This window comes from Anabaena catenula FACHB-362, assembly GCF_014698735.1.
Lineage (GTDB): Bacteria > Cyanobacteriota > Cyanobacteriia > Cyanobacteriales > Nostocaceae > Anabaena > Anabaena variabilis_A.
The window spans coordinates 173,015-230,685 of the sequence record NZ_JACJTQ010000003.1 but is presented as its reverse complement, the minus strand read 5'-3'; the positions used below and the strand labels follow the sequence as shown (position 1 = coordinate 230,685).

The 57,671-nt window shown below is 39.8% G+C and carries 52 protein-coding genes (2 of these 52 running past the window's edge); 33 read left to right on the top strand and 19 right to left on the bottom strand.

Features of this window, described 5'->3' with window-relative positions; genetic code table 11:
* Together ruvC and H6G68_RS04230 are read left to right on the top strand one after the other, a co-directional pair.
* A protein-coding gene (ruvC, locus tag H6G68_RS04235) for a crossover junction endodeoxyribonuclease RuvC (protein WP_190905503.1) crosses the window boundary here: on the top strand, positions 1-150 show its end. 342 nt of this gene lie to the left of the window's left edge; the window shows 150 of its 492 coding nt (coding positions 343-492); the start codon falls outside the window, past its left edge; it ends in the stop codon at positions 148-150.
* Between the two features lie 314 nt (positions 151-464).
* Entirely contained in the window at positions 465-791 is a 327-nt protein-coding gene (locus H6G68_RS04230) for a DUF433 domain-containing protein (protein ID WP_190905502.1), read from the top strand.
* Between the two features lie 33 nt (positions 792-824).
* Here H6G68_RS04230 and H6G68_RS04225 read toward each other — a convergent pair whose 3' ends face one another.
* On the bottom strand, positions 825-1,364 hold the full coding sequence (locus H6G68_RS04225) for a hypothetical protein (protein WP_190905501.1): 540 nt from the start codon (positions 1,362-1,364) through the stop codon (positions 825-827).
* A 269-nt stretch (positions 1,365-1,633) separates the two neighbouring features.
* On the opposite strand from H6G68_RS04225, the gene H6G68_RS04220 reads away from it, so the two are divergent.
* The 3 genes from H6G68_RS04220 to H6G68_RS04210 all read left to right on the top strand — a co-directional run bounded on the left by H6G68_RS04220 (position 1,634) and on the right by H6G68_RS04210 (position 4,917).
* Positions 1,634-2,227: a cytochrome b/b6 domain-containing protein gene (locus H6G68_RS04220; protein WP_190905500.1), complete on the top strand. Its 594-nt coding sequence runs from the start codon at positions 1,634-1,636 to the stop codon at positions 2,225-2,227.
* Positions 2,228-2,394: 167 nt separating this feature from the next.
* Positions 2,395-3,135 carry a molybdopterin-dependent oxidoreductase gene (locus H6G68_RS04215; RefSeq protein WP_190905499.1) on the top strand — a complete coding sequence of 247 codons (741 nt, stop codon included), beginning with the start codon at positions 2,395-2,397 and terminating at the stop codon, positions 3,133-3,135.
* 342 nt (positions 3,136-3,477) lie between these two features.
* Positions 3,478-4,917 carry a bifunctional orotidine-5'-phosphate decarboxylase/orotate phosphoribosyltransferase gene (locus H6G68_RS04210; RefSeq protein WP_190905498.1) on the top strand — a complete coding sequence of 480 codons (1,440 nt, stop codon included), beginning with the start codon at positions 3,478-3,480 and terminating at the stop codon, positions 4,915-4,917.
* A 269-nt stretch (positions 4,918-5,186) separates the two neighbouring features.
* On the opposite strand, the gene H6G68_RS04205 is transcribed toward H6G68_RS04210, so the two are convergent.
* Positions 5,187-7,166, bottom strand: a complete 1,980-nt coding sequence (locus H6G68_RS04205) for a transglycosylase domain-containing protein (protein WP_190905497.1) — start codon at positions 7,164-7,166, stop codon at positions 5,187-5,189.
* Positions 7,167-7,758: 592 nt separating this feature from the next.
* Here H6G68_RS04205 and H6G68_RS04200 point away from each other — a divergent pair.
* Both H6G68_RS04200 and H6G68_RS04195 read left to right on the top strand, forming a co-directional pair.
* The gene (locus H6G68_RS04200) at positions 7,759-7,881 is read left to right on the top strand and encodes a hypothetical protein (RefSeq protein ID WP_339327835.1); all 123 of its coding nucleotides are present in this window, start codon (positions 7,759-7,761) and stop codon (positions 7,879-7,881) included.
* A gap of 356 nt (positions 7,882-8,237) precedes the next feature.
* Positions 8,238-8,495: a hypothetical protein gene (locus tag H6G68_RS04195; RefSeq protein ID WP_190905496.1), complete on the top strand. Its 258-nt coding sequence runs from the start codon at positions 8,238-8,240 to the stop codon at positions 8,493-8,495.
* A 390-nt stretch (positions 8,496-8,885) separates the two neighbouring features.
* On the opposite strand, the gene H6G68_RS04190 is transcribed toward H6G68_RS04195, so the two are convergent.
* Positions 8,886-9,965, bottom strand: a complete 1,080-nt coding sequence (locus tag H6G68_RS04190; protein ID WP_190905512.1) for an ATP-dependent 6-phosphofructokinase — start codon at positions 9,963-9,965, stop codon at positions 8,886-8,888.
* Positions 9,966-10,324: 359 nt separating this feature from the next.
* Here H6G68_RS04190 and hoxE point away from each other — a divergent pair, with 359 nt between their 5' ends.
* The 8 genes from hoxE (at position 10,325) to H6G68_RS04150 (ending at position 17,702) form a co-directional block, all read left to right on the top strand.
* Complete coding sequence (hoxE, locus tag H6G68_RS04185; RefSeq protein WP_190905495.1) at positions 10,325-10,843, top strand: bidirectional hydrogenase complex protein HoxE; 519 nt, start codon at positions 10,325-10,327, stop codon at positions 10,841-10,843.
* Entirely contained in the window at positions 10,830-12,437 is a 1,608-nt protein-coding gene (locus tag H6G68_RS04180) for a NuoF family protein (RefSeq protein ID WP_190905494.1), read from the top strand. Before hoxE ends, H6G68_RS04180 begins: the two co-directional genes overlap by 14 nt.
* Before the next feature lie 131 nt (positions 12,438-12,568).
* Positions 12,569-13,285 (top strand): bidirectional hydrogenase complex protein HoxU, encoded by a 717-nt coding sequence (gene hoxU, locus H6G68_RS04175; RefSeq protein ID WP_190905493.1) that lies wholly within the window; start codon positions 12,569-12,571, stop codon positions 13,283-13,285.
* A 53-nt stretch (positions 13,286-13,338) separates the two neighbouring features.
* Positions 13,339-13,869 (top strand): DUF3122 domain-containing protein, encoded by a 531-nt coding sequence (locus tag H6G68_RS04170; protein ID WP_190905492.1) that lies wholly within the window; start codon positions 13,339-13,341, stop codon positions 13,867-13,869.
* Entirely contained in the window at positions 13,866-14,411 is a 546-nt protein-coding gene (locus H6G68_RS04165) for an NADH-quinone oxidoreductase subunit B family protein (protein ID WP_190905491.1), read from the top strand. Before H6G68_RS04170 ends, H6G68_RS04165 begins: the two co-directional genes overlap by 4 nt.
* 58 nt (positions 14,412-14,469) lie before the next feature.
* The gene (locus H6G68_RS04160) at positions 14,470-15,084 is read left to right on the top strand and encodes a CP12 domain-containing protein (protein WP_190905490.1); all 615 of its coding nucleotides are present in this window, start codon (positions 14,470-14,472) and stop codon (positions 15,082-15,084) included.
* Between the two features lie 107 nt (positions 15,085-15,191).
* Positions 15,192-16,664 carry a Ni/Fe hydrogenase subunit alpha gene (locus H6G68_RS04155; protein ID WP_190905489.1) on the top strand — a complete coding sequence of 491 codons (1,473 nt, stop codon included), beginning with the start codon at positions 15,192-15,194 and terminating at the stop codon, positions 16,662-16,664.
* Between the two features lie 147 nt (positions 16,665-16,811).
* Positions 16,812-17,702, top strand: coding sequence for a rhodanese-like domain-containing protein (locus H6G68_RS04150; RefSeq protein ID WP_190905511.1), 891 nt, complete (start codon positions 16,812-16,814; stop codon positions 17,700-17,702).
* On the opposite strand, the gene H6G68_RS27855 is transcribed toward H6G68_RS04150, so the two are convergent.
* Together H6G68_RS27855 and H6G68_RS04140 are read right to left on the bottom strand one after the other, a co-directional pair.
* Positions 17,675-17,968 (bottom strand): chitin binding peritrophin-A domain-containing protein, encoded by a 294-nt coding sequence (locus tag H6G68_RS27855; protein ID WP_422595448.1) that lies wholly within the window; start codon positions 17,966-17,968, stop codon positions 17,675-17,677. The two genes, H6G68_RS04150 and H6G68_RS27855, sit on opposite strands and share 28 nt — an antisense overlap.
* Positions 17,969-18,090: 122 nt before the next feature.
* Positions 18,091-18,480 carry an Alr5209 family pentapeptide repeat protein gene (locus H6G68_RS04140; RefSeq protein WP_190905487.1) on the bottom strand — a complete coding sequence of 130 codons (390 nt, stop codon included), beginning with the start codon at positions 18,478-18,480 and terminating at the stop codon, positions 18,091-18,093.
* 561 nt (positions 18,481-19,041) lie between these two features.
* Here H6G68_RS04140 and H6G68_RS04135 point away from each other — a divergent pair.
* Positions 19,042-19,704, top strand: coding sequence for a tetratricopeptide repeat protein (locus H6G68_RS04135; protein ID WP_190905486.1), 663 nt, complete (start codon positions 19,042-19,044; stop codon positions 19,702-19,704).
* A 123-nt stretch (positions 19,705-19,827) separates the two neighbouring features.
* Positions 19,828-20,277, top strand: a complete 450-nt coding sequence (locus tag H6G68_RS04130) for a hydrogenase maturation protease (protein WP_190905485.1) — start codon at positions 19,828-19,830, stop codon at positions 20,275-20,277.
* A gap of 43 nt (positions 20,278-20,320) precedes the next feature.
* Here H6G68_RS04130 and H6G68_RS04125 read toward each other — a convergent pair whose 3' ends face one another.
* The gene (locus tag H6G68_RS04125) at positions 20,321-20,572 is read right to left on the bottom strand and encodes a hypothetical protein (RefSeq protein ID WP_190905484.1); all 252 of its coding nucleotides are present in this window, start codon (positions 20,570-20,572) and stop codon (positions 20,321-20,323) included.
* A gap of 161 nt (positions 20,573-20,733) precedes the next feature.
* On the opposite strand from H6G68_RS04125, the gene H6G68_RS04120 reads away from it, so the two are divergent.
* From H6G68_RS04120 to H6G68_RS04110, 3 genes are all read left to right on the top strand, one after another.
* Positions 20,734-24,903 (top strand): HEAT repeat domain-containing protein, encoded by a 4,170-nt coding sequence (locus H6G68_RS04120; protein WP_190905483.1) that lies wholly within the window; start codon positions 20,734-20,736, stop codon positions 24,901-24,903.
* A 222-nt stretch (positions 24,904-25,125) separates the two neighbouring features.
* Positions 25,126-28,695: a pyruvate:ferredoxin (flavodoxin) oxidoreductase gene (nifJ, locus tag H6G68_RS04115; protein WP_190905482.1), complete on the top strand. Its 3,570-nt coding sequence runs from the start codon at positions 25,126-25,128 to the stop codon at positions 28,693-28,695.
* A gap of 24 nt (positions 28,696-28,719) precedes the next feature.
* Complete coding sequence (locus tag H6G68_RS04110; protein ID WP_190905481.1) at positions 28,720-29,724, top strand: dihydroorotate dehydrogenase-like protein; 1,005 nt, start codon at positions 28,720-28,722, stop codon at positions 29,722-29,724.
* Positions 29,725-29,810: 86 nt separating this feature from the next.
* Here the strand turns inward: H6G68_RS04110 and H6G68_RS04105 are convergent, their stop codons facing one another.
* The gene (locus H6G68_RS04105; RefSeq protein WP_190905480.1) at positions 29,811-30,545 is read right to left on the bottom strand and encodes a phytochelatin synthase family protein; all 735 of its coding nucleotides are present in this window, start codon (positions 30,543-30,545) and stop codon (positions 29,811-29,813) included.
* 247 nt (positions 30,546-30,792) lie between these two features.
* On the opposite strand from H6G68_RS04105, the gene H6G68_RS04100 reads away from it, so the two are divergent.
* Both H6G68_RS04100 and modB read left to right on the top strand, forming a co-directional pair.
* Positions 30,793-31,470 (top strand): glutathione S-transferase family protein, encoded by a 678-nt coding sequence (locus H6G68_RS04100; RefSeq protein WP_242045129.1) that lies wholly within the window; start codon positions 30,793-30,795, stop codon positions 31,468-31,470.
* Between the two features lie 158 nt (positions 31,471-31,628).
* Positions 31,629-33,431, top strand: a complete 1,803-nt coding sequence (gene modB, locus H6G68_RS04095) for a molybdate ABC transporter permease subunit (protein ID WP_190905478.1) — start codon at positions 31,629-31,631, stop codon at positions 33,429-33,431.
* Between the two features lie 221 nt (positions 33,432-33,652).
* Here modB and H6G68_RS04090 read toward each other — a convergent pair whose 3' ends face one another.
* The 3 genes from H6G68_RS04090 to H6G68_RS04080 all read right to left on the bottom strand — a co-directional run bounded on the left by H6G68_RS04090 (position 33,653) and on the right by H6G68_RS04080 (position 35,579).
* Positions 33,653-34,438, bottom strand: a complete 786-nt coding sequence (locus H6G68_RS04090) for a DUF362 domain-containing protein (protein ID WP_190905477.1) — start codon at positions 34,436-34,438, stop codon at positions 33,653-33,655.
* 30 nt (positions 34,439-34,468) lie between these two features.
* Positions 34,469-34,723, bottom strand: a complete 255-nt coding sequence (locus H6G68_RS04085) for a TIGR03643 family protein (protein ID WP_127052875.1) — start codon at positions 34,721-34,723, stop codon at positions 34,469-34,471.
* Positions 34,724-34,799: 76 nt separating this feature from the next.
* Positions 34,800-35,579 carry an ABC transporter ATP-binding protein gene (locus tag H6G68_RS04080; protein WP_190905476.1) on the bottom strand — a complete coding sequence of 260 codons (780 nt, stop codon included), beginning with the start codon at positions 35,577-35,579 and terminating at the stop codon, positions 34,800-34,802.
* Positions 35,580-35,804: 225 nt separating this feature from the next.
* Here H6G68_RS04080 and H6G68_RS04075 point away from each other — a divergent pair, with 225 nt between their 5' ends.
* The gene (locus H6G68_RS04075) at positions 35,805-36,128 is read left to right on the top strand and encodes a hypothetical protein (protein ID WP_190905475.1); all 324 of its coding nucleotides are present in this window, start codon (positions 35,805-35,807) and stop codon (positions 36,126-36,128) included.
* Positions 36,129-36,323: 195 nt separating this feature from the next.
* Complete coding sequence (locus H6G68_RS04070) at positions 36,324-36,917, top strand: Spy/CpxP family protein refolding chaperone (RefSeq protein WP_190905474.1); 594 nt, start codon at positions 36,324-36,326, stop codon at positions 36,915-36,917.
* Between the two features lie 344 nt (positions 36,918-37,261).
* Here the strand turns inward: H6G68_RS04070 and H6G68_RS04065 are convergent, their stop codons facing one another.
* From H6G68_RS04065 to H6G68_RS04055, 3 genes are all read right to left on the bottom strand, one after another.
* A complete protein-coding gene (locus tag H6G68_RS04065; protein ID WP_190905473.1) occupies positions 37,262-38,266 on the bottom strand; it encodes a FecCD family ABC transporter permease in 1,005 nt (334 codons plus the stop codon).
* Positions 38,267-38,574: 308 nt separating this feature from the next.
* Entirely contained in the window at positions 38,575-38,931 is a 357-nt protein-coding gene (locus H6G68_RS04060; RefSeq protein WP_190905472.1) for a helix-turn-helix domain-containing protein, read from the bottom strand.
* 48 nt (positions 38,932-38,979) lie between these two features.
* Positions 38,980-40,500 (bottom strand): phytoene desaturase family protein, encoded by a 1,521-nt coding sequence (locus H6G68_RS04055; RefSeq protein ID WP_190905471.1) that lies wholly within the window; start codon positions 40,498-40,500, stop codon positions 38,980-38,982.
* Positions 40,501-40,591: 91 nt separating this feature from the next.
* Between H6G68_RS04055 and H6G68_RS04050 the strand changes: the two genes are divergently transcribed.
* The 3 genes from H6G68_RS04050 to H6G68_RS04040 all read left to right on the top strand — a co-directional run bounded on the left by H6G68_RS04050 (position 40,592) and on the right by H6G68_RS04040 (position 43,307).
* A complete protein-coding gene (locus tag H6G68_RS04050; RefSeq protein ID WP_190905510.1) occupies positions 40,592-41,374 on the top strand; it encodes an ATP-binding cassette domain-containing protein in 783 nt (260 codons plus the stop codon).
* Between the two features lie 108 nt (positions 41,375-41,482).
* A complete protein-coding gene (locus H6G68_RS04045) occupies positions 41,483-43,051 on the top strand; it encodes an MlaD family protein (protein WP_242045128.1) in 1,569 nt (522 codons plus the stop codon).
* A gap of 91 nt (positions 43,052-43,142) precedes the next feature.
* Complete coding sequence (locus H6G68_RS04040) at positions 43,143-43,307, top strand: hypothetical protein (RefSeq protein WP_190905470.1); 165 nt, start codon at positions 43,143-43,145, stop codon at positions 43,305-43,307.
* On the opposite strand, the gene H6G68_RS04035 is transcribed toward H6G68_RS04040, so the two are convergent.
* Positions 43,304-43,600 carry a DUF3288 family protein gene (locus H6G68_RS04035; protein WP_127052857.1) on the bottom strand — a complete coding sequence of 99 codons (297 nt, stop codon included), beginning with the start codon at positions 43,598-43,600 and terminating at the stop codon, positions 43,304-43,306. The two genes, H6G68_RS04040 and H6G68_RS04035, sit on opposite strands and share 4 nt — an antisense overlap.
* A 231-nt stretch (positions 43,601-43,831) precedes the next feature.
* Here H6G68_RS04035 and H6G68_RS04030 point away from each other — a divergent pair, with 231 nt between their 5' ends.
* Positions 43,832-46,276 (top strand): ATP-dependent Clp protease ATP-binding subunit, encoded by a 2,445-nt coding sequence (locus H6G68_RS04030; RefSeq protein WP_190905469.1) that lies wholly within the window; start codon positions 43,832-43,834, stop codon positions 46,274-46,276.
* 137 nt (positions 46,277-46,413) lie between these two features.
* Here the strand turns inward: H6G68_RS04030 and H6G68_RS04025 are convergent, their stop codons facing one another.
* Positions 46,414-46,575: a hypothetical protein gene (locus tag H6G68_RS04025; protein WP_190905468.1), complete on the bottom strand. Its 162-nt coding sequence runs from the start codon at positions 46,573-46,575 to the stop codon at positions 46,414-46,416.
* Between the two features lie 295 nt (positions 46,576-46,870).
* On the opposite strand from H6G68_RS04025, the gene H6G68_RS04020 reads away from it, so the two are divergent.
* Positions 46,871-47,137, top strand: coding sequence for a hypothetical protein (locus H6G68_RS04020; protein WP_190905467.1), 267 nt, complete (start codon positions 46,871-46,873; stop codon positions 47,135-47,137).
* Positions 47,138-47,436: 299 nt separating this feature from the next.
* Here the strand turns inward: H6G68_RS04020 and H6G68_RS04015 are convergent, their stop codons facing one another.
* A complete protein-coding gene (locus H6G68_RS04015) occupies positions 47,437-48,399 on the bottom strand; it encodes a hypothetical protein (RefSeq protein WP_190905466.1) in 963 nt (320 codons plus the stop codon).
* Between the two features lie 535 nt (positions 48,400-48,934).
* Positions 48,935-49,534: a DUF1802 family protein gene (locus H6G68_RS04010; protein WP_190905465.1), complete on the bottom strand. Its 600-nt coding sequence runs from the start codon at positions 49,532-49,534 to the stop codon at positions 48,935-48,937.
* A gap of 79 nt (positions 49,535-49,613) precedes the next feature.
* Between H6G68_RS04010 and H6G68_RS04005 the strand changes: the two genes are divergently transcribed.
* Together H6G68_RS04005 and H6G68_RS04000 are read left to right on the top strand one after the other, a co-directional pair.
* The gene (locus H6G68_RS04005) at positions 49,614-50,573 is read left to right on the top strand and encodes an aldo/keto reductase (RefSeq protein WP_190905464.1); all 960 of its coding nucleotides are present in this window, start codon (positions 49,614-49,616) and stop codon (positions 50,571-50,573) included.
* 557 nt (positions 50,574-51,130) lie between these two features.
* The gene (locus H6G68_RS04000) at positions 51,131-51,844 is read left to right on the top strand and encodes a hypothetical protein (RefSeq protein ID WP_190905463.1); all 714 of its coding nucleotides are present in this window, start codon (positions 51,131-51,133) and stop codon (positions 51,842-51,844) included.
* A 66-nt stretch (positions 51,845-51,910) separates the two neighbouring features.
* On the opposite strand, the gene H6G68_RS03995 is transcribed toward H6G68_RS04000, so the two are convergent.
* A complete protein-coding gene (locus H6G68_RS03995) occupies positions 51,911-52,825 on the bottom strand; it encodes an alpha/beta fold hydrolase (RefSeq protein ID WP_190905462.1) in 915 nt (304 codons plus the stop codon).
* Positions 52,826-52,901: 76 nt separating this feature from the next.
* Here H6G68_RS03995 and H6G68_RS03990 point away from each other — a divergent pair, with 76 nt between their 5' ends.
* Positions 52,902-53,798 carry a shikimate dehydrogenase gene (locus tag H6G68_RS03990; protein ID WP_190905461.1) on the top strand — a complete coding sequence of 299 codons (897 nt, stop codon included), beginning with the start codon at positions 52,902-52,904 and terminating at the stop codon, positions 53,796-53,798.
* A 191-nt stretch (positions 53,799-53,989) separates the two neighbouring features.
* Here the strand turns inward: H6G68_RS03990 and H6G68_RS03985 are convergent, their stop codons facing one another.
* A complete protein-coding gene (locus tag H6G68_RS03985) occupies positions 53,990-56,062 on the bottom strand; it encodes a hypothetical protein (RefSeq protein WP_190905460.1) in 2,073 nt (690 codons plus the stop codon).
* Positions 56,063-56,892: 830 nt separating this feature from the next.
* Here H6G68_RS03985 and H6G68_RS03980 point away from each other — a divergent pair.
* Positions 56,893-57,671 carry the 5' portion of a succinate--CoA ligase subunit beta gene (locus H6G68_RS03980; protein WP_190905459.1) on the top strand. The gene runs 445 nt beyond the window's last position, so 779 of the gene's 1,224 nt are visible here — the first part of the coding sequence; the start codon lies at positions 56,893-56,895; the stop codon falls past the right edge of the window.

Genomic DNA, 57,671 nt, shown 5'->3' with positions numbered 1-57,671 from the left:
ATTAAGCAAGCTTTAACAAATTATGGCAATGCTGATAAGGCGGAAGTGCAAGATGCTGTAATGCGGGAGTTGGATTTAGATGAGATTCCTCGGCCAGATGATGCGGCGGATGCTTTAGCGGTGGCGTTGACAGCTTCGTTTCAGTTGTAAATTTAATCACAAATAATACTGGCAGTGATGACAAGACTATCAAATTCTGGGATATGGATTTAGACGCTTTAATAAAGCGTAATTGTGATTGGGTACGAGGTTATTTAGAGAATAATATTTATGTCAGCGAGAGTGACAGGCACTTGTGCGACGGCATTGGTACTCAAAAGTAAAGTAGCAGAGAGGCAGAATTAATGGTGTCTAGAAAAGGCGATTCACATAGGTGAAAGAATGAAACTAGGTCATATCACAAAGCACTGTGGCATATTAAAATTGTAAATGCAGCCTAACAAGGCATTAAAGGATTTACATCCATGACACTCAAAGAGTTAGAAGAACAACTTCTTGTCCTTAAACCTAGTGAAAAAGTCCAGGCTATACAGTTACTTGCTCAAAGTTTTGGTCGCAATTGGCAAGGAATTGAGAAAACCCCTAGAGTCTGTGGTGGAGAAGCTTGCATTGCTAATACTCGTATTTCTATCTGGGTACTTGTGGAAGCTCGACGACTTGGATATAGTGATGTTGATATTTTAACTAGCTATCCAACCATTTCTGCTACAGATTTAGCTAATGCTTGGGTATATGCAGAAGCTCATACCGATAAAATCGAATTGGCAATTGAGCGTAATGAGGCAGGATAGATGGCACGTTTTTATGCAGAAAATTGAGGACTCTTAGCTTTTCTTGGCCACTGAATTACAAGATTTCCACATTAATTCAGCTTCAGATTCAGAGAAAATTTGACTCTTGCTATTTTCACAAATGAGCCTAGTTTTATCCAACTGTTTGTATACATATAGATGAAATTCAGGACTAGTAGATATCACACTACTCTCATATAAAATACTTGTGGGTGTTTCGATGAGAACTCTTTTTAAGACGTTAACATCATTAGCCCTGACCTCTTTTTTCAATTCGGCAACTGAGTTAAGATTAAATATGCTTTCATCTGATATAGATAATTCAATATCAAATTTATTACCTGCTTGAATTTTTATATTACCCCAAGATCCTTTCATTACCTTTGCTCCTTGAGGTGCTAGTAAGGTAAATTTAGTATTCTCGTCCATAACCTCTAAAGGTTGCATTTTAGGGTTATTTGTTTGTGCGATGGCTGAGGGACTGGGTTGTTGAATGTTTAGTCCAATGGTCAGATTTGATAAAAAGCTGGTTAAAAAGGTGACTCCAAACAGCAATGTATTGATTTTGTGCATTTTTCGTGGCTGTAAATTGTGGTTGTCGAGGTAAGTTGTGTAAGTTAAATGTGAAGTATTTTTTTATACATTACATTTTTCCCAAATCAAGACTATTTTTAGTATTCCCAAAAATGGATAATAATTGCACTGGAAGCGGTTTTTTCTTTAGTGAATAAGGTTGTTAATGCACCGACGATTATAGTAATATTACTAAATATTGTAGTTTTTTTTTTTAAATTTTAAATTTCTTAAGTAAATCATTCTCAAAAGAGCGAAACATATCTGATATGAATTCTCCTGCAAAACCTCGAAAATTACCAATTCAAGCCATAGGCGCTAAAATATTTCACTCTGTTAATATTATTAGTCTCTTCCTCATGCTTACCAGTGGCTTGCAAATTTACAATGCTAACCCCGTATTTGGTGGACGTGCAGGTTTACAGATTCCGCCTATTTTCACTTTAGGCGCTTGGTTAGCAGGAGGTAGACACTGGCATTTTGCGGCTATGTGGATATTTTCACTCAATCTTTTATGGTATGGAATTTACATTTTAATTACCCGACGTTGGCAACATAGATTTGTGGGAATTAATGATATTAAAGCCTTACAAAAAACTCAAAATCCTCAACGTCTAACTTATGCTTGGCATCGGATTATTTACACATCCATTATTCCCATATTATTGTTAGCAATATTGACAGGAATTGGAATGTATAAACCTGCTCAATTTCCTTGGATAGTTGATATGTTCGGCGATTGGCAAGCATTAAGAATTGTTCATTTTGCTTCCGTGCCATTGGTGATAATATTTGTAATTATTCATTGGCGTTTAGGACAAAAAGCCGGAGGAGAAAAGCTCACTGAATCTATGTTTTGGTAAATAATATAGGACTCCTATTTGATTTCTGTTAGCTTGCGTGGCGTAGCCATAAAATATCTAAGTATTGTAGACATTGCCCTCCAAAACCCGCATATTGTGGGCAATGTCCACCCTACATATATTTTCAAAAATTAAATAGTAACCCTATATCTTTAGGAAAAAATAGCATGACTAATGAGAACAACAAAAATTTAATTCATGTAGTTAAACCTCAATTATCACGCCGGAAATTTTTACAGGTTTCCGGAATTTCTAGTATGGGCTTGTTCCTTGGTGGCTGTGGTACACCAGCACTTGAAGATTTAGTGGGTAAGCTTTCAGAACCGATAAATCAGAAAGTTGAAAAATTAATCTTTCAGCCGCAAAAACTTGTACCAGAATTTTCAGCCAGTCAAATTGAACCAGAAGCTTTAATAATTAATAGTTTCCGCAATACGCCAATTATTGATTTAGACAAATTTCGTTTAATTATTGACGGTGAGGTGAATAATCCTCTCAACCTCAGTATGGCTGAAATTCAGGCTTTACCTTTGACTTCTATGATTATTCGTCATGTTTGTGTCGAAGGTTGGGCTGCGATCGTACAATGGGGAGGTATACGCTTACGTGATCTTATTACCTTAGCTCAACCTCAGGCAAATGTTAAATATGCTTTTTTTGAATCAGCCGATGGTTATTATGAAAGCTGGGATATAGCTTCAACTACACATCCTCAAACTTTGTTAGCATATCAAAAAAATGGTGAAACATTACCTGTAGAAAATGGTGCGCCTTTGCGTCTAGCTTCTCCAATTAAACTAGGTTATAAACAAAGTAAATGGGTAACGCGAATTACTTTAACTAGCCATTTATCAGCTTTTAAAGGTTATTGGGAAGATCAGGGTTATGAATGGTTTGCCGGATTATAACTATTTGGCTAGGCTACTTAAACCAGGAATTTCACCTATACAGATAGGCGTTAATATGAAAGTACGAGCAATAAGGGACTTCCAAATAAAAAAATCCCCAATTTATTTGTAGGGTGGGTGTAGCCCTGCGGGCCGGGCTTGGCTAGAGCGAGCCCGTAACCTACCATTATCCCCTAAATTTATGGTGGGTTACGGACTACCGTCCTAAGCCACCCTACGATTTTCTTTCTTTGCGCCTCTGCGTGAGACAAAAAAATTTGGTTTATTTACCAGAAAATAGCTGTAAACTCAATTCATTCTACCATTCTCTAACGCAAAATAAAATTTATTAGGCAATTTAAAATGTTTTTTGTTGATAAATTAAATAGGAATATTTGCGAAAATCAAAGCTTACTATTTGTAGGACTTGATCCCAATCCAGAAATGCTCCCTGAGCGTTATCAATCACTGGATATTATTGCAGGTTTAGAGAATTGGTTGCAATTTATAATTGCAGAAACGGCTGATTTTGTCTGTGCTTATAAACCAACTTTGGGTTTTTATGAAGCTTTGGGTGTTCCTGGTTTAGAATTATTAATCAAAACTTTAGCCTCTATACCCGCCCACATTCCTATTATTTTAGATGCTAAACATAGTGATTTAAATACTAGTAGTATTTTTGCCAATACAGTATTTACAAAATGGCAGGTAGATGCTATTACTCTCACTCCTTATACTGGACAGGATCATGTCGCACCATTTTTGGTTTATCCTGATAAAGCTGTGTTTATTTTATGTTGTACTTCTAACCCAGGTGCAGCAACTTTACAACAATATCCTCACAATAAATCACCTCTTTATTTGCAGGTAGTGCAGGAATCAAAAAACTGGGGAACTCCTGAACAATTAGGCTTGGAAGTAGGAACTACAGATGCTGAAATTTTAAAATCTATTCGCTCAATTGCTCCCGAAAGAATAATTATGGCGCGTAGTATTTGGGCTGAGGATGGGAATTTGAAACAAATTTTAGCAGCGGGTTTAAATGTTAACGGTGATGGTTTGTTGATTCCTGTTCCTCAAGATATGTTGGGTAGTGAAAATTTATCGCAGGAAGTTCAATATTTACGGACAGAAATTAATCAATTTAGAAGTGAATTTATCCAAGATGCTTCTACTTGTGATGTGTGGCTACCTGATATTTCTGTGCAAGATAAACATCCTCATCAAGATTTGATTTTACAACTTTTTGATATTGGCTGTATTATGTTTGGGGAATTTGTTCAAGCTTCAGGGGCGACTTTCCCTTATTACATTGACTTACGCAAAATCATTTCTAATCCTCAAGTTTTTAATCAAGTTCTTAGTGCTTATGAAGAAATTTTAAAAAATCTCACTTTTGATAGAATAGCTGGTATTCCCTATGGTTCTTTACCAACAGCAACTGGTTTATCTTTACGGCTGCATTGTCCGATGATTTTTCCCCGTAAAGAGGTGAAAGCGCATGGTACACGGAGAGTAATTGAAGGTAACTTTCATCCTGGGGAAACAGTTGCAGTTGTTGATGATATTCTCATCAGTGGTAAAAGTGTAATGGAAGGTGCAGAAAAGTTAAAATCAGCGGGATTAAAGATTAATGATATTGTGGTTTTTATTGATCATGAGCAAGGTGTAAAAGATAGGTTAACAGAAAATGGTTATTGTAGTCATTCGGTTTTAACTATTTCGGAAATTGTTTCTACTCTGCACCTAGCTGGAAGGATAAATGATCAGCAATTGTTAGCTTTTAGGGAAAGTGAGTATTAATGAAGCAGTAAGAAAATGCCAAACCAAATTATCCTAAAAATGGTTGGAAACTTTACTTTTAAACGCAGCGAAAAGTTCCTCGTAAAAGCCGGGTTTCCCGGCGTAGGAACGCCACTTTGCACAACGGGGGGAACCCCCGCAAGCAAGTGGCTCAACTTTTCAAGACAAAGTGACGCAGAGTTTTTATTGAAGTTTTCGCTTTGAATTTTGTTATCCTAATGTCGAGATATTAACCGTTTTTAGTATAACTAGGTTTGATGAAGTTTAGGTCAGTTTTTCGGAGCAGACAGCCGCTTTCTTAATCGACGTGGTTTATTATTTTTAATTGGCTGAGGGCGAGAAAACTTAGAAACTGGCTGGAACTTTTCTACTGGTACATTTTGAAGTGCCTTTTCCATAAAATCTCGCCAAATGGGAGCAACCATACCTCCACCCGTAGCACGGCGAGCTAACTGTTTATTATCATCTCTTCCTACCCAAATTGCAGTTGTTAACTGGGGTACTGTACCAATAAACCAAATGTCCTTTTCTGAAGAAGTTGTGCCAGTTTTTCCCGCAGATGGGCGGTTGATAATAGCGCCTGTACCAGTTCCTTCTTTAACTGCCGATTGCAACACATCTAAAATTGCAGCGGATGCCCAAGGATTAAGAACTAGCTGAGGCTTTGGGGTATTATCGAGTAAAATATTGCCAGTACTATCACTGACACGGGCGATGAGCGTGGGAGGCGATTTCCAGCCATAGTTAGCAAAAGTAGCATAAGCACTAGCCATTTCCAGTGGTGTGACACCAATTGCACCTAATGGTAAAGAAGTTACAGGTTCTATTGGACTGTGGATTCCCAATGTACGGCAAGTTTCGATAACTTTATTGATTCCTATCTCTTTGCCAAGTTTAACCGCAGGGACATTACGAGACAGTGCTAAAGCATTACGAATTGGTATTGCACCCTTAAAAGTATTATCGTAGTTGCGTGGAGAATAGACACCTCCTTCAACATCAGGGTAGCTGATTGGGGAATCGAGTATCGTTGTATCTGGTGTAAATTTACCACTAGCAAAAGCAGTGTAGTAAACAAATGGTTTAAAAGCAGAACCAGGCTGACGCAGTGCTTGAGTTACTCGGTTAAATTCGCTAGATTTTGAGTCTACACCACCTACCAATGCTTTGATAAATTGAGTGCGTGGATCAATTGCAACTAAAGCCATTTGATTTTTTCTTAACCCTTGATCTTCAAGAGTTTTATGCCATTTATTAATAGTTTCTTCTGCCTTTATTTGCAAGTCGGATGATACTGTGGTTTGCACACGCATTCCACCTTTAAGAACGGCATCATGCCCAAACTTTTTAATTAATTCCTGCGTTACACTATTGGTGACATCAGGAAAGACACTAGCTTGAAATGACTTGATTTGACCAAGTTGAATTTTTTGTTGGAGAGCATCATCATATTCTTGCGGGCTAATCCATTTTAATGAACGCATTCGTCCCAATACTTGCCTTTGTTTTTGTTTGGCCAAATTCATGTTTACAAAAGGGCTAAATTGTTCTGGAGCCTGAATTAAACCTGCCATCATTGCTGACTCACTCAAAGTCAAATTCTCTGATGATTTATCAAAGTATGTCTGTGCTGCTGTTTCTATACCATAGTTGTTATGTCCCCAATAAACTTGATTGAGATACATTTCTAAAATCCGGTCTTTATTGATAATTTGCTCTAAGCGAATTGCTAAGATCGCTTCTGCAATTTTGCGACTTAAAGCACGCTCCCTAGATAAAAAGATATTTTTCACCAGCTGCATGGTGATTGTAGAACCTCCTTCTTTGACACCACCTGCTACCCAGTTGACTAATGCAGCACGTCCGATACCTCCGGGGTCAATACCGTGGTGGTTGTAGAAATAACTATCTTCACTGGCTAATACTGCTCGTTTTAAATTTGGAGAAATTTTATCTAGCGGTACAACTTTTCTATTAGCTTCCCCGTGTATACCTACTAATAGCTTGCCTTCGATGTCATAAATGTAAGTTGTTTCTGCTGGTAAATAATTTTGTAATTGTTTGACATTTGGTAAATTGCGAGAACTCAATAATAAACCAACCAGTCCTCCAGCAATAACAGAAGTTGCCAGCATACCGATTGAAAATAAAGTACCACCTGTGATCAGACCTACTCTTCTCCAAAACTCGAAATTAGGTGAAGTCTGAAATTCTGGCTGTTCCTGTTTAAAAGTTTCTGATGAAGACATATAGCAATCCGATTTGATTTATGAATTTTTCGTTGGGGTAGAGAATAGGGAATAGGATTCGATAAGATTTAGGTGTACTGATTTTTTAAGCGCAAAGGGCAGGCTGCGCCAACAAAAATAAAATAGGAGTCCTATAGTAATTGCATTTCTTTACTTGTCAAGACAACGATAATTAGACAACTCACATCTTCTCAATAAGGGTTGGTGGGCATTGCCAACCCTACAAAATAATCAGGGTTATAGACCTTGATTTTTGCACTAAGATCATGGTGCAAGATATGAGACAATTTATTTACAAAACTGTGAAATAACTTTTTTACAACTACATTTTTGCAACTACAACAGTCGTCTGATGTTTTCTATCTATTATTATGTCCGCAGCAGTAAGTATAATTACTTGTTGTGAACGATTGTAATTACTTATATTTTCATCACTCTCAAAACATTAACATCTGACAAAAGTTATAAAAAATAGAGTCAAAGGTTAGCTTGTAGGGATTAGAGGTTTGAATGTCTCCTGAAAAAAACATACAGCCTTAATTTGCCACCAAAGTAGTGTTTAAATAAATTTATAAGTATTAGATTAATCGGAGTGTTGATTTCTTTACTGTTCGGAACTTATATTGCTGAAGTTTTAGGTTTGTTAATTGCTGTACCTGTGGCGGGTGTCATCAAAAACACGATAGATGCGGTATCTGGTGAGGTTGGCATCTAATTAACGGATATTCTTTTGCTTATATATATCACTAGAAAAACTAATAGCTTGATTTGCAGTTATTTGCCAAAATCGTAGTTATTGCTACATACAATCGTAGAAACCGTAGATAACATTAGAAAAATATCGCACTAGAAGAAAACATTTGAGACAACCATTTTTGTTCTCTGTTTATCTTCATATCTTGCGGAAAACCGCATATAGGAGTCTATCTTCTTCAGAAATTTACCTGAGTTTAATAGTCTTAAATTCTTCTGGCCTGATCTTTTAGGCTATAAATTACCCCACAAGATTGAGACAGGTATTGACAAAACCCTGTTATTATGCCATATAAGCTAAACGCAAAGGAGTTTACCATGCATCGACAAATGTGCTGGTTATCTAAGTCTGGCAGTGATGGAGAAAAAATATTGCATTTGCAGACTTCACCTGGACAACCTTGGCGGCCTTACACAGCATTTGGGCAATTTTCAGTTCCAGATTATCAAATACCCGGTGGTTCTAAAGGTTGGGCAACTTATCAAAAATTGTTAAAAGCAGGCTGGACATTGGTGCATAGCGCACGGGCTAACGAGTTCAGCAGCAGCAATACAGAGTCAATAGTGCAGAATTAATAGCCGCTGGGGTAGCCATAACTACGGGGATCAGCTGTGCCTTCTAGAGTACCATTTTCTGGAACTGCGATACCTTCGGTGAGCGTAGCTATCGCATTTCCATTCTAGGTTGTTTTGCTAGTGTTTCTAGTTCCGAATTACTTTTAAGGCAATAAATAAAATAGCACTATTAAAGCCTTATAAAATCAAATAAATAGCGGGACTTAGACAAAATTACTTCCACTTTTTTCACCTCTAATATCCCTTCAAGTCTTGATTAATAGGGGTTTCAGGCTTATATGGCTATAGCTTGCGTGACGACTTAGGAGTCATAAGCCAAGCTACGCTATCAGCAAGTCCTAATTAGGGAACCGCGCGGAGAGTTTTTTTGATCAGCAGCCGAACATGATGTTAGTTGCCAATGTAGGTACTGAGCGATCGCGCAGTTTGCACTAAAAAATTATGGGGATCTACAAGACAGGGACTGCAAGCCAAGACTGTTTCTAAAGGAACTGCTACAACTTGCCCATTTTGCCAAGCTACCATCTGTGCAGATTGCCCATTAGCTAACAAATCCACGGCAGCTTTGCCAAAAGCTGTGGCGATCAAACGGTCTAAGGCTGAGGGAATACCACCTCGTTGGATGTGTCCTAAAACGGAAACCCGAATCTCTATTTGATGGTTACTGCAACGGCGAATCTCATCGGCGATATATTGACCTATACCGCAGGATGGCTGTTCACAGGATGGATGGCTAGATGAATCGGCGGCTATTTGCGCCCCTTCCGCCACAACTATAATTGCAAATCTACGTTCCCAGCGATGCCTACGGCGAGCGAAGCTATCGCGTAATTCTGCTAAATGTTCGCACACACCTTTAATTGAATAAGGAATTTCGGGAATCAAAATTACATCTGCACCCCCTGCAATACCAGAGTGTAGTGCTAAATGACCTGCTTTGCGTCCCATGACTTCGACAATCATCACGCGATCGTGACTAGCAGCAGTGAATGTCAAACGATTTAGAGCATCAACAATCGTGTTGACCGCAGTATCAAACCCAACGACTCTTTCTGTCTTGCCTACATCATTATCAATTGTTTTCGGAATAGCGATGAACTGCCAGTTTCCTTGACTTTGCAGTTGGTTGAGAATTGCTAAACTGCCATCGCCACCAATACCAATCAAAGCATCTAATTCTAAAGCGTGATAGCCTGCAATAATCTCGTCAACATGAGCTAGAGTATCGCCTTTATTAATGCTACCCAGAATCGTGCCTCCCATATTTAGCAATGGGTCAATACCACGTAGGTCTAAACCATGTATGCTCAGAGGAATTGCCTTTCTTTCTAAAAGCCCTCTAGTTGCATAAGGAATACCCAATACCTGCCAGTTATAGGTAAGAGTAGCGTGGTTAACAACTGCCCGAATTACAGCATTGAGTCCGGGACAGTCGCCCCCACTGGTAAGAATACCAAGTCGTTTTTGCATGGTCATCACACCTCAACCTCAAACATTTCTATCCGCGCCATCAAAACTTTGCTCTAATCAATAAATTGCTAAATCTGCTTGTAAAAAGCTAAATAATTGCGCCGCGACTTTTAAAACCTGTTTTGGCCATATGTCGAAGTTAAGTTAAAAATCTGAGGAAGTTGTGAGGAAGTGCGGTATTCCATTGATAACGCCCTAAAAATTAGACATTTCACCGAAATATAAATCTTCTCTCTGCGCCTGGAGCGCCTCTGCGTGAATAAATAATACCTAACTGTCCTCACAAGTTTCTCAAATTGTTCTCCTATGATCCTAATTGTGAGACGCAGAACATCCTGAAGAGACAAGAGGCTCAAACGATGAATTCAGCATCTGCTGTTAAAACTAACAACACAGCAACTCAAGGGGATAAGCGCTTTAAAATACTGGAAGCGACTATAAAACGCTACCAATATCAACAGGATGCACTGATTGAGATATTACATAAAGCCCAGGAACTTTTTGGCTATTTAGAAAACGATGTCTTAATTTACGTTGCTCATAATCTCAAACTACCACCTAGTCGAGTTTATGGTGTTGCCACATTCTACCATTTGTTTTCACTTGCACCTAGTGGCGTGCATACCTGTGTGGTGTGTACGGGTACAGCTTGTTACGTCAAAGGCGCTGAAGCTATCCTGGCAAATGTAGAAAAATCTGCCCACATCCACGCTGGTGAAACCTCAGCAGATGGTCAAATTTCACTGCTAACAGCCAGGTGTTTGGGTGCTTGTGGAATTGCACCCGCTGTAGTATTTGATGGCACTGTTTTAGGCAATCAAACCCCTGAATCAGTTAGTAATCACATCAAAGGATGGTTGCGAGATGGATCTAACTGAATTAAGGGAAATTTCCCAAAAAGAACGTGCTTTAGAGAAACCTGTGCAAATTCGCTGTTGTGTTGCTGCTGGTTGTCTATCTGCGAATTCACAAGCCGTCAAACAACGTTTAGAAGCGGCTGTTACAGCAGAGAATTTAACACAAACAGTAGAAGTTCGTGGCGTTGGCTGTATGCGTTTGTGCTGTCAAGGGCCATTAGTAGAGGTTGAGAAAAACACCGAACCAGAAAGTCTGGGTACGCTGTATGAGAAAGTCACAGCTGATGATGCACCCTCAATTATTGCCGCTCTGAATGGGGGAGAGACAACAGTCCAACGGGGTGATTTAAATCATCCATTTTTTACATCCCAGATGCCGATTGTTTTAGAAAATAGTGGCAAAATCGATCCAGAACGCATTCAATCTTATATTGCTGCCGAAGGTTATCAAGCCCTCTACCATGTCTTGCGAGAGATGAAACCCTACGAAGTAGTAGATAGTATTACTCGCAGTGGTTTACGGGGACGGGGTGGTGCTGGCTATCCTACAGGTTTGAAATGGGCAACAGTTGCTAAAGCAAAAGGGGAACGCAAATTTGTCATCTGCAATGCTGATGAAGGTGATCCGGGGGCGTTTATGGATCGCAGTGTTCTCGAAAGCGATCCCCATCGGGTTTTAGAAGGAATGGCGATCGCAGCCTATGCTGTCGGGGCAACTCAAGGCTACATTTACATCCGGGCAGAATATCCCGTGGCTATCAATCGTCTGCAAACTGCAATCCGTCAAGCACAACGCTTTGGCATCTTGGGCAGTCAAATCTTTGACTCTCGCTTTGATTTTAAAATTGATATTCGTATCGGTGCAGGAGCTTATGTCTGTGGTGAAGAAACTGCTTTAATGGCTTCTATTGAGGGTAAACGCGGTCTTCCTAATCCCCGTCCGCCCTACCCCGCCGAGTCTGGTTTGTGGGGCTATCCAACCTTAATTAATAACGTCGAAACCTACGCCAATATTGCACCCATTATCCGTAAAGGTGCTGACTGGTTTGCCAGCATTGGCACCCAAAAGAGCAAAGGCACAAAAGTTTTTGCCTTGGCAGGGAAAATCCGTAACACTGGTTTGATAGAAGTGCCAATGGGAACTTCTTTAAAGCAAATTGTAGAAGCAATGGGCGGTGGTGTCCCAAATGGCGGTGTAGTCAAAGCAGTGCAAACTGGTGGCCCTTCCGGTGGATGTATTCCCGCATCAGCTTTTGATAGTCCGGTAGATTATGAATCACTCACTCAACTTGGTTCGATGATGGGTTCTGGGGGGATGATTGTCATGGATGAAACTACCAACATGGTGGATGTTGCCCGCTTCTTCATGGAGTTTTGTATGGATGAATCTTGCGGTAAATGCATTCCTTGTCGGGTGGGGACGGTGCAGTTATATAAATTGCTGACAAAGATTAGTGAAGGTAAAGCATCTTTTGCGGATTTAGAACTGCTAGAAGAATTATGTGACATGGTGAAAAACACTAGCTTGTGCGGTCTTGGTCAGTCTGCACCGAATCCGGTATTTAGTACTTTGCGTTATTTCCGTGATGAGTATTTGGAGTTGATTAGTCATTAGTCATTGGTCATTGGCCATTAGTTATTAGTCATTGGTCATTGGTCATTAGTTATTGGTCATTTGTATTTACAAAGTACTGAAAAAAATGTGTAATTTGAAAGCACATTAGTGTCACAAGGAATAAATAATAAATGGCAGTAAAAACGTTAACAATCAATGAGCAGTTAATCAGCGCCCGTGAGGAGGAAACTATTCTCCAAGCAGCGCAGGATGCAGGAATTCACATTCCGACTTTGTGCCATTTAGAAGGGGTGACGGATGTTGGGGCTTGTCGGCTTTGTTTGGTAGAAATTTCTGGTAGTAGTAAACTCCAGCCTGCTTGTGTGACAAAGGTTTCGGAGGGTATGGAAGTGCAGACGAATAGCGATCGCTTACAAAAATATCGTCGCACAATTATAGAAATGCTGTTTGCCGAAGGTAATCACATTTGTTCCGTTTGCGTAGCTAATGGTAATTGTGAATTACAAGATTTGGCAATAGAAATGGGTATGGATCATGTCCGGTTAGAATATCAATTTCCTCACCGTACTGTTGATACTTCTCATGATCGTTTTGGGATTGATCATAATCGTTGTGTTCTTTGTACTCGCTGTGTGCGGGTATGTGATGAAATCGAAGGCGCACATACTTGGGATATGGCAGGTAGGGGGACAAATTCTCATGTAATCACTGATTTAAATCAGCCTTGGGGAACCTCAGATACTTGTACTTCTTGCGGTAAATGTGTTAATGCTTGTCCCACAGGTGCGCTGTTTGATAAAGGTTCAAGTGTTGGCGAAATGAAACATGATCGCGGCAAAATTGACTTTTTAGTAACTGCACGCAATAAAAAACAATGGATTTTTTAGTCATTCTCAACCAATATCTAACACTATAAATAAATTACCAAAAAACAACTCTTATGTTACACCATATTCGACATTTATTTTGGCAAATTATCATAGTGGTAATACTGACAACATTGATATTACTTGGTTTAGTAAACTTATCAACTGAAAAAGTAATTGCTGCTGTTACTCAGTTAGGAAACCCACCAGGAGAAGTTATTTATCGCTCACAAGTAAAATTAGATGATCAATCAGGAAAAGTTTGGCAAGTTGTTTTATTTAAACAAGTTTATTCTGATCAACCATCTCAGACAAATCTTCGCTTGATTGGTTTTCCTGGTTCTGCTGAGTTAATTCATCCCCAACCTTTAAAAATTACCTCGACTACAGGTAAAGTTTGGAATGCTGTTGATCTATTTTTAGATGAAGCCCCAGCACCAAGTATTGGTCAATATGATTTGACTCAGATATTGCCCCAATTACCTCAAGAATCTTTAACTTTGTCAATACCTCTTCCCGGTGCAAACTTCATTAATATCTCAGTTCCTGATTTTGTAGTTACAGAATGGCAATCATTAATAACAACTGAAAAGGCAAAAATATGACTCGGTTAAAATTAGCAACGGTTTGGCTCGGAGGCTGTTCTGGCTGTCATATGTCTTTTCTCGATTTGGATGAATGGCTGATTGATTTAGCTGAACAAGTAGATTTAGTTTTTAGTCCCTTTGCTGATGTTAAAGAATATCCCCAAGGAGTGGATGTGGTGTTAGTAGAAGGTGCAATTGCTAATGAAGATCATCTGCAAATGATTCAGAGAGTAAGAGAGCGGACTAAAACAATAATTTCCTTTGGTGATTGTGCTGTTACTGGTAATGTTACCGCTTTACTTAATATCTCTGGAGGTGCGGAAACTGCTTTACAATTAGCTTATATACAAGGTGCTGATGCTAATCAACAAATTCCCCATTCACCAGGTATTGTTCCACCTTTACTAGATAAAGTTGTACCTGTACATCAAGTAGTACCTGTTGATATTTATTTACCTGGTTGTCCGCCTTCAGCACATCGCATTCGTGCTGCACTTGAACCTTTATTAAAGGGAGAAAAACCACATTTAGAAGGACGAGAAATGATTAAATTTGGCTAATACCATTTTCAATTTTTAATGTTCAATTTTCAATTTTTAATTATTTTAGAGGTGACTTATGTTAACAGCAGCAGATATGATGACTAAAGATGTGGCAATGATTCGCAGTTCGGCAACAGTAAAAGAAGCTGTTGATTTAATGCGAGCTAGAGACTGGAGAGCATTAATTGTAGATCGTCGCCACGAACAAGATGCTTATGGAATTATCACAGAAAGCGATATTGTTTATCAGGTAATTGCCTACAGTCAAGACCCGAACAAAGTCCGTGTTTATGAAATTATGACTAAACCTTGCATTGTTGTTAATCCAGAATTAGGTTTAGAATATGTAGCTAGATTATTTGCTAATCATCATCTTCGTTGTGCGCCTGTAATTAGTGGCGAACTATTAGGAATAATCTCACTTACTGACATCTTAGCGCAGAGTAATTGTCTAGAAAGACCTCGCTCAATTTTGTTAGAACAAGAATTACAAGATGAAATTAAAAAAGCTCGTCTTGTTTGTGCAGAAAAAGGCATCAATTCCACAGAATGTTCATCAGCTTGGGATGTGGTGGAAGAAATACAAGCAGAAATTGCCCACCAACGCGCCGAAAAACCTCTCAAAACTGCCTTTGAAGATTACTGTGATGAATATCCAGAAGTCGCAGAATCTAGAGTTTATGATTTGTAATTCGTAATTCTGAATTACTAAACACCCAAAAATGGTGATTGGTTATATTTTTAAAATCATTGAAAATTACCAATCACTAATTAACAGTTATTAATTACCAATTAACTATGAAAAAAATTGTTATTGATCCCGTAACTCGCATTGAGGGACACGCTAAAATTAGTATCTATTTAGATGACGAAGGTCAAGTACATGATGCACGTTTTCATGTAACTGAATTTCGCGGTTTTGAAAAGTTTTGTGTTGGTCGTCCTTTTCCAGAAATGCCGGGAATTACTGCTAGAATTTGCGGTATTTGTCCGGTAAGTCACTTGTTAGCATCAGCAAAAGCAGGCGATCGCATTCTGGCGGTGACAATTCCTAAAGCTGCTGAAAAACTGCGTCGTTTGATGAACTTAGGACAAATTATCCAATCCCACGCCCTGAGTTTCTTCCACCTCAGCGCCCCAGATTTATTATTAGGAATGGATAGCGATCCCGAAAAACGCAATGTCTTTGGCTTAATTGCTGCTGAACCAGAACTAGCCCGTGGGGGAATCCGCTTGCGTCAATTTGGACAAGAAATTATTGAACAATTGGGAGGGCGAAAAATACATCCATCATGGGCGGTTCCTGGTGGTGTGCGCGAACCTTTATCGATAGAAGGACGTACTCATATTCAGAACCGCATCCCGGAAGCACGCACCACAGTATTAGATGCACTGGGTAAATTTAAAGGCTTACTCAATGATTATCAAAAAGAAGTGCAAACCTTCGGGAATTTTCCTAGCTTATTTATGGGGTTAGTCACTCCTGATGGTTTGTGGGAGAACTACGATGGACATCTTCGTTTTGTAGATAGTGCCGGAAATATCATTGCTGATAAACTTGATCCCACTCATTATCATGAATTTATCGGTGAAGCAGTTCAATCGGATTCATATTTAAAATCTCCTTATTATCGTCCTTTGGGTTATCCTGACCAGAGCGACCATTGTCGTTTAGATAGTGGTATTTATCGGGTAGGTCCCCTAGCACGTCTGAATATTTGTAGTCACATTGGTACGCCTTTAGCTGATGCGGAATTGAGAGAATTTAGAGACAGAGGTAAAGGCACTGTCACCTCATCATTTTTCTATCACTACGCCCGCTTAATTGAAATTATGGCTTGCATTGAACGCATAGAAATTTTACTAGATGACCCTGATATACTACTTGGGCAGAGCGTAGCCGAAGCCTCAAATCGATTGCGTGCTGATGCTGGCATTAATCAATTAGAAGCAGTGGGTGTGAGTGAAGCACCACGCGGTACATTATTTCACCATTATAAAGTTGATGAAAATGGCTTACTTGAGAAAGTAAATTTAGTAATTGCCACAGGTCAGAATAATTTAGCAATGAATCGCACAGTAGCGCAAATTGCAAGACATTTTATTCACGGTTCTGAAATTCCTGAAGGGATGTTAAACCGTGTTGAGGCAGGAATTAGGGCTTTTGACCCTTGTTTGAGTTGTTCAACCCATGCAGCAGGACAAATGCCTTTGCATATTCAATTAGTTGGCAAAGATGGGAGTGTTGTTAATGAAGTTTGGCGAGAGTAATCTATTCTGAATTCTTGCTTAAAAATAACGCAGCCACAAAAGTTATCTCGTAACATTTAACCTTCATTCTTCTGTGATTTGCATTTCAAAACGTAAATCTGCCGGGGGCGATAATGCCTAATGGTAAAAGAACTGAAGCATGAAAGCGTGAATACAAAACTCCTCATTTCTCTTCAAGAACTCACGTCACTGTTAGCAGAAAAGTCATCACAGACTGTCATTATCGATACGCGAAGTCAAGAAGATTATGCTATTTCTCATATTCCTCAATCAATCAATATTAGAGATTTTTTCACCTATCTTTTAGACAATTCCTCACCAGCAGGATTAAAGCAATTGCAAGAGTATTTTGCAGAAATTATGAGCGGGGTAGGAATATCTGGTGCAGAACAGTTAGTTGTTTATGAAGATGCTTTAAATAAAGGTTATGGTCAATCTTGTCGAGCCGCTTTTTTACTGAAGTATTTGGGTTGCGCTCAGGTATCTATTTTACATGGAGGATATAAAGCATGGCTCAAGGCTGGATTACCTACTACCGATGAATTACCATTACGTGAAAGCAGCATATTTAGATTGCATCCCAAGGCTGACATAATGGTGACTACTGCCGAGATGTTGCAAGCAATTGAGAATCCAGCAATTATTAAATTAGATGTGCGCGACAGTTCAGAATGGCTTGGGTTGAGTTCTTCTCCCTACCATCCTGATTTTTGTCCCCGCAAAGGTAGAATCCCTAACGCTGTATGGTTAGAATGGCATCATCTGATGAATTCTGAATCGGAAATCCCCACGTTTCGATCGCCAGATGAAATCCGAGAAATTTGTCAGTCGGTAGGTATTACTTCAGAGTCTATTGTGTACATTTACTGCTTTAAGGGTTCAAGGGCTGCTAATACTTTGATAGCCCTAGAACAGGCAGGAATTTATGCTAGAAATTATTTTGGCTCTTGGAATGAATGGTCTCGTGATTTTTCACTACCGATTGATAGCAGAGTAATGACGTGTAAACTTCAGGTTGACGTTCCCATTGGCTTGTAGCATTTATCATTGGAAGGGAGCGCCCAAGCATGGTTACAGGTATCGTATCGGTCATCGAAAACAGTACCCGGACCACAATCAAAGTCGAATTTTGTCAAGGATTCATTGCCAAAATCTACGCAACGGAAGAATTTGGTACAGTCCTGTGGATCGGGGAAGAATCCCTCAGCTATACATTCGCCAGCCAGTGCAGTGCTGTTGCTATCCGTAGCCGGTGCAGGGCTGGTGCTATCAGCAGCAAGTGCAGGGCTAATGGCTACCCACATTGCTAAAATCATTGCACAGCAACACAACAGTATTTTTTTCATAGTTTCTTTTTACTTGTAAATTACGGGTAGGTGTATAAATTTTAATATATTCTCACAGTCCAAGTGAGAATGCCGTGCTTTTACCGCTCTTTAATCTGCAATCCCATTTGCGCTGGATCAAAATCTTGGGGAAAATGAGTGGTGCGATCGCAATCTGCTTTTTCCAGTTTCGCTCCCTTAAGATTAGCTTGACGGAGATCGGCAGAAAATAATAAGGCTCCCCGAAGATCAGCATTTTGCAAATTAGCTTGACTGAGATTGGCAAAACTGAGGTCACAGCCTCTCAGGTTAGCACTATTTAGATTAGCTTCACTCAAGTCAGCGTAGCTGAAGTCACATCCTTTGAGATCAACACCTTGCAAATCGGCATTACCCAAGTTCGCTCCACTAAAATTGCGTTTTCCCTCTGTATACTTCTCTACGAGAGTCACGGCAGTATTAATGATCTGTTGAGAATTTGTTTCAGACATAGAACCGCCTCACAGCTTGTCTCATGATTACCGTAGTCGAAACTCATTAATGATGGTTTCCACCACATCCATTAATGATATAGGAATCCGGTTTGATTCGTGATAGCTTGCGTGGCGTAGCCATACTTACTCGTAGAGGTAGTTAACTTGGGAGCAGTTGGTAGCCCAACCTAGGCATCGCAGACTCAGTTTCAAAGCGAATGTCTAAACCTGACCTTACAGCTATTTTCAGGTGAATGAACCACAGTTTTTGTTTCGCGCTCCAGGCGCAGAGGAACAAAGGCGCAAAGGAAGAAAGGAATCAATGTGTGGTTTAAATAGTTGAAAACGGCTGTAAGTAATAAGCCAGTACTTTAGATGATTTTGAGAATATGATCAGAGAAAAGGCTGAAAACCCTTGAGGTTAAGTTTTAAAGCATGGCGAAAAAACTTAACCGTCCTTTAGGCAATTGTAGTGCCATTGTAATGTTATTGTTGACATGATGTGGTCACTTCTGTGAAAGCTGCAAACTGTTAACACTATTTCTACTTTAACTGAAAATACTTCTGGATTATATAACTATGAAATTTGCTTTTTCTAGAACTTCTTTATTAGCTTATGCATCATCTATTTTACTATTAGGTTTTTGGCTACCATTAGTTGCACGAATACCAGCTTCTAATGCCTCTACTGAGTGCCAAACTCTTATGCCACCATATCTTAATACAATGGACGATTTCATAGGCATGGGACACTTTCAAGAGGACTGCCAAAAAGACTCACTCGCTGCGGTTTCTTCTTTCACGCAGGCAATTCGGCTAAATCCTAAAGCTGAAGAACCCTACTATCATCGTGCCAATGCTTACCATAACGTTGGGAATTACAAAGCAGCAGTAGCAGACTATACGGAAGTAATTAGGCAAAATACAGGTAGATTCGGTTTTAGTAGTGGCGCATACTGGAACAGGGCTAGGGCTTATGAAAAGTTAGGCGAAAAGCACAAAGCAATTTCAGATTTGAATCAAGTAATTAGTAAAAGTGCTTCTTCTGCTGATGCATACTCTTTGAGAGGGAATATGTATCGGGATTTAGGAAATAAACAAAGTGCGATCGCAGATTATAAAGCAGCCGAAAACCTTTTACAGCAATATTTAAGTGGAGCTTTCGGAAGTGGTCTCCAAGATCCTCTATATCAAGAAATGCTGGAGAAAGTCAGAATTGAATTATCACAGCTAAATTCCTAACCAAAATAGACTATGTTTTATTTTGCTTGGTTATCCACCAGAGAATTTGTGGATTGAACAGTTCTTCACAAGTTCTTCAACTTTTTTGTATAACTTGAAACTGGTGTTAGACAGCCAAAAACTATGAATTGCAATGTAATAGCCATTGGTTATGGTAATGAATTACGTAGTGATGATGGCATTGGGCAACGAGTAGCTCAAGCGTTGCATCTATCAAAGGTGAAATCTATTGCTGTCCATCAACTCACTCCCGAACTTGCCGAAACTTTGGCAAATGCTGATTTGGCAATTTTTATTGATGCTTGTTTAGCGTCTGAAAATTCCCAGGTGCAAGTAGAAACAATCTCACCTGAATCTTTCAACATCATAGCCGGACATACAGCCGATCCGCGATCGCTTCTTGCTCTGACTCTAGCCCTTTATAATCGTTGTCCGCAAGCTTGGTGGATCAAAGTTCCAGGCGTAAACTTTGAATTAGGATACAGCTTATCACCCATTGCCGAAACTGGAGTTGCGATCGCTTTACACAAAATTACTCAAATCATCGAGGAAAATTTCAGCTTAGATATTTAAAATTTTCCAGCACATTGTGAGCGATCGCTATTTGGAATTGAGTTTATTTTTTGGTAGAATTGCGATCGCTTCCAGTGAGGCGTAGCCCATCGCGTTTTTTCTCTTCCTCCTCTCGGCGGCTAATGTGTTGCAGTACCGGGATGCACTGATTAATTAGCCAAATCAGCGTTTCTGTCACTGAGTCACCTTGTTGAATGCGGTCTGTAGCTTGGATACCAGCCAGTAAAATTTTCAAACTTAGCAACACAGCGATTAATTTTTGATTGCGGCGGGAAGTAGATTTTTTCGCGGACATTTGATTCACCTTATTTGCTTGACTAGGTGAATTATTTTTTTGGGTATTTCCCCAGACACGTTACCCATGCAATGTCTATAATGGTTGTATCACTTAGGTTTGCAGCTTGGGTACATTTATTTGTTTGGGTAATGCTAGTTTCTTAAGATTGTCTTTATAAAATGCCAAGGAATATTCGTTGGGATGAATCGCTTTTAGAGAATGTGCTGATTTTGGTGGAAGCTTTAATGCAACTATCTGAACAGCAACCTGAAAACTTACAACCAAAACCCCCGCTTTATGTTCAGTGGGAAGCTGATAAACTGCGCGTTACAGGATACGAAACCAAACTCACCAGCGGAAAAATAGCTAGAACAGTTGAAGTTGGTACAAAGAAGGAAAACTTACTCAAGCTTGTGACAACGGTAGGTAAAACCTTAAAACTGCCTCAGCGCCAAAAAGAATCTGGTAGCAGTCAGCCAGAAAAAGAATTGGAGGAAGTGCAGTATTTTATCGACAGTCTCAGAGAATTGGGACTGTTGACGGAAGATGGCAAAAATACCAGAAAAAATCAAGGTTATTGGAAATTTACGCTGACGCTGAAACATCAAACCGCACCAAAGCAAGAGAATTTGCAGGTGGTGAAGCAGAAGTGGAACGAACACCCCAAGACAAAAGCAACTTCTCTCTCTACCCCAACCACAGATACAAGCATTGACTGGCGCGATATTTGCCACAAAAGCTTAGAAGATGCACAACTCAGACACAAAGCCACAGAGAACGAATCTGAAGTCAATGTTTATGTTCCTTTAGGACTGGTGGAACGCAAACAGCAGCAACGCCGAGGTGAACACGAACAGCGAGAACAAGAAAATCCCTATGCATTAGATAAAGAAGTCATTGTCAAAACTTATGAACATGACAACTTTCTTCAAGAAGTGATTGGACAAAAACCAGCCGGAAATCACAAGCATATTGCCATCATTGGAGAACCAGGTGCAGGTAAGACAACTTTATTAACTAATATCGCCTCTTTTATTAAAGACAAATCTGAAGATTTACCCATCTTTATATCTCTTGCTAACTTGCAAGGAAAGACTATTGAAGACTATTTACTCAAAATATGGCTGACTCAAGCCATGAAATTAGTTAAAGTTGTCGTCACTCTAGAAATTGAACATCAGCTAATCGAACGTTTTCGCAAAGGAGGGGTTTGGCTGCTGTTAGATGGTGTAGATGAAATGGGTGAAATTTCTCCCATCCAAGCATTAACCAAAATTAATCAAGCACTCAAAGAATTGCCCATAGAGGTGCGGGTGGTGCTGACTTGTCGGTTAAATGTTTGGGATACCAATGTTAATAATACACTTACAGGTTTTGACATCTATAAAACCCAAGAGTTTAAACCAGTGCAAATTGACGACTTCATTCAGCAATGGTTTACTTGTGCTGAAAATCAACAGCGAGGTGAAGAACTCAAGGCGAAATTAAAATCAACTAAATATGAAAAAATCGGTAAATTGGTAACAAATCCTTTGCGTTTGGCGCTGTTGTGTCAAACATTCTATCTGGATGAGCAAGGAGAATTACCAGAAACTAAAGCCGCCCTTTATCAGAGATTTAGACGCTATTTCTATGAGTGGAAACCTGAACAGTTTTATGAACTAATTAACTCTGATGATTTGAAGGATGAATTACATAATGCTTTAAGTAAATTGGCTTTTGCCGGTATTAATAGCGCGGCTAGATTTCGCTTGAAGCGGAGTTTAGCACGGCAAAAAATGGGTGAAAAGCTGTTTAAATTAGCTTGTGATGTCGGTTGGTTGAATTTAGTAGACAGGTTAGCAGGAACAGATGAAGAAGTTTATGCTTTCTTTCATCCCAACTTTCAGGAATATTTTGCAGCTTTAGAGGTTAATGATTGGCGCGAGTTTTTTAAACATATTCCCAACAATCCTACGCAAGGTGTTTACCGCATTTTTGAACCGCAGTGGAAGGAAGTAATTTTGCTGTGGTTGGGAAGAGAAAATGTAGAGGCGAGAGAGAAAGAGGCATTTATTAAAGCGTTGGTGGAATTTGATGATCAATGTGGAGATTGGAGCAATATCCATCAAGTAAGACATGGATATTATGAATTTAGAGCTTATTTTATTGCTGCTGCGGGTATTACAGAGTTTAAATATTCCCAAGCAAAGGAAATAGTTGAACAAATCCTTAGATGGGGCTTTGGTGAGTTCGATATTGCGAAACAGCAATGGGTGAAATTTTTTGACCCAATAGCAAACGGAGCAAAAGCAGCACTCCTACAAACAGAACGCGCAACAGCCATTGATGCCTTGGTGAAGTTAATCGCCGACTCCAATGTGGATGACTTTACCAAACGCCTAGCGGCATCTAGCTTAGGGCAAATTGACCCAGGCAACCAAACAGCCATTGATGCCTTGGTGAAGTTAATCGCCGACTCCAATGTGAATAACTCTACCAAATGCCTCGCGGCATCTAGCTTAGGGGAAATTGACCCAGGCAACCAAACAGCCATTGATGCCTTGGTGAACTTCATCGCCGACTCCAATGTGGATGACTTTACCAAACGCCTCGCGGCATCTAGCTTAGGGCAAATTGGCTCTGGCAATCAAACAGCCATTGATGCCTTGGTGAACTTCATCGCCGACTCCAATGTGAATAACTCTACCAAACGCCTTGCGGCATCTAGCTTAGGGCAAATTGGCTGTGGCAACCAAACAGCCATTGATGCCTTGGTGAACTTCATCGCCGACTCCAATGTGGATAACGATACCGAACGCCTAGCGGCATCTAGCTTAGGGCAAATTGGCTCTGGCAACCAAACAGCCATTGATGCCTTGGTGAACTTCATCGCCGACTCCAATGTGAATAACTCTACCAAACGCCTCGCGGCATCTAGCTTAGGGGAAATTGACCCAGGCAACCAAACAGCCATTGATGCCTTGGTGAAGTTAATCGCCGACTCCAATGTGGATTACGATACTAGATGCCTAGCGGCATCTAGCTTAGGGAAAATTGGCTCTGGCAACCAAACAGCCATTGATGCCTTGGTGAAGTTAATCGCCGACTCCAATGTGGATAACCATACCAAACGCCTCGCGGCATTTAGCTTAGGGGAAATTGACCCAGGCAACCAAACAGCAATTGATGCCTTGGTGAAGTTAATTACCGACTCCAATGTGAATAACTCTACCAAACGCCTCGCGGCATCTAGCTTAGGGGAAATTGACCCAGGCAACCAAACAGCAATTGATGCCTTGGTGAAGTTAATTACCGACTCCAATGTGAATAACTCTACCAAACGCCTCGCGGCATTTAGCTTAGGGCAAGTTGACCCAGGCAACCAAACAGCCATTGATGCCTTGGTTAACTTCATCGCCGACTCCAATGTGAATAACGCTACCAAACGCCTCGCGGCATCTAGGTTAGGGCAAGTTGACCCAGGCAACCAAACAGCCATTGATGCCTTGGTGAACTTCATCGCCGACTCCAATGTGGATGACGATACCAAATACCGAGCGTTATTTAGCTTAGGGAAAATTGGCTCTGACAACAAAACAGCCATTGATGCCTTGGTGAAGTTAATTGCCGACTCCAATGTGGATGACTCTACCAAACGCGAAGCGGCATTTAGCTTAGGGGAAATTGGCTCTAGCAATAAAACAGCCATTGATGCCTTGGTGAACTTGCTCGCCAGATCCAATGTGGATGACTCTAGCAAATACTATGCGGCATCTAGCTTAGGGCGAATTTTGACAAAAGAACACATGGCGAGTGTTGTCACTGTGTTGAAGAATTGTTTATCAGATAAAATTTATAAAAATAATTTTGACAACTTCAAGAGATGTTACTCTCTCATCTGGGACTGCGCCCAAAATCTAACCTACCCAGATTTTTATCAAGCATGGCACGCTGGGGAGAACTCAGAAAATTTAAATTTGCCAAGCCAGACTTTTACACCCCAAAACCTGCAAGCTGCCATTAACAGCGATCGCCAACTGAGTCAATCCATCCACCTCATCTGCATCGACACTAGCCAATTTATAGACCCCAATAACCCAGCATCTAAAATTTATACTGAAATCGTCAAAGCCGGCTGTCCCAAGTGCGAAGATGGCACACCAAAGACAATGACGGAACTTCAAACTTATTGGGATTTGCTAGAAAGTGACAAACCTGTGGTTTTAGTCTTTTATCAAGGTATGGGTTCACAATCACCACAATTAAGCGATCGCATTCTCAACAACCTCAGCAAATTTGACAAGGCTATTTGTGTCACCAGCGACCAAGGAATCGATGATATTTTCAACCGGCTGCGGAGTCTGTAAAGTTAATTCGGCTTTAGCCAAGAGATATGCCAACTTTCTCCATTGATAGCGATCGCATTATATCTGCAACTCGGTCGTGCGATCGCGCTTTCAGTCTTATTCCCCATCTCAAAGTCCTCTAACTTCCTACCAGTCTTCACAAGTTTCTCAAGTTCTTATCCTAAGATTGAAAGTAGATTCAGCTTTGTCATTGCTAGCCCTGAGAGACATAGGTGCAAGAAAATGAACAACAGAAGCTTTGCAACCATAGACGGTAATGAGGCTGTTGCCCAAGTCGTCTATCAACTGAATGAAGTTATTGCCATTTATCCCATTACTCCTTCTTCACCAATGGCTGAGTGGGCAGATACTTGGGCTAGTGAAGTCAAACCCAATATTTGGGGTACTGTTCCCTCGGTGGTAGAGATGCAGAGTGAAGCAGGTGTGGCTGGTGCTGTACATGGCGCTTTGCAAACTGGTTCACTGTCAACCACATTTACAGCATCTCAGGGATTATTGTTGATGATCCCCAATATGTACAAGATTGCCGGCGAACTCACACCTACAGTTTTTCATATTGCCGCGCGATCGCTAGCCGCCCAAGCCCTCTCTATTTTCGGTGATCACAGCGATGTCATGGCAGCCCGTGGTACTGGTTTTGCTATGTTATGTTCTGCATCAGTGCAAGAAGCACAAGACTTTGCTTTGATAGCCACCAGGGTAACTTTACAATCACGAATACCCTTTCTACACTTTTTTGATGGCTTTCGTACTTCCCACGAAATTAACAAAATAGAAACTTTAACAGCAGATGATTTGCGAGAATTTATTCCTGATGAATTAGTATTTGCCCATCGGTCGCGTTCTCTCACTCCCGATAAACCAGTTTTGCGCGGTACAACACAAAACCCTGATGTCTACTTTCAAGCCAGAGAAACTGTCAATCCTTTCTATTTAGCTTGTCCAGACATTACCCAGAAAGTCATGGATGAATTTGCCGCCATGACTGGGCGACAATACCAATTATTTGAATACCACGGCGACCCAGCAGCAGAAAGAGTTATTGTGCTGATGGGTTCTGGTTGTGAAGCAGTACATGAAACAGTAGATTATCTCAATGCCTGTGGTGAGAAAGTGGGCGTTTTGAAAGTACGATTATATCGCCCTTATGATGCTGTACGATTGGTCGCCGCTTTGCCAGAAACTACTCACAGCATCGCAGTTTTAGACCGCACCAAAGAACCAGGCTCATCTGGTGAACCATTATATTTAGATGTAGTCGCAGCTATTCATGAATTCAATCTAAAATCTAAAATCCAAAATCTAAAACTTATAGTGGGTGGTCGTTACGGGTTATCTTCTAAAGAATTCACCCCAGCAATGATTAAAGCCGTCTTTGATAACTTGGCTGCGGCTGAACCAAAAAATCATTTTACTATCGGCATTAATGATGATGTTACCCACACCAGCTTGAATTACGACCCAGATTTTAGCATTGAACCAGACAATATAGTCAGAGCAATTTTTTATGGTTTGGGTGCAGATGGTACGGTGGGGGCTAATAAAAACTCAATTAAAATTATTGGAGAAGAAACAAATAATTACGCTCAGGGTTATTTTGTCTACGATTCCAAGAAATCAGGTTCTGTTACAGTTTCACATTTACGCTTTGGTTCGCAATTAATTCACTCAACTTATTTAATTACTAAAGCTAACTTTGTTGCCTGTCACCAATGGGATTTTGTCGAAAAATTTCCTATTTTGAAATATATTGTATCAGGGGGAATATTTTTGGTAAATTCTCCTTATGAAAAAGATGAAGTTTGGAATTATATACCGTCATCAGTACAAGAGCAAATTATCGAGAAGCACCTGCATTTTTATGTAATTAACGCTTATAAAGTCGCTCGTCAAGCGGGGATGGCTGGCAGAATTAACACGGTAATGCAGGTCTGTTTCTTTGCTTTATCGGGTGTATTGCCACGAGAAGAAGCTATTACCAAAATTCAAAACTCCATTCGCAAGACTTACGGCAAAAAAGGCGATGAAATTGTACAAATGAACCTCAAAGCAGTGGATACCACATTAGAAAATTTGTTTGAGGTGGGGAATAGGGAATTGGGAACTTGTAAGGGGAAAGACAACCAATCCCCAATTCCTGATAACGCACCTGCTTTTGTCCATGATGTTTTAGGTCAAATGATTACCCGTCAAGGTGATGAACTGCCAGTTAGTGCTTTACCGGCAGACGGTACTTATCCCACTGGGACAGCGAAATGGGAAAAGCGCAACATTGCTCAAGAAATACCTGTTTGGGATACAGATATCTGCATTCAGTGTGGTAAGTGCGTGATGGTGTGCCCTCACAGTGTGATCCGCAGTAAGGTTTATGAACCGCAGCAGTTAGACAATGCACCATCGACCTTTAAGAGTGCTGATGCTAAAGACCATGACTGGCAAGGGTTGAAATACACTATCCAAGTGGCAGCAGAAGATTGTACAGGCTGCGGTATTTGCGTAGATGTATGTCCGGCGAAGAATAAATCAGAACTACGCCGCAAAGCCATTAACATGGAACCGCAAAGACCATTACGGGAACAAGAACGGGAAAATTGGGATTTCTTTTTGAGTATTCCCAATCCAGATAGAAGCCATTTGAAGCTGACTCATATTAACCAGCAGCAGATGCAAGAACCGTTGTTTGAGTTTTCTGGGGCTTGCGCTGGTTGTGGCGAGACACCTTATATTAAGTTAGCAACACAGTTATTTGGCGATCGCATGATTGTTGCCAACGCCACTGGTTGTTCTTCTATCTATGGCGGTAATTTACCCACCACACCTTGGACACACAACACCGCAGGACGTGGCCCAGCTTGGTCAAATTCGTTATTTGAAGATAACGCCGAATTTGGTCTTGGTTTTCGCGTTTCCATTGATAAACAAGCAGAATTTGCCGCTGAATTACTCAAACAACTGGCAACAGATGTGGGTGAGGAACTGGTAAATAGTATCCTCAATGCTGAACAAAAAGATGAAGCTGATATTTGGGAACAACGAGAACGAATTGTCATCCTGAAGCAACAGTTAGAAGCAATTATCACTAATCAATCGCCACTGACAAATAAAGCCAAGCAACTTCTGAGTATTGCTGATTACTTGGTGAAAAAGAGCGTCTGGATTATTGGTGGTGATGGCTGGGGTTATGATATCGGCTTTGGGGGACTAGATCATGTTTTAGCCAGTGGACACAACGTGAATATTCTCATTCTCGATACTGAGGTTTATTCCAATACAGGTGGACAAATGTCCAAAGCTACCCCCAAAGCAGCTGTAGCCAAATTTGCGGCTGGGGGTAAAGTTGCACCTAAAAAAGACTTGGGTTTAATGGCAATGACTTATGGCAATGTCTATATTGCTAGCGTGGCAATGGGTGCAAGAGACGAACATACTCTCAAGGCATTCCTAGAAGCTGAAGCCTACCAAGGGCCATCGCTAATTATTGCCTACAGCCATTGTATTGCCCACGGTATCAACATGAGTACAGCAATGCAGAATCAAAAAGCTGCTGTTGATTCAGGTCAATGGTTACTATATCGGTTTAATCCAGACCGCATCAAGCAAGGAGAAAACCCACTACAACTTGATTCGCGCACACCAAAGTTACCTCTAGAGCAATATATGTATTTAGAAAACCGCTTTAAAATGTTAACTAAAAGCAACGAAGAAGCGGCACAGCAGTTACTTAAAGAAGCTCAAGCAGATGTGAAAAACCGTTGGCAGATGTATCAATATTTAGCTGCACGACAACCATAGAACACCTAATAAGATGAGGTTGTTATGGATTTGACGACAACTTATTTGGGAATGAAATTGCGATCGCCTCTTGTTCCCTCTGCATCCCCGCTGTCTGAGGACATTGACAACATTCAGCGGATGGAAGAAGCAGGTGCAGCAGCGGTAGTCATGCATTCACTATTTGAGGAACAATTGCTTCTGGAACGTTATGAACTCCATCATCACCTCACCCAAGGTACTGAAAGTTTTCCTGAAGCCTTAACTTACTTTCCCGACTCAATGAGCTTTCGAGTCGGGCCAGAAACATATTTGGCCCATATTCAAAAAGCCAAGCAAAAGGTGAGCATTCCTATTATTGCCAGTCTCAATGGCTCATCTGTTGGTGGATGGATCAACTATGCTCAACAAATTCAGCAAGCAGGAGCAGACGCACTAGAATTAAATATTTACTACGTCCCTACCGATATAGAACTAACGAGTAATGAAATTGAGCAGACTTATCTTGACATTGTGCGGGCAGTCAAAGCAGCAGTAACTATCCCCGTAGCCGTCAAACTCAGCCCGTACTTCACCAATACAGCAAATATGGCTAAACGTCTGGATGAAGCGGGTGCGGATGCTTTGGTTCTATTTAACCGTTTTTATCAACCGGATATTAATCTTAATCTCCTGGAAGTGGAACCCAATGTGCTGTTAAGTACACCCCAATCAATGCGATTACCCCTGCGCTGGATTGCCATTCTCTATGGTCACATTCATGCTGATTTGGCAGCAACAAGCGGTATTCACAGGGGGGAAGATGCCTTAAAAATGCTCATGGCAGGGGCTAAAATTACGATGCTTTGTTCGGTACTACTACGACATGGTATTAACCATATTCGAGTTATTGAACAGGAAATGCGCCAATGGATGCAAGAACACGAATACGAATCAGTACAACAAATGCAGGGGAGTATGAGTCAAAAGCATTGTCCAAATCCCAGTGCTTTTGAACGCGCTCAGTATATGCGCTCTCTTACCACCTATCAACCAATACGGTTCAGTTAAGGAAAGTTATCTGTTTAGGGAAGCAGAGAAAGCAGGGTGAAAGAAAGATGCTGATCTGAACTGTATTGATCTATGAATAACCATAATTACTTACTCACAAATACAAAACCTCTTGTCTTCCCAGAAGCTAAATCAACTGTATTCATCGCCTTCCACAAATCGGCTGTTTTCACCCAAACAGGTGGATATTTATAGCGAGAAACATCCATAATTAAAAATCTATCTGTTACTTCATTATATGCGGCTAAAGGGGAAATATGACCGCCTCTTTCTTGCCCGATTTCTTTACGTAAATAATTAACTAAAACAAAATTATCGGGTTGCTTTAAGTTCTCTGCTGCTAATTTCCGAAATTCTTCTAAACTGCTATTACTTCCATGATAAACTTGGACTTTTACACCATCATAACTTGATAATAATCCTCCTAACTGTTGTAAATTCATTCCACTCCAGGCAACTTTTTTTTGTTCTATGACTTGTTGGGTTTTTTCATTACTAAAAAAGTTATCTTGGGTAAATACTTTAAATTCTCTATACTCTGGAGTTTCCGGTGCAGGAATTTTTAAACTGTTTAACACCATCACAATACTTGCAACTCCACAATAAGCAAGATTATCTTGAGTGACAAACTGCATACTTAAAGGGAAAAAATCAGCCCGCGATTTACTTTCAATTAACAATTTTTCACCGTCAGGAGTATCAAACCCAATTAAATTAGATGATGCCAGAGGTAATGTTTGAGCAATGACATTGCCGGCAGCTAAAGACAAACCTATAATTAAAGTCTTAATGGAGATTTTGATAGTATTTTTGGTTCTCATTTTTAGATAAATGATTTGAGAATCAGGACATTATATAGGATTTATAGTTCATTTGGCAAATATCTGTAGGGTGGGCAATGCCCACCAAAAACAGCATAATACATTACTTAATATTTTTACAAAATGATTTACTTTTGTATGTATTATATAGTGTATATTTTAAATTTAGAGTAATTAAATTCTCGAAAATAACGTAAACAATTGTCAAGAGATATTAAAAATGTATCAAAATTTGTTGAGAAAATTTTTGCTGCCTACTAGTGTCGTTATCTTCACTTTGCAGCCAATAAAACCGCTTCTAGCTTTACCACTGCCACAAAGCGATTTTACACAACTTTCTGAATCTAATCAGAAACCTACAAAACAAACTAAGTTGCAACTTTATGGAAGTCCGAAAACACGAACTCCCATGCTCCAATGGTATCTAGAAGAATTAGGAATTTCCTATGATTATATTTCCTTAAATATCATGGCTGGTGAACATCATAAACCGGAATTTTTGGCTATTAATCCTATGGGTAAAGTTCCGGCTATGGTGGATGGTGATTTGAAACTGTGGGAATCTGGGGCAATTCTACTATATTTAGCAGAAAAATATCAACAAATACCTAATTCATTAGGAGATCGTGCCAAAATTGAACAGTGGGTAATTTTTGCGAATGCTACTCTCTCGCCGGCTTTATTTACAGCAGATAAACACGAAAAAGAAATGCCAATTTTACTAACGGCACTTAATAAAATTTTGCAACAACAACCATTTGTATTAGGTGAAAAACTGACTGCTGGGGATATCGCAGTTGCTTCTTATCTACATTATGGAAAATTACTTTTATCGCTCGATTATAGTCAATATCCTAGCGTTGTTACTTATCTCAATAAAATAGCAGCAAGACCAGCATTTAAAAATACTGTAGGAAAGCCATAATTTACAAAAATACCCTTTCATATCCCCGATTTATTGAAGAAGTTGGGGATATTTCTTGATTATAAGTTATAATACCAACAAAGTTGGAAAATTTTATTTAGCGTTGACTTTATATATAGAAATTTTTGTCCACACTAATTAATTTTTGCTAAAAAACTATGCCACAGGATTTATCACCCCTCTGGATATCATTGAAAACCTCATTATTAGCAACGTTCATCACCTTCTTTTTGGGTATCGGTGCTGCTTACTGGATGTTGGGATATCGCGGTAAAGGGAAATCTGTAATTGAGGGTATATTCGTCGCACCGCTAATTTTACCACCTACAGTTGTTGGTTTTTTGCTGCTGCTACTTTTTGGTAAAAATGGACCGGTTGGTAAATTGATGGAACCATTTGATGTCACCATCGTGTTTACTTGGTATGGTGCAGCCATTGCCGCAACCGTGGTTTCTTTCCCATTAATGTATAAAACTGCATTGGGAGCTTTTCAACAAATTGATGCTAATTTATTGCGGGTAGCAAGGACATTAGGTGCTAAAGAATCAACAATATTTTGGCGCATTAGTTTACCTTTAGCATTTCCTGGGATTGTCGCCGCGACTACCTTAGCTTTTGCCCGTGCTTTGGGTGAATTTGGTGCAACTTTGATGTTAGCGGGTAACATTCCTGGACAAACCCAGACGATACCAATGGCGATATATTTTGCTGTAGAAGCCGGTGCAATAAATGAAGCTTGGTTTTGGGCGCTCGCTATTATGGTAATTTCTTTATCAGGAATTATTTTGGCTAACTTATGGCAAGAATTCCAGCACAAAAGCAGATCCAAGGAAAAAGCAGAAACAGGAGAATTAGAGAATCGCTCCTTATCTTCACCTGTCAATTCTTCCACATCTGGTTTATTTCTAGATATCGAAAAAAGACTACCAAGTTTTCATCTCCAAATTGCCTTTAATACCGATAATCAACCTTTAGGATTATTGGGAGGTTCTGGTGCTGGGAAAAGTATGATTTTGCGCTGTGTTACCGGAATAGAAACGCCAACAAAAGGGCGGATATTGTTGAATGATCGGGTATTATTTGATTCGGAAAAAGGTATTAATATTCCTAGCCGCGATCGCAATATTGGTTTTTTATTCCAGAATTATGCCCTTTTTCCACACATGACTGTAGCGCAAAATATCGCTTTTGGTTTACCCAAGGGATTATCTAATGGAAATATAAGGTTAGAGGTAGAAAAGCAATTATCAGCAATGCGATTACAAGGATTAGGCGATCGCTATCCGCACCAACTTTCTGGAGGACAACAACAACGAGTAGCCTTAGCTAGAGCTTTAGCAAGTCAACCAGAAGCATTACTTTTAGATGAGCCATTTTCTGCCTTAGATACACATTTACGTAGTCAGTTAGAGCAACAAATGACAGAAACTTTAGCTGATTATTCGGGTGTGACTTTATTTGTCACTCATAACATGGAAGAAGCTTATCGACTTTGTCCTAATTTATTAGTATTAGAACAGGGAAAAGAAGCTCATCATGGTTCTAAATATGAAATTTTTCAGCATCCTGCTAGTATGAGTGTTGCCCAAATTACTGGGTGTAAAAACTTTTCTCAAGCTGTGGCGATATCACCACAAAAAGTAGAAGCAATTGATTGGGGTTGTACTCTCACAGTTACAGAAACAATTCCTAACAAATTATCTCACATTGGTATTCGCGCTCATCAAATTACCTTTAGCAACAACCCTAATCAAGAAAATACTTTTTCTTGTTGGATAGCAAGAATCAGCGAAACACCTCACCGGGTGACTTTATTTTTAAAGCTGCATTCACCTGCTAAGGATGCTCATGATTACCACTTACAAGCTGAAGTTTATAAGGAAAAATGGGTGACAATTAAAGACCAATCTTTTCCTTGGTATGTGCATTTACATCCCTTACAGTTGATGTTGATGGAGTAAATATAGCTTTTCCTGATAGAGTCAGGTACAAATTTATCTGCGGTTAAATATTTTTTGCTGTAGCTCACCAATGAGGAAATTGCTATACTCCTACCTTGTACAATCATCTTCGCTGCGAAAATATAAGTTTAAAAACCTGATTATTTAGTAGGGTGGGCATTGCCCACCAACCATGATTGAGAAGATGCAAGATGTGAATGAATATAGTAAAAAGCAATTATTTAACCTCGGAGACTTTCAATAGCATCCAAATAATCTGCTATTGTTTCTCCACCAATTTCACAAGCAACACGGTCAACTGTAAGCATATCTTCACCAGCAAATACTTTACCTAATTCTATAGATTTACCTTTATCTGGTTTCCAATCAGCACTGACAAATTTGAGATTACCATCTACAACCGCACCATTAAATAAATGTCCAATCGTGAAATAAACATCTTGCAAAATTAAAGGAACAGAAGGACGGTGTAATTGTCCTCGTGATTTTGGACTTCTGGCTTTATAACGACTGCGAGGAAACAACCCATACAAGTTTTTTAAAGAAGCCGAAATTAAAGGCTTGTCATTAATATATGTACGTTTGAAAGCACCAACAGAAATTCTACAATCTACTTCCTCTAAAATTGCGGGAGCCAGCATTGTTTTAAACCGAACTGGTTGAGGAGAAAGATTGGGATATTCTTTCAATGCTAATTCATCTGCATCTAATAATTGCATTCCTGCATCTAGCAATGCATATAAACCATTACGACTGGCTATTTCTGCTAAAGAAACTGGTGAACATACACCTTCAACAATTAAAATTTCTGCATGAGGATTACAGGAGCGTAAACCTTGAAGTACCGCAGACAAGACTTTCATGCTGACAGTTACAGGAGGTGCAACTGGATAACCCAAATTAGGTTTGACTAAGATCCGTTTAGCATTAATAGCCGCAGTCGGTGGTTGATATATAAATTCATTGGTATCTGTGACTTGAACAGGAAAGTTTAATTTAGTATTCATCAATTGACTCAGATAAGATTAAGATTAAGATTAAGTTTTTTGATTATCAGATTTAAAAGTCCCCGCGATAAAATCTCGCTTTTTTAAATGCTTCGTCTTCCGCTGAGTTACACGCTCTCTCCACATTCTAAAACTAGATTCTTTCATCTCTCGACGCATTATAGCAATCACTTGTTTTTCGAGTAGCCCAAATTGAATTTCAATCGCATCAAAAGGAGTTCTGTCTTCCCATGCCATTTCTACAATCCTGTCTATTGTTGCTTGTTCAAGTTCTGGTAATTTCATATTTGAATAAAAAAGTATAGTTATATTTATTTTAGCAATGACGATGATAAATCGCAATTGACTTTTAAAACATCTTCTAAACAACAGCAGAAATAGCACAAACTTGTAAGCCAACGGGTGTGTTAATAATCATAGATTCTACCCCAAAAACTTGAGCAATATTATTTGGTGTTAGCACTGCTTCTGGTGTACCAACTTCCCAAAGACGACCTTGTTTTAATAAAGCAATTCGGGAACTATACCGCGCGGCTAAATTTAATTCATGTAAAACTGTGACGATGGTTAAATTTTGCTGCTGATTGAGATTTTTTAATAATTCCAATAATTGCAATTGATAATTTATATCTAAATAAGTGGTGGGTTCATCTAATAATAACACCTTTGGTTCTTGAGCTAAAGCTAAAGCTAAAAAAGCCCGTTGTCTTTCACCACCTGATAATTCTTCAATTAAGCGATTGCTAAATTTTTCTAATTGGGTTTTTTTAATTGCTGCTTCAACCTTTTGTCTATCTTCAGAACTTAATTCCCATTGCCACCAAGATTGATGAGGTGTTCTTCCTAAACTCACTAATTGACGTACTGTTAAACCTACAGGAACTGTTTGTTGTTGGGGTAAAAGCGCCAATTTTTGAGCAATTAAATTGGGAGGTTGTGAATGAATTGCTTTCCCATCTAATAATATGACTCCCTGCTGTGGTGAAAGAATTCGACTAATTAATTTGAGTAATGTAGATTTACCAGAACCATTAGCACCAACTAAACTTAACCATTCTCCAGTTTGCAAAGAAAGATTAATATCTTGAATAATTGGCGAAACAGTATAACCACCTGTGAGATTTTGTAATTCTAGAGGCATTTATTTTAAAATATAAAAAAACAATTGATATGCTATTCTATTTCTAGCAGAATACACGAGTTTTTGCAATATAATTACTTGTTCAGAATATTAGATAAACATGACTAAAGTCATGAACAGATTAGTGACTTTTTACCTATATTGCCATGCAACTCTAATTTTATGCTTTAAGTAGGTTGGAATCAAACAACCCTAAAACTAATTTCATTCTCAAGAAAACTGACTATGAATTTACACAAATCTCTTATCTTGCTTGGTACACTTGGTTTAATCACACTAGGTAGTGTAGGCATATCTCCAGCATTAGCTGATCATCCAAATAATTATAGAAATTATCGGCAAGAAATTCGTCATAGACGAGACAATAACTACAGACAAGACAATAACCACAGACGAGACAATAACCGCAGACAAGACAATAATTACAGACAAGACAATAATTACAGACGAGACAATAACCGCAGACGAGACAATAATCACAGACAAGAAACTCGTAGAGAAAGAGAATTTCGCTACCAACCAGAATTTCGTCGAGAACGTCGATATTAAGGTAGACTATCGTTCCTAATATTTTTAATAAATATTGTTATTACCATCTCACATCGACTTTATTTAAGTAGATAGAGATGGTACTTTTTTTAAGTTGTTAAAAGCAGCTATAATTTTTGGAGCTAACCCCAAAATAACTGATATAAAAATATTATGCCTCTATTAGATTGAGATGTATTTATGGAGTATCAATTCATGAACTATAAACGGATGTTGAGTATTTTTGCTATGCCCGCAGCGGTTTTAGCCATCGCTATTTTGACTACAGGATGTCAATTATCTTCTCCTAATCGAACTTCTTTTCCTAATGATTCTACGGGAAATGGCAGAAATTATCGCTCATCTGAAAATGGCACAAATGATAACTCATCTGAAAATGGTACAAATGATAACTCATCTGAAAATGACACAAATAATAACTCATCTGACAATGGCACAAATTATCGCTCATCCCAAAGAGATATAAATAGATATCCAGAGCAAATGTCAGAACTGAACTTAACTGACAATCAAAAAGCACAAATAAGACGAATTAGAACGCAAAATGAAGCGAAAGTAGTTGCACTCCTATCTCCCGAACAGCAAGAGGAATTTGAATCTGCTGATAATAGTAGTGATAAATTGTCCATGAGTAGACTGCAATCGCTAAATCTGTCAGCAAATCAAAAAAAGGCAGTTAATAAAATTATACGCAATCAACGAAAACAAATTCAAGCCGTTCTTAATACAGAACAGCGAGAAATGATGAATCAACGGCGTATGTCTCCCAGAGAAAATACATCTTACTAATAGTTACATCAGATTGACTGTGTAATTATCTGGGCTTAATTGCTGATTAAAGAATCTCTGCGTCCGTCCTAATTATAAGTATTAAAATAATTCGTAATAGTGCCTCCGGCAGGCTGCGCCAACGTAATTCGTAATTCATAATTAAGTTTTGTAATGGAGATTTAAACCCCCTGAACTAGTTAAGTACCTCAGCAAAATTAATTATACATTTCGCAAAAAAATAGAAATCCCTATAATCTTCTTCTATTCCCTATTCCCTATTCCCTATACTTCGACTGCGCTCAGTACAAGTTCCCTATTCCCTATTCCCTCCTCTAAATATGCAATTTATTTTGCACGAATACTTAAAACTTGTTAATATCACCAGAACGACGATACAGCAACCAAATAAACAACGGTGAACCCAACAAAGCAGTCACTGAACCTACAGGAAGTTCTACTGCACCTAGTCGAGAAAGTAAATCTGCAAACATCAGTAACCATGCACCCGCTAAAGCTGAAAGTGGTAAAACAAAACGGTGATCTGTTCCCACAATTAAACGTACACCGTGAGGAACAACCAACCCCACAAAACCGATTAAACCACCGATACTAACAGCACCTGCGGCTAATAAAGTAGCAATACCACCAATTAATAAACGCGATCGCAGTAACGAAACCCCCAACCCTACAGTCAAATCATCACCCAAAGCCAAGACATTGAGCGATCGCGCCAACAAACATCCGCACAATAAAGCCACAATAATATAAGGACTAGCTGTAGAAATTTCCGTCCAACCCCGACCATTTAAACTACCCACCAACCAACTTAACGCAATTTGCACCTGTCCATCTTCCGCCATTAATAACAACGTACTTTGTACAGAACCAAACAAAGCACTAACTGCAACCCCTCCTAAAATCAATCTTTCTACCGAAATTCCCCCACCAGCGCGACCGAGGAAAATAACTATCGCAGAAGTCAAAATTGCCCCTAACCAAGCTGCTAAAGGAATCGCTATCGGGAAGACTTGCAAAACAATCATAATAATGACAATTAGTCCTGCACCAGCAGAAATTCCCAATATAAAAGGGTCAGCCAAACTATTACGTAACATTCCTTGCAAAAGTGCGCCAGACATTCCCAAAGCCGCACCCACAATTAACGCCGCCACAATGCGAGGTAGCCGTAAATCCCAAAGAATAGTTTGCTTAATTGGGTCGCCTTGGCGTAGAATTGCTTGATAAAATTCCGATAAATTCAAAGGAACCGCACCTTGAGAAAGGGAAACTAATAACGTTATTACCAAGGCGCTAACCAGAAGTAAAATTGCCCAAAGTAGGCGATGTTTAGTGAAAATTGTCTGCATTTATTATTTGCATTCAAGAATATATAGCAGGAGGCAGGAGGCAGAGGGCAGGAGGCAGGAGGGAAAGCCTTATTATATCTAAGTTTCAAGGATTAATAATGTCCTAATTATCCTGGCTACAGCTATAATACCAACTTCAGTTAATTACAAGTATGTTCTAACTCCCCTCCACAAAACCCAAAATCTTCATTAAACCTCAGCGTTCCTCCGCGTGAACCTCAGCGTTCCTTTGCGTTTAAAAATAAAACTAAAATTTGGGAGTATACCAATTATATTCCTCTAGTTTCTCCTTCTTAAATGTCATACCTCTAAGGAACTGCCTCAAAAAATACAGCCGGTGAAATATGAAAAAACTCCGCAAGCTTGTGAATATGATCAACAGTCAAAGGTCGTTCTTTACTCAAAACTTCAGATAGAATAGATTCGGTTTCAAAAATAGGAACTAAATCTTTTTGCTGCAACCCAAATTCATCTATCAACGCTTGCAGTAACTGCACACCATAAATATCTGGTATGGTATTGTGCTTTTCTTCGTACTCATAAACTAGAGTACCTAAAACATCTAAATAATCTTCTTCATCAGGTGTTAATTCACCTTTATCAATCAGGAAATTGATAACCTTTTGTGTAGCCAGAAATTCCTCCTCAGAATTAATAGGACTCATAATTTTTCTTTTTGCTGGCAGGCTGTTTTATCTTAGCAAATTACAAGTTTACAGAAGTAACTCCAACATCTGCGACACACTCACCAACGTATTCGCACACAAAATACCCGACGCAGCGACAGCAGGAACACCGATTCCTGGTAAAGTGCTATCTCCTACCCGATATAAACCCTTTATCGGCGTATGTGTCCCAGGAAACATCCCCTTACCCGCAGCAATAGCTGGGCCATAGGTTCCCTGATAGCGTCGCAAATAATGAGCATGAGTTAAAGGTGTACCAATCAGTTCCAATACCACACGCTCCCGAATATCCGGTATAATTCGCTCTAGGGCGCGGTATAAAGTTTGTGCTTTTTCCCGTTTCTGGTTTTCATAATCATCATTGCGTTCCCATCCTGCATAAGGTTCCAAGGTATAAGCATGAACCACATGATGTCCTGCTGGTGCTAAAGAAGCATCCCACACACTGGGAATGGAAATCATGCAAGTATTCCCAGGAACAGTAATATCTTGATGGGAATCATGAACCACCACATGATGTCCTGTTAAATTCGCCAAGCCTTCTGCCTTAACGCCTAAGTGTAAATGCATAAAGCTTTCAACTGCGGGTGTATCTAAAGCAGCTTGACGATAACTTGCGGGTAAATCTTCAGGATGTAACAGGTGATTGTAAGTATCCCAAAGTGTAGCGTTAGAAATTACTATTGGTGCTTTCAAAATCTCACCAGATTTCAACTTCACACCAACAACACGTTTTAGAGATGTTTCATGAAACGTCTCTACAATAATTTTTTCAACATGACAACCCAAGCGCAACTCACCACCCCAACGTTGCAAACCCCGCACCAAAGCATCGACAATGGCTTTACTACCTCCTAAAGGATACTCAACCCCAGCACGGCAACGTTCACCTAACATAAAAGCTACCTCTGGGGCAATCGTTCCTTCTGCCTTTAAACCAGATAAAAGAAAGCATTCTAGGTCAATTAGTCGCCTGACCCAAGGGTCTTTGATAGTAGCATCCATTACACTACCAACAGAAGTTTGTACAATTGGCAAATTGAACAACATTTTCCCCAAAGATGGTAAATAACGTTGTAACAATATTGGGATAACTTGCCAATCAGCCCTCAGTGCTAGGGTGGGAATACCTTTCATTGCGTCGTAAAGCCCTAGCAGACGTTGTTCAAACTGCTCAAATTCTTTAGCACCTTGAGGCGTGATTTTTTTCAACTCTTGACGGTAAAGTTCCCCATTGCTATAAACTGCAAAAGTGCCTTCAGGAAAGTGATAATGTCCTAAAGGATCATAAGGTATAACTTGGAGAGATTCACCAAGAACATCCAGAACTTGTTTAAGGGGATTTAAACTCTGGGATTCGGTGAGACCACAATAAAAAGAGGGGCCAGAATCAAACTCAAAACCTCGTCTTTTAAAGCTGTGGGCTGCACCACCGGGAATCGTGTGACTTTCACAGACAATTACCCGTTTTCCATAACGAGCAAGCAACCCAGCCGCACATAAGCCACCGATACCGCTACCAATCACTAAAATATCAATATCTTGCATATTTGTCAGTTGTCAGTTGTCAAAAAATATTATTAATTACCAATCACCAATTACCAATCACCAATTACCCATGACAAATGACAAATTATCAATAACTAAACCATTAATTGAACTGAAAGGCATTTCTAAATCCTTTGGTAAAAATCAGGTTTTAGATAATGTCGATTTGACAATTGAGCGAGGGGAAGCACTAGCAATTATTGGACCATCAGGAACTGGGAAATCGACGATTTTAAGAATAATTGCCGGGTTATTACAACCCGATGAGGGAGAAATTTATATCCAAGGAGTAAAGCGAGATGGGTTGATTGAAGACGGGGCAGATGCTGTAGGAATTGGGATGGTATTTCAACAAGCCGCCTTATTTGACTCATTGACAGTGGAAGAAAACGTCGGATTTTCATTGTACCAAAATTCCAAATTAGAGCGATCGCACATTCGCCAACTAGTAGACGAAAAATTAGAGATGGTGGGTTTACCAGGAATCGGTCATCTTTACCCAGCAGAACTTTCCGGAGGGATGCGAAAACGGGTAAGTTTTGCCCGTGCAATTATGTCTAATCCCCATAATCCCGCAGACAGTCCAGAAGTTTTATTGTACGATGAACCCACAGCCGGACTTGATCCCATCGCCTCAACGGTAATTGAGGATTTAATCCGCAATTTGCAACGTACACAAGGTGTCTGTAGTACTTATGCCATTGTTACCCACCAAGAAAGTACCATTCGGCGCACAGCTGACAAATTAGTATTTCTTTATCAAGGTAAAGTGCAATGGCAAGGTAAAGTGAGTGAAATAGATCACACTGACCATCCTTTGATCAGACAATTTATGAGTGGGAGTATACATGGACCAATTCAGATAGCAGGTTAATACAATCTGGGATTTTAGATTTTAGATTTGGTATTGTGAAATATTATTCTTAGCTTTTCAGAGTTCCAGTTGTCGCTAATCAGGACTAGTTTTTCAGGGGAGGGAAAAATGCAGAATTTAATTAACAGCTTCACATCTAGACGAACATTAAGAGAAGGCTCAGTGGGATTGTTACTTCTACTGGGTTTAGGCGCATTTGGGATAATTCTGCTGTGGTTGAATAGAATCACTCCTGGACGCAGTTCTTATAAAGCTGTAGTCGAATTTGTTAACGCTGGGGGAATGCAAAAAGGCGCACCAGTTCGTTATCGTGGTGTAAAAGTGGGTAGTATTTCCAATATTAAAACGGGAGTAAATGCCGTTGCAGTGGAAATTGAAATTACTGATCCTAACTTACTAATTCCATACAACTCATCGATTGAGGCAAATCAAAGCGGATTAATTAGCGAAAGTATTATTGATATCACACCAAAAGCCAGCTTACCCACTGAAACAGTTATTTCTAAACCTCTAGAAAAAGATTGTAATGCCAGCCTGATTATTTGCAATGGCGCTACTAACTTAAAAGGTCAAATTGGTATCAGCGTTGATGAACTGATTCGCCAATCATCTGATTTTGCGGCTCAATACGGTGACGAGAAATTTTTTAACAACGTTAATCGACTTTTAGTCACCTCTGCTGATGCTGCTACTAGTGTTGCTAATCTGAGTCGAGAACTCCAAACTGTCAGCAAAAGCTTTAAAGGACAAATAGGTACATTTTCTAGCACTGCTGCTACAGTACAACAGGCAACAAATCAACTGACGGCGACTAGCACAAAAACCGCAAATCAATTAGGTGTAACAGCCAGCGACTTTAGTGTAACTGCAAAACAAGCCAGTCGTTTGCTGAATAACTTAGATGAGTTATTGACAACAAACCGTTCTTCTCTGGTTGGCGCTTTAAATAACATTACCCAAACTAGCAATCAATTACGTCAGACAGTTACCAGTCTATCCCCGGCGGTTAATCGTCTCACAGAAGGGGAATTATTGAAAAATTTAGAACTTTTGTCTGCTAACGCCGCCGAAGCTTCAGCTAATTTAAAAGATGCTTCCAAAAATTTAAATGATCCTAAAAATATTGTTCTTTTGCAACAAACCCTAGACTCAGCCAGGGTGACATTTGAAAATACACAAAAAATTACATCTGACTTAGATGAATTAACGGGAGATCCCAAATTCCGGCAAAATCTTCTGCAACTTGTGAATGGTCTCAGTAAATTGGTTTCTTCTACACAAGATATGCAGCAACAAGCAAAAGTAGCTGTCACCTTAGACTCTATTAAAACATCTTTGAATCAACCAGAAACCCTAACTCCTACACCAACTCTGAAAGCATTTGTAGAAGATAAACCCAAATTTGTCACTCCCACTCCCACCCCGAAAGCATTTATAGAGCCACCCCAAGTTGTCACTCCCACTCCCACCCCGAAAGCATTTGTAGAACCACCCCAAGTCGTCACTCCCACTCCCACCCCGAAAGCATTTATAGAGCCACCCCAAGTCGTCACTCCCACTCCCAGCCCGAAAGCATTTGTAGAGCCACCGCAAGTTGTAATTCCTACACCAACCCCCCAGGAAAAGGAGCAGGTTGCAGGGGAGCAGGGTGCAGAGGACGCGGAGATAGGGAGATAGGGAGACACGGGGACGCGGGGACGCGGAGATAGGGAGATAGGGAGACGCGGGGACGCGGAGAAAATTAAGAGTTTCCAATGACCAATCACCAATGACCATATGCCTAACGGCAGGCTACCGCCAACACCAATCACCAATGACCAATCACCAATCACCAATCACCAATCACCAATCACCAATCACCAATCACCAATCACCAATCACCAATCACCAATCACCAATCACCAATCACCAATCACCAATCACCAATGACTAATTCCAATCTTGCTCTTCTTTTTTGCCGCGACTTTTATAAATTCCGCCCACTTCGTGCAACTGGCGAGTTTTTTCCAACAGTTCAGTTTCCGTTAAACCCCAGCGTTGCAAAACTTTATCTAGGTCTTTTTGGATGTCCCGTGCGCCTGGAAAGCCTTGATAGCGAATTTTCAGCCTAGCCAATTCGGCCAAATTGTAGTCCGTTGCCTCTTGAGAGAGTAAAATATCAATAAAGGGGCGATCCCGATTGTATAAGGGATGTTGTTGATCTTTATTTCCTGAAGATTCTGTCATAATTCTTACAACTGTTAGGATTTAGGAGTCATCAAGATCAAAGGCTTCAGATTATCCCAATTGCGCCTTGATTGGTGAGTGACGGCAACCACACCCTAGCTCATACGGCTCTCACCACTGCCATTCAATCTTAAATAAAGATACATTATCTTTAAGAAAATACAAGAAACTTTACATGAGGGTGAATTTATCTCACCCACAGTACAAGCAGCAAGGGAGCAAGAACCCGCTATGTTTGAACACTTCACTTCCGAAGCCATTAGGGTAATTATGTTAGCTCAGGAGGAAGCACGCCGTCTGGGACACAACTTTGTAGGAACGGAACAAATTCTCCTGGGTTTGATGGGAGAAGGAACTGGGGTTGCTGCTAAAGTGCTGGCTGAGTTGGGCGTTAACCTCAAAGATGCACGTCGAGAAGTAGAAAAAATTATTGGCCGAGGTTCTGGTTTTGTCCCACCAGAAATCCCATTTACACCCAAAGTAAAAAGCCTTTTTGAGCAATCATTTAGAGAAGCTCATAGCCTGGGACACAACTACATAAACACTGAACACTTATTGTTAGGTTTAACAGAGGCTGGGGAAGGAGTCGCCGCCAAAGTACTACAAAATCTGGGAGTTGATTTACACGCTATCCGCTCGGCTGTAATTAGCCGTTTGGGTGAAGATGTGACCGTTTTTGCGGGCGGAGGGAAGAGTTCCAAGCGTACTCAAAACTTAACCATAGAAGAGTTTGGCAGAAACCTCACCAAACTGGCTCAGGAAGGCAAGCTTGACCCTGTAGTTGGTCGTCAAAAAGAAATTGAACGAACTGTGCAAATTCTTGGTCGCCGCACCAAAAATAACCCAGTCTTGATTGGGGAACCAGGCGTTGGTAAAACTGCGATCGCAGAAGGTCTAGCTCAACGTATCATCAACCAAGATGTGCCTGAAGTTTTGCTCAACAAGCAAGTCATCAGTCTGGATATGGGTTCTGTCGTTGCGGGAACTCGCTTTCGTGGGGATTTTGAGGAACGTCTCAAAAAAATCATGGAGGAAGTTCGCACAGAAGGCAATATCATCCTCGTCATAGACGAAATTCACACCTTAGTCGGTGCGGGTGGTACAGAAGGTGGTTTAGATGCAGCTAACATCCTCAAACCAGCTTTAGCACGAGGTGAACTCCAATGTATCGGCGCTACCACCTTGGATGAATACCGTCAACACATCGAACGTGATGCAGCCTTAGAGCGTCGTTTTCAACCAATTTTGGTCGGAGAACCATCGGTAGCAGAAACTATCCAAATTCTCTATGGTTTGCGTGGAGCTTATGAACAGCACCATAAAGTACATATTTCTGATGCTGCGGTAGTAGCTGCTGCTGAGTTGTCAGATCGTTATATTAGCGATCGCTTCTTACCAGATAAAGCCATAGACTTAATTGACGAAGCTGGTTCCCGCGTCCGCTTGCGTAACTCTCGCACTTCCACCAACAAAGAACTCAAACGCGAATTAGTTGGTGTCACCAAAGCCAAAGAAGAAGCAGTTAGACTTCAAAACTTTGACAAGGCTGGTAAACTGCGTGACCAAGAAGTAGAAATTCAAGGTAGACTCTACACCGAGGACACTCAGCAAAACGCTAAAGCCCCCATTGTAGACGAAGAAGATATCGCCCAAATTGTAGCTTCTTGGACAGGCGTACCAGTTAACAAACTGACAGAATCAGAATCAGAGTTACTGTTACACCTAGAAGACACCCTACATAAACGCCTAATTGGTCAAGAACAAGCCGTCACCGCTGTTTCTCGCGCTATTCGTCGCGCCCGTGTTGGCTTAAAGAGTCCTAACCGCCCCATAGCCAGCTTTATCTTCTCCGGTCCCACAGGTGTTGGTAAAACTGAATTAGCGAAATCATTAGCCGCTTACTTCTTCGGTTCCGAAGAGGCGATGATTCGCTTGGATATGTCCGAATACATGGAAAGCCACAACGTTTCTAAGTTGATTGGTTCACCTCCAGGTTATGTTGGCTACGACGAAGGTGGACAACTAACCGAAGCCGTCCGGCGCAAACCATACACAGTGCTGCTATTCGACGAAATCGAAAAAGCGCACCCCGATGTATTCAATATGCTGCTGCAAATCTTAGATGACGGACACCTCACCGATGCAAAAGGTCGGAAAGTGGACTTCAAGAATACATTGATTATCTTGACTTCTAATATTGGTTCTAAGGTAATCGAGAAAGGCGGTATGAGTTTAGGCTTTGAATTTGATAATCAAGCCGACGCTAGTTATCACCGCATTCGCAACTTGGTCAATGAAGAACTGAAAGCTTACTTCCGTCCAGAATTCCTCAACCGTGTTGATGATATTATCGTCTTCACTCAACTTAACAAAGCTGAAGTCAAGCAAATTGCTGATATTATGCTTCTCGATGTTGCTAGTCGCTTGACGGATAGAGGAATTAAACTCGAAGTCACCGAAAGCTTTAAAGACCGGGTAGTAACCGAAGGATATGACCCCAGCTATGGCGCTAGACCGTTACGCCGAGCAATTATGCGCCTGTTAGAAGATTCCCTGGCTGAAGCACTTCTATCTGGTCAAATTGTAGATGGAGATACAGCCATTGTTGATATTGATGATGATGGTCAGGTGGTAGTCAGAAAAACAGAAACACGCGAATTGCTGACTGTGAGCTAACGCGGGTTAATTCTAAATACCATCTCAAAACTAATTGGTTCAGAGGGTAAGGGGTAAACCTTTACCCTTTTGCTTTTTCTCAAAAAAACTTAAAGTTTCCGATAGGTTTAATCTTCAAGAGCGATAGAATTCATACCCTAATAGTCATTATCAGCTACACAAATACCTTTACATTTAATACCGTTCGTAGCAGTGCGCTGACAATGAGAACATAGAACTTTTTCGTTTTCTGTTTCTTTATTTTTTATAATATCAATTGCCTGTAGCTTGTCTTTGTCAGTTTGGGGTTTTTCATTCATAAGAATGGCGGAATTTTTTGCTGTTTAAATTTTACAAGCACTGTAGGTTGGGTTGAATAAAATGAAACCCAACAAATTTATCAACAAACAACAGCGATAATGTTAATGTTGGGTTAAGGAACGCAACCCAACCTACAAGATTAGCGAACTGACAAATCACCCCTTGCTCTATCGCACTTAATTATTACACCTATCTGCTGTGTTTATTTAAATTTTGATAAATCAATATAAATTATCCTGATGTTTAAAACCCTCCTTTGAAGGATTAAATGTCTTATTTCAGGATAATAATTGTATGGCTTCCGATGATAAGAAGACAAAGGCTAAGAATTTCATTGTTACAGTTTTTAAAATTGTAGACGAGAGTATCCAGAGTCTAAACCCTAAACCTCAAGACATTAAAAACCTTAGCCATTTAGCGTCAAAAGTTACAGATGATAAGAAGACAATTGACATGGTTGCGGAGAAGTTGGATGAATACAAGGAAAGCATAAATAAGGCTTTGGCAAGTCAACAAATAAATTTTGACTCTGATAATGTAAACAAAAAACCAAAAACTTAATTGTTAAAAATCTCCAGAGTTACTTTGTTCATTTGACTTGCCAAAGCAGAATGAATTATTCGGCATTATCCCCAATCTTGTAGCATATAGCAGGAGTCATAATTCCGGAGTAAAACCCTTTTTGTAACCTGAGTTTTATCATTAATTGATGTCCTAATCACCCTGTCCATTGCTATACTAAGAGGACATTTGTAAAATCTCTGATTGTATCTATATCCCCCCTAACATCCCGAAGATAGGGGGGATAAAAAAAATTTTGATACATCATCAACAACTTTTACAATATTCTCTAAAATTTATTAGATATACGTACTATCATAATATTTATCAATTAGATCAATTAATTTTGTTAAATAATTGACGATTCTAGTCCTTGTAAGACTACAAGATAAAGGATCACTATCTGGGTAATATGTGAGTTCTGTGAATTTTTCAGATTCAATAAGCTTCACAATTGCGGTAATAACTTTTTCATAACTTTTTTTATCAGGTTTATCATTTTCATTCTTGTATCCCATGCCAATGGGATCTATTGGCATAAATGAGCCAAGATCATTATCAATGCTGCAAATTAACCAAGCACTTAGATATACATATATATCGAGTCTCAGTTGATAGAGATCACCTTCTATATTAACTCTTTTTTTAATCTCTTCATCTTTTAAGGCAAGCCCATCTATGATGCCTCTTACGGCTAGGTTCTGTAAAAATTCGTCATTATTATTTAAATCGTGGATAATGCTTCTTACTTTTATTGAATCTTTACTATTTTGAAATTCCTCATCTAAATTTTTATGAAATTCATCTGGATTTTCAGCAAATTCTTCTTTCAATTCTAAGGTAACGCGTTTAAGTTTTAGCGTATCCTCTTGCAGAGATTGCTTTATATAGGACATATATTTTCTGTCAAAAAATGATTGATGTTGGTTCTGAAGTTCTTTTATTTCCTGCTGAAATTCATTTTTTAAGCGTTTCTCAATGTTTTTAATGGCAGCATCAAATTCGGTCGCTATTACATCTTTGATGAAGTCATAACCCAAGATGAAGAATGGGATACCAGAAAGTAGCCCTAGAAGACCCTGTTTAATTGGGAAATCCCAAACATTAATTGCTGCTAAGAAAACAGTAAGACCAATACAGAACAAATAAAATACTACTAAGTTATTTATGGTTTGTTCCTTTGTTTGTTCTATTCCCCTACCTTTAATACGACTATATATCTTCCACCAAGGCTTAGTAGTAAAACTTTTAGATGTTTTCATAGTCACTGATTCCCTAGTTGTGGTAAATGCAGACTGATAAGTTGTTAGCTATCTCGTGTAGCCTTGATGATATATCATATCAAAATCTAAAACAGTGGTTAAATAGAATTTAATAAAACCCCACCTTTCAGTCAAGAAGCGCGAATAGAAGCGGGTGTTCTGCTCAGGCAATTGCAGGAAAGTGAATCCCTTGGGTTGCCACATTCACGCCCTATGCCAAGTATAGGACTCACTGTCATGAATTAAGTATTCGAGATGCAGATAAAAACTGGAGGATCATTTATCGAATTGATGATGATGCAATCTTGATTATTGAATTCTTTAATAAAACAATCAGAACAACATCCAAAAACTTGATTGAGTTTGCAAAAAGCGTCTGAGCAAATACGATACTATCAAACTTTTCTCCGCATTTGCTTTACCCCAACACCTGACTTGAAAATAAGACCCCACCCCTAACCCCTCCCCGCAAGCGAGGAGGGGAATAAGAAGTTTTTTTTCATGTGTTCTGGTGTACGCAGTTCATGATGGCTGCTTAAAAAGATGCAGCGTACAACTTATCACCAATAATCCCGCGAATAGTCTCAACTAGTTGAGTGTAGACAGAATCTGATAAAACTGGTTGAGAGCCTTGTAACCGCACCTGTTGATCTAAATCAATCCAGGATTTACAACCACCGTATTCAGCCAGATAAGGAATATCCTGCGCTTGGGGTAGCTTGTAAGTACGTAACAAGAGAATATATAACGGCTGACGTGGTTTCCATTTTAAGCGATCGCTAATAAAAGACTCATTCCAAATATGAAAGGGAAGTAAATTAGCAACAATAGACTCATCCTCAACTGGTAAAATATCCGTAATTTCTGCCCAACTACCGATGCGAATTGTGTCTGGATGCCAACCTGAAGTGACTGGATAGACAAGATTCGCATATTCAGCTTTGAGCATGAAAGATTGTTGATGCTCGTAAGTAGGGTAGAGCAAAACCTGCTCATGGGCAACTTGAAAGCGTCCCTTCCGTTCATGAATACCGCCTTTACGAAGCAGCATAATCGTTTGGCCGTATTCCAAAGCATTTACGGCTACAGCCCATTCTTTAAGAGCATAAAAAGTGGTAGTCAATTCCATGAGCATCTACTTTGACTCTGATTTAATTTCAGTCTAAGACGGTTAAAGTATAAAACTAGTCAGGGAAATAAATTCGAGAAAAACCATGAAAAAACGCACACTGGGTACATCAACCGTACAAATCACACCCATCCTCATGGGAACTTGGCAAGCCGGAAAAAAAATGTGGGTGGGAATTGAAGATACCGACTCCATTCAAACCATCCGTGCCGCCTACGAAGCCGGAATCACCACCATCGATACCGCTGAAGTTTATGGTGATGGACATTCTGAAAAGATTGTAGCTGAAGCTCTAGCTGATGTGCGAGATAATGTGGAATATGCCACAAAAGTTTTTGCAAATCATCTCAAATATCAACAAGTAATAGAAGCTTGTGAACGTTCCCTAACAAATCTGAAAACAGACTACATCGACCTTTATCAAATTCATTGGCCTGCCGGTGCATTCAATAGTGAAATTGTCCCAATTGCAGAAACCATGAGCGCCTTCAATCACCTCAAAGAACAAGGTAAGATTCGAGCCATTGGAGTTTCTAACTTTTCTCGTGACCAATTAGCAGCAGCAGCCCAATATGGACGGATTGATAGTTTACAACCAGCCTATTCTTTATTTTGGCGGCAAGTAGAAAAAGATGCTATGCCCTATTGTGTTGAAAACAACATTTCAATATTAGCTTATTCACCTTTAGCCCAGGGATTGTTAACCGGTAAATTTCTGTCTGGGCATAAATTTGATCCAGCTGATAACCGAGCTAAAAATAAATTATTTCAAGACGAAAACTTTGAACGCGCTCAACAAGCCTTAAACGAACTTAGCCCCATAGCCGAAGACCATAATTGTAGTTTAGCTCAGTTAGCACTGGCGTGGTTAATTGCCCAACCCCAAACAAATGCGATCGTTGGAGCGCGTTATCCTGAGCAAGCAATAGCCAACGCCCAAGCATTAGAAATTAAACTTTCTGCTGAGGCACTGGCAGAAATAGATAAGATTGGACGCATTGTCACCGACCATCTTGATGAACAATCAGTTATGTGGAATTGGTGATTAGGATTAAGATTCTCAGATTAGGGAACTCCAAAAAATAAATTATCCAATTTCACCGAATCAAAACTCCTTTTCCTCTCCTTGCTCCCTACCCCCTGCCCTAAAAACGATAGGGTATTTTTTTATTTATGTTGCTAAATGAAACAAAACATCAAGTTTAGTAAACAAAGGATTCCATCTCAAATAGCCAATGCTAAATTATATTCATAAGGACACAGAACTAATCACAACCAACCCACCGGGCAATGACTTAGTGTCCCCTGTCAGCAGCCCAAGCAAGTTTTAGCAGATACAATAAAGTGGCCAAAACACCTTTTCTCAAGGTAGAGCCAAATCCCTAGGCGGAAAAACGGATAAAATGCTGAACTTGCCAGTTTTAACATCCACCCTAGTTATTGACTTTCAATTACTCACTTAACCTTAACAATTTGAAACTTCTGAATTCGCTAGAACCTGGTCAACCTCGACCAGGTTTTTAGATTTTTATAGTATTTTTTCTAAAATAATTTTATTTGTTGTTGGAACATATCCAAGTTATTACCATGCTGGAGCTTTGAATGAGAAAATCTCGTTTGTTGTGGAAGATGACAACAGCTATGATTCTAGCTACATTTTCTTTTTCCTGTGAAGCCAAAATTGATAGAAAAGCGCAACCAGCAAAAGCAGCCGAAAAATTGTACCCAAAAACAAACATTATTTACGGTGATTTCATTATTAAAGAAGCATCAGATTATATTCTGATTCCAGTTAATCTCGTTGAGCAGGATAAAGAGAAAGAAATTGATTTAAATCTTTCTCGTTCTTATCAAAGAGGTAATAGATTGTACAATATGATTTTTTATCATAAAAAAACTGGTGAAAATCATCTTTTATTAAATAAAAAAGCAATTATCAATTCTTTTGATTTATTGGAAATCAAATCAGCAGGAAAACCAACAACAAGATTTTGGTTATATCAAATTATTGACCAAGATACAAATAAAGATGACCAAATCAACAATCAAGATGCCATTATTGGCTATATTTCTGATTTATCAGGTAAAAATTTGCAGCAAATTACCCCTAATAATACCAAAATTGTTAATTCGGTAGTGGTTGCTAGTCAAAACGCAATTTTTCTGAAAATTATTAAAGATTCCAATCAAGATAAACAATTTACAGAAGTAGATCAAACAAACTTTATCAGGGTTAATCTAGATCAACCTAGTATGGGAACAGAGATTATTAGTGAACAAGTAGAGAAAGAGATTAAAACTTATGTTTTTGAATGAAATAATTGTTGATCTTCATGGAAAACAATTCATGAAAATTGATATTTGAACACAACAGATTTGATTTTATTTAGTAAGAGATAAAGCCCAATCACGTAGAAGTGGATTTACTTGTTCAGGTGCTTCATCATGGGGACAATGACCAGCCGTCAAGAAATATTCTGTTAATTGGGGATAATATTGATGAAACTTTTGGGAACGTTCCCGCGCTTTCATCCAAGGATCAGCTTCACCCCATAATAACAGCAAAGGACAAGTTAATTGCTTTAGCAAAACATCGACTTTTTCTCCTTGGGGAGTGCTAAAAACAGAAACAAACACATCTAAAGCACCTTTATCAAAAGCAGGACGCTGAATTTCTTCTACTAATTGATGAGTAATTGTAGTTTTGTCTAAATAAACTTTTTCTAAAGTGCGTCGGATTACCCAACGTTGACGCACGTATTGAAATAATAAAGACTGGAATAAACGTTGTTTAAAAGCCCATTTGATAGATTTACCAAATAATCGCTGTACAGGGTTTTGAGAAGGCTGAATTTGGCTTTGTATTGCTTCTGGTTCAGAAAAGGGGCCTGCGCTATTGAGCAAGACTACACCAGCGACACTATCAGGATATTGAGACGCAACACATAAGCAAGCGTAACCACCAAGGGAATTACCGGCTAATACTGCTTTTTCACCAATAACTTCACTAATAAAATCTCGCAGTTGGTCACGCCACAAGTCGCCACTATACTGTAACTTGGGTTTTGCTGAACGTCCAAATCCCAAAAGGTCTACGGCAAAAACTTGAAAATCTGCACACAGTCCTGTAATATTCTTTCGCCAGTGGTCTGTGGAAGCACCAAATCCATGTACTAAAAGCAAGGGGGGACGCTGAGGTTGTTTCTCTCCCACCTGTACATAGTAAACATTGTGTCCGCGCCATTCCCAGTATTGACCAGATATTGGGGTTGTAGAGGGTGCTATATTTGTCTGCATATTACGAAGAAATGTTAATAGTTGTTAATATTCTTACGATAGCAGTGAAATTAATAATTTAGGAAAATACTAAATCATGGAAAACCAAGATCATAATTATTGTCTAAATATTACAGGTAAAACAAAACTGTTAGGAGTAATTGGACATCCTGTAGAACATTCCCTTTCTCCAGTCATGCACAATGCAGCATTGGCTAAATTGGGATTAGATTATGTGTATTTGCCTTTTCCCATAGCACCAGAAAATTTAGAAACTGCTATGGCAGGTTTTGCAGCGATTGGTGTTGTCGGTTTTAGTGTCACAATTCCCCACAAACAGGCGATATTACCTTTTTTATCAGAAATTTCACCCATCGCTCAAGCTATCGGTGCAGTCAATACCGTGACTCGTCAAGGAAACGGGTGGGTGGGAACAAACACAGATGTAGAAGGATTTATTGCCCCTTTACAAACAACGTATCACCAAGATTGGAGTCAGAAAACCGCAGTTATTGTAGGTAATGGTGGTGCAGCGAGAGCAGTTGTTGCAGGTTGTATTCAGCTAGGTTTGGCAGAAATTCATGTGGTGGGGCGAAATTTGCAGAAGTTATCACAATTTCGGCAAAGTTGGCAGAATTCAATCTTTGCAGATAAATTTCAAGTGCATTATTGGGAAGAATTACCAAAGCTAATTCCCCAAGCTAACTTGCTAGTAAATACAACTCCTGTAGGGATGCATCCCCATATAGAAAATTCGCCTTTAAGTGTAGATGAAATGGAGTATTTATCACCCAATGTTATTGCTTATGATTTGATTTATATTCCTAAACCGACTCGGTTTCTCCAACTAGCAGAAAAACAAAAAGCAATTCCCATTGATGGTTTAGAAATGCTAGTCCAACAAGGTGCAGCAGCCTTAAAAATTTGGTTGCAACAGGAAAAAGTACCTGTGAGCGAAATGCGCCAAGCACTACAAAATCATTTGGGTTTATAGAGAGATGTAGGGACGCTCCAGATGGGGTGACGCTCCAGATGGGGAGATGGGGAGATGGGGAGACGCGGAGACGCGGTGAGTTTGTTTGATTTGATCAGAAATTCAGTAGAGTAAAACCCTTTTTCTACCTGCACCCTGCCCCCTGCCCCCTGCACCCTGCCCCCTGCACCCTGCCCCCTGCACCCTGCACCCTATTGCGGCATCTTCATATACCTTTCTTGTCCTTGGGAATTGTAGATGAATAGAGGTAATTGGGCATTTTCACCAACTACTCCTAGAGCGTCTCGCAAGGCTTGGAAGTGACTTTGGATATTAGGGTTGTCACTTTCTAGTTGTTTGTCATATTCCGGGGTTAAGCGGACGATAATGCCTTTGTTTTCGATGTTAAAAACGCAAAACCGTATTCCATTAACGCAAGTGGTGTTGAGATCAGCGCGAGTTTTTGTCAAATTACCATAGAGTTGGAATTTTTCTTCTGCCTGTGCCAGCGCAGTCCTATAGGGTGGAATGAGGGATTGTGCTTGATTGTAATAAAAGCTATCTTGGGGAATCTTGTTAGCCATATCCAAAGCTTCCTTCCAAGAATCTACAGATTCCTGCCATTGATTTTTTTGTCCTTGGACTTTAGCTTGATTAGCTATGTTTAAAGCTCGTTGGTAGATTGTAGAGGCATCAGTTTCTTTTGTGGCGCGATCGCTTGCAAAGTTGAATTTCTGTTGATAATCTGTGAGCAAGTTTTGTGCTTCTTGGTATCCTGTACTACCCTGGGGAATACTTTTTAAAGTATTAACCACCTTCAGCCAAGCCGACTTCAACTTTTGCCAGTCATTCCCGGATTTAGCAGTAGCTTCGCGCTGGATATTGGCATCAGCTAAAACTTTTGTTGTGGCTAGTTTTTTCAGCCATGTTTCTTCTTTGAGCAACTGCTGATTTAAAGATTGTAAATTGCGTTGATAACTGGGCAAATTTCCCTGCACCAGCCCGTAGAGTTCTTGACCAAATTTGATAGACTCTAGTGGAGCGATCGCTTGCCGCCATAAACTTTGTCGAGTGCGTAATTCTTCGAGGCTATTGGCAGGAGTTTTAGTTTTTTGCTCTGCCGCAGCTGCTGCCTGTAAAGCTTTTACCACCAAACTAATTTTTCCTGACTGTTCAGAAAAACTTGAAGCCAGTTCCTGAGCTTGCTGGTAGCGAGGAGACCATTGAGGAATTACTTTTAGACTAGAGATAGTGGTTTCTAGTTGTTGTTGCACTGCTAACAATTGTTTTTCTGACTTAGCTTGCCGCATTAGTTGCTGAGACTCGCTTTGGAATTGTTTGGCAATTTGTAATTCTGGACATCCACCAATCACACAAGAGCGAGTCAGAAAGAAAGCACCACCACCGCAGATGACAGCCACACCCAATACAGCACCTAAGAGAATAGGTAAAGGTGGAAGTGATAACTTTTTGCTCTTTGATAAATTTTGCCCACCTGCAAAGGGGTCAAACTTATCTTGGTCCTCCAAATAATTCTCATCAATAATTGGAGTCTCGGAAAATGAATTCTCGGAGATATAGTCGTTCTTAATTGAGGAAAATGAATTCTCGGAGATATAGTCGTCCTTAATTGAGGAAAATGAATTCTCGGAGATATAGTCGTCCGTGGTTAAAGAAAAGGGATTCTCGGAGATGTGGTCATCCTTAATGGAGGAAAATGAAGTCTCGGAGATGTGGTCGTCCGTGGTTAAAGAAAAGGGATTCTCGGAGATGTGGTCATCCTTAATGGAGGAAAATGAAGTCTCGGAGATATAGTCGTCCGTGGTTAAAGAAAAGGGATTCTTGGAGATGTAGTCGTCCGTTCCCAGAGATGCGGTTTTGGGAGAATCCGGAGGTGGAAAAATGAGGATATTGGCTTCAGCACTCGGTTTGAGAGTATCGCTTTCTTCTGTTCTCTTCATCTCCTCACTTGACTGTATCTCCTTAGCCTTCACCGTGAGGGATTGTTTGGCATAGGGTAGCTTTTCTCCAGAAACCCTGACATAAAACTGTACCCTTTGACCGTGGTATTGGGATTGCCACTGGAATGCTTCCTCTAGTACCGCAAATATTTTTTGGGTATCAACTGTCACACCTGGAGGATGTTGAGTCAAAACCATCAATTCGTCATTTTGGACAGCGCATCTAACCTGGAAAGCCTTGCCAGATGGAACTTCTAGTAGTAATTGTTCCTGCAAAATACTTGCTAAAAGCTGTATATCTTCTTGTAGGAATGCTATTTTCATAGAGCGGTACGGCTAATTTTCTATATAGTTTTATCGAACAGAATTCAGAAGTCAGAATTCAGAAGGCTGCTCAACGCCCCGCTACCGCTAACAGAATTAATTCTATGCGAGTGGCGGATGAATAACCGGGTTTAAGACCCCCACCAAATCGTAGATTTGGTGGTGCAACAATTCAGTTGTGGGTACCCAATCCCCGACTGATTGATTCTGACTCCTGGCTACTGACTCCTGACTCCTTCTTCAAAGTTTTTATTATCTTTGACCCTGCTATTTTAGATTTCATAAAATCCAAAATCCCCAAGCCCAGTAACAAAAGTGGTCGGGGTCAATCCCAAATCCCCAATCTAAAATCCAAAATCCTTTGACCAGATCAGATAAAGTACTTGCGTTTGTTACATACAGATGCATAGTCCCACCATCCCCAGTTTCACATCTCATAGAACAACTTTTTAACACAAAGTTCAATATGTTACCAGAAAGCACCAGAGGAGTGATTCTTTATCCTTCTAGTTTTTTATACCGCTAGATGATAAATTAAACAATCCAAATGCGAGTATAAATTATCTAAGGAAAAATATACAAGAATAGTTCAGTAATTTTAGAGACGGGCAAGTTGACAGCAGGAGGTAGATCAAGTCTAATCAACCAAATAGTAGAAGTCATTGCTCTGGGAAATGAATTTACCACTTCTGCCGAATTCGATAAAATTGATTGGTGCTAAATAAGTTTTTCTAGTCAACCAAAGTGTGTTTATGTAATCTAGGTGCTGTATAACATATAAGACAGCACCAGATACCTACTTTGGAATTGTTAATACAAGGTGTGTGTCAATGGATTTATTGGAATACCAAGTTAAAGAATGGTTTGGAAAGATGGGCATTCCTGTATTACCATCCCAACGAATTGACCATCCTACAGATTTAAAACGCTTAAAAATTCGCTATCCGATTGTACTAAAATCGCAAGTACACGCAGATGAAAGGGTCAAAGCAGGTGGAGTGAGGATTGTAGAAACCACAATTGATGCGATCGCAGCTGCCCAAAATATCTTTAATTTACCAATTTGGGGAGAATTGCCAGAAGTTTTACTGGCAGAATCAAAGTATGATGCCAAAGAAGAATTTTATCTTGCCGTTGTTTTAGACACAGCCCTCTGTCGTCCAGTGCTTTTAGGTTGCAAAGAACCGGATATCGATTGGGAATCCCCAGGGGATAAAATGCAATATGTGGTTGTAGAACAAGAATTCTCGCCATTTTATGCCCGAAGATTGGGGTTAAAAATGGGCTTGCAGGGGTCGCTAATGCAGTCAATCAGCGACATTGTCGAAAAAATGTACCAGTTATTTGTGCAGAAAGACCTAGACTTGGTAGAGATAAATCCTCTAGCAGTCAGCGCATCTGGACAAGTTATGGCGCTCAATGGTAAAGTCCGAGTCAACCAACGGGCGATTAACCGTCATCCAGAAATAGCCCAAATGGCGGCCAAGATGTTGAGTCGTAATAGTAGAAATAAAAATAACAGTATTTTGGGTGACTGGGATAGCGTAGAAATGCACGGTAAAATCGGTATCTTAGGCAATGGTACTGGTTCAGTATTGACAACCTTAGA

Bases quoted from the DNA above. Each gene is read 5' to 3' on its own strand.
- H6G68_RS04230 (WP_190905502.1), top strand. From the start codon at position 465: ATGACACTCAAAGAGTTAGAAGAACAACTTCTTGTCCTTAAACCTAGT.
- H6G68_RS04225 (WP_190905501.1), bottom strand. From the start codon at position 1,364: ATGCACAAAATCAATACATTGCTGTTTGGAGTCACCTTTTTAACCAGC.
- H6G68_RS04220 (WP_190905500.1), top strand. From the start codon at position 1,634: ATGAATTCTCCTGCAAAACCTCGAAAATTACCAATTCAAGCCATAGGC.
- H6G68_RS04215 (WP_190905499.1), top strand. From the start codon at position 2,395: ATGACTAATGAGAACAACAAAAATTTAATTCATGTAGTTAAACCTCAA.
- H6G68_RS04210 (WP_190905498.1), top strand. From the start codon at position 3,478: ATGTTTTTTGTTGATAAATTAAATAGGAATATTTGCGAAAATCAAAGC.
- H6G68_RS04205 (WP_190905497.1), bottom strand. From the start codon at position 7,166: ATGTCTTCATCAGAAACTTTTAAACAGGAACAGCCAGAATTTCAGACT.
- H6G68_RS04195 (WP_190905496.1), top strand. From the start codon at position 8,238: ATGCATCGACAAATGTGCTGGTTATCTAAGTCTGGCAGTGATGGAGAA.
- H6G68_RS04190 (WP_190905512.1), bottom strand. From the start codon at position 9,965: ATGCAAAAACGACTTGGTATTCTTACCAGTGGGGGCGACTGTCCCGGA.
- hoxE (WP_190905495.1), top strand. From the start codon at position 10,325: ATGAATTCAGCATCTGCTGTTAAAACTAACAACACAGCAACTCAAGGG.
- H6G68_RS04180 (WP_190905494.1), top strand. From the start codon at position 10,830: ATGGATCTAACTGAATTAAGGGAAATTTCCCAAAAAGAACGTGCTTTA.
- hoxU (WP_190905493.1), top strand. From the start codon at position 12,569: ATGGCAGTAAAAACGTTAACAATCAATGAGCAGTTAATCAGCGCCCGT.
- H6G68_RS04170 (WP_190905492.1), top strand. From the start codon at position 13,339: ATGTTACACCATATTCGACATTTATTTTGGCAAATTATCATAGTGGTA.
- H6G68_RS04165 (WP_190905491.1), top strand. From the start codon at position 13,866: ATGACTCGGTTAAAATTAGCAACGGTTTGGCTCGGAGGCTGTTCTGGC.
- H6G68_RS04160 (WP_190905490.1), top strand. From the start codon at position 14,470: ATGTTAACAGCAGCAGATATGATGACTAAAGATGTGGCAATGATTCGC.
- H6G68_RS04155 (WP_190905489.1), top strand. From the start codon at position 15,192: ATGAAAAAAATTGTTATTGATCCCGTAACTCGCATTGAGGGACACGCT.
- H6G68_RS27855 (WP_422595448.1), bottom strand. From the start codon at position 17,968: ATGTGGGTAGCCATTAGCCCTGCACTTGCTGCTGATAGCACCAGCCCT.
- H6G68_RS04140 (WP_190905487.1), bottom strand. From the start codon at position 18,480: ATGTCTGAAACAAATTCTCAACAGATCATTAATACTGCCGTGACTCTC.
- H6G68_RS04135 (WP_190905486.1), top strand. From the start codon at position 19,042: ATGAAATTTGCTTTTTCTAGAACTTCTTTATTAGCTTATGCATCATCT.
- H6G68_RS04130 (WP_190905485.1), top strand. From the start codon at position 19,828: ATGAATTGCAATGTAATAGCCATTGGTTATGGTAATGAATTACGTAGT.
- H6G68_RS04125 (WP_190905484.1), bottom strand. From the start codon at position 20,572: ATGTCCGCGAAAAAATCTACTTCCCGCCGCAATCAAAAATTAATCGCT.
- H6G68_RS04120 (WP_190905483.1), top strand. From the start codon at position 20,734: ATGCCAAGGAATATTCGTTGGGATGAATCGCTTTTAGAGAATGTGCTG.
- nifJ (WP_190905482.1), top strand. From the start codon at position 25,126: ATGAACAACAGAAGCTTTGCAACCATAGACGGTAATGAGGCTGTTGCC.
- H6G68_RS04110 (WP_190905481.1), top strand. From the start codon at position 28,720: ATGGATTTGACGACAACTTATTTGGGAATGAAATTGCGATCGCCTCTT.
- H6G68_RS04105 (WP_190905480.1), bottom strand. From the start codon at position 30,545: ATGAGAACCAAAAATACTATCAAAATCTCCATTAAGACTTTAATTATA.
- modB (WP_190905478.1), top strand. From the start codon at position 31,629: ATGCCACAGGATTTATCACCCCTCTGGATATCATTGAAAACCTCATTA.
- H6G68_RS04090 (WP_190905477.1), bottom strand. From the start codon at position 34,438: ATGAATACTAAATTAAACTTTCCTGTTCAAGTCACAGATACCAATGAA.
- H6G68_RS04085 (WP_127052875.1), bottom strand. From the start codon at position 34,723: ATGAAATTACCAGAACTTGAACAAGCAACAATAGACAGGATTGTAGAA.
- H6G68_RS04080 (WP_190905476.1), bottom strand. From the start codon at position 35,579: ATGCCTCTAGAATTACAAAATCTCACAGGTGGTTATACTGTTTCGCCA.
- H6G68_RS04075 (WP_190905475.1), top strand. From the start codon at position 35,805: ATGAATTTACACAAATCTCTTATCTTGCTTGGTACACTTGGTTTAATC.
- H6G68_RS04070 (WP_190905474.1), top strand. From the start codon at position 36,324: ATGAACTATAAACGGATGTTGAGTATTTTTGCTATGCCCGCAGCGGTT.
- H6G68_RS04065 (WP_190905473.1), bottom strand. From the start codon at position 38,266: ATGCAGACAATTTTCACTAAACATCGCCTACTTTGGGCAATTTTACTT.
- H6G68_RS04060 (WP_190905472.1), bottom strand. From the start codon at position 38,931: ATGAGTCCTATTAATTCTGAGGAGGAATTTCTGGCTACACAAAAGGTT.
- H6G68_RS04055 (WP_190905471.1), bottom strand. From the start codon at position 40,500: ATGCAAGATATTGATATTTTAGTGATTGGTAGCGGTATCGGTGGCTTA.
- H6G68_RS04045 (WP_242045128.1), top strand. From the start codon at position 41,483: ATGCAGAATTTAATTAACAGCTTCACATCTAGACGAACATTAAGAGAA.
- H6G68_RS04040 (WP_190905470.1), top strand. From the start codon at position 43,143: ATGACCATATGCCTAACGGCAGGCTACCGCCAACACCAATCACCAATG.
- H6G68_RS04035 (WP_127052857.1), bottom strand. From the start codon at position 43,600: ATGACAGAATCTTCAGGAAATAAAGATCAACAACATCCCTTATACAAT.
- H6G68_RS04030 (WP_190905469.1), top strand. From the start codon at position 43,832: ATGTTTGAACACTTCACTTCCGAAGCCATTAGGGTAATTATGTTAGCT.
- H6G68_RS04025 (WP_190905468.1), bottom strand. From the start codon at position 46,575: ATGAATGAAAAACCCCAAACTGACAAAGACAAGCTACAGGCAATTGAT.
- H6G68_RS04020 (WP_190905467.1), top strand. From the start codon at position 46,871: ATGGCTTCCGATGATAAGAAGACAAAGGCTAAGAATTTCATTGTTACA.
- H6G68_RS04015 (WP_190905466.1), bottom strand. From the start codon at position 48,399: ATGAAAACATCTAAAAGTTTTACTACTAAGCCTTGGTGGAAGATATAT.
- H6G68_RS04010 (WP_190905465.1), bottom strand. From the start codon at position 49,534: ATGCTCATGGAATTGACTACCACTTTTTATGCTCTTAAAGAATGGGCT.
- H6G68_RS04005 (WP_190905464.1), top strand. From the start codon at position 49,614: ATGAAAAAACGCACACTGGGTACATCAACCGTACAAATCACACCCATC.
- H6G68_RS04000 (WP_190905463.1), top strand. From the start codon at position 51,131: ATGAGAAAATCTCGTTTGTTGTGGAAGATGACAACAGCTATGATTCTA.
- H6G68_RS03995 (WP_190905462.1), bottom strand. From the start codon at position 52,825: ATGCAGACAAATATAGCACCCTCTACAACCCCAATATCTGGTCAATAC.
- H6G68_RS03990 (WP_190905461.1), top strand. From the start codon at position 52,902: ATGGAAAACCAAGATCATAATTATTGTCTAAATATTACAGGTAAAACA.
- H6G68_RS03985 (WP_190905460.1), bottom strand. From the start codon at position 56,062: ATGAAAATAGCATTCCTACAAGAAGATATACAGCTTTTAGCAAGTATT.